The sequence below is a fragment of the Enterococcus sp. DIV1328a genome, from assembly GCF_050536905.1.
Taxonomy (GTDB): Bacteria; Bacillota; Bacilli; order Lactobacillales; family Enterococcaceae; genus Enterococcus; species Enterococcus faecalis.
The window spans coordinates 1,930,758-1,988,428 of record NZ_CP172912.1; the positions used below are offsets into that span (position 1 = coordinate 1,930,758).

Sequence of the window (57,671 nt, forward strand, 5' to 3'; positions counted from 1 at the left end):
TCGTGTAAATAAAACTTCCGCTGTTTCTTTGGCATGGATAAATTGGCGAACCTTTTCGCGGGAGGCTTCATAGTCCTTCGTTGCTCGTTCGGCTAACGTGTGCACCCCACGATGAACATTGGCATTATCGGTTTCATAATAATGTCGTAAAACATCTAACACTGCCGTTGGTTTTTGGGTTGTTGCAGCATTGTCTAAATAAACTAGCGGTTCATCATTAACTTCTTGAAATAAAATAGGAAACGATTGACGAATGGTTGCTGCATCCATCATGCGTTTAACTTCCCTTCAATTACTTCTACAAATTCATTTTGTACTTCTTTAACTGGAATTGCTGTAATGACAGAACCTAGGAAGCCACGAATCACCAAACGTTCCGCTTCTTCTTTACGCAAGCCGCGGCTCATTAAATAATACATTTCTTCTGGATCTACTCGACCAACGCTGGCTGCGTGTCCGGCAGTCACTTCATTTTCATCAATTAAAAGAATTGGATTGGCATCACCACGAGCTTTATCAGACAGCATTAAAACACGACTTTCTTGCTGTGCGTCGGCTCCTTTTGCGCCTTTTAAAATGTGGCCAATTCCGTTAAACGTTAAAGTACCACGTTCACGAATAACTCCATGTTGTAAAATATGACCAATCGAATGTGGCGCTTTGTTTGTCACTCGTGTGTCGATGCCTTGTGTTTGTTTACCTGCACTAATTGCAACGACTTTAACTTCTGAATGAGCGCCTTCGCCAACTAAATCAGAATCAAAATCAGCCACAACATCGCCATCATTCATGACGCCTAGAGCCCAATCAACAGAGGCATCCCGCATAATATAGCCACGACGATTCATATAAGTCGTTACAGTTTGCCCTAATTGATCCACAGCTGAGTATTTAACTTTTGCGCCATCTTTCGCAATCACTTCCACAACAATATTTCCAGAAGCTTTCTCTGCGTGATTACCGGTTGATTGAAAACGTTCTAAATAACTGAATTCACTATGATTATCTGCAACGATTAAAACATGTTTAAAGAAAGGTTGGTTGCTATCTGAATCCTGAATAAACAAAGATTCAATGGGCTCTTCAATCACTACGTTTTTAGGAACGTATAAGAAAACGCCACTATTCATGAAAGCTGCATGAGCTGCTGTCAGCTTATCTTCTTCTGGTAATACGGCTTTAGTCATATAGTATTCTTTAACCAATTCTGGGTGCTCTTGTAAAGCAGTAAAAATGTCTGTAAAAATTACCCCTTGTTCCGCTAATGAGGCTGGCAATTGCTCAAAAGCATGAAAAGATCCTTGTTGAACAATTAAAGGATTGTCTTTCATTTGATCAAAACTTGCGACATTTCCTTCAGAAGGCACATAACTTTCCATGTGAACATTTAATAAAGGCCAACGATGAAATTTCACACGATCAATATGTGGTAACTCACTTTCGTCAGCGTTTCTTAAAGCCGTTGTTCGCAATTCAGTCATCCAAGCTGGTTCTTCATGTTCTAGTGAAAAAGCGGTGACTTCGTCAAGATAATCCATTAGATTTACTTTTTTCATTTATCTTGTCCTCCTTACGCTTCTTCTTTGTAATCAATACCTAATTCTTGGCTGATACCAGCATAGCCCTCTGTTTCTAAACGTTTTGCCAAATCAGCCCCACCGGTTTTCACAACGCGGCCTTCCATCATGATATGAACAACATCTGGCGTGATATAGTTCAATAAGCGTTGATAATGGGTAATAATTAACGCACCAAAGTTCTCGCCGCGCATTTCATTAACCCCTTTAGAAACTACTTTTAACGCATCGATATCTAAGCCTGAATCAATTTCATCTAAAATGGCAAACGTAGGCTCTAACATCAATAATTGTAAAATTTCATTTCGTTTTTTCTCGCCGCCAGAAAAACCTTCGTTTAAGTAACGCTCAGCCATTTCTTCAGGCATATTTAATAATTCCATTTTGCTATCTAATTTTTTTAAGAACTGCATGACTGACATTTTGTTGTCTTCGTCACGTTTTGCATTGATTGCTGCACGCATGAATTCAGCATTTGTAATTCCTGGAATTTCGCTTGGGTATTGCATTGCTAAGAATAAACCTAAGCGAGCGCGTTCGTCTACTTCTAAATCTAAAACGTTGACGCCGTCAAATAGAATTTCTCCTTCTGTGACTTCATAGTTAGGATTTCCCATAATTGCTGCTGATAAAGTAGATTTACCAGTTCCATTAGGTCCCATAATTGCATGGATTTCTCCAGTATTAATTGTTAAATCGACCCCTTTTAGAATCTTTTTATCTTCAATTGATACGTGTAAATTTTTGATTTCTAACACAGACATGTACAATTCCCTCCAACTTGTTTTAATCGTTTTTCCGTTCTCACTCATTTTAGCCTAATTGAGAATGAATCGCAAATTACAATTGCTAAAAATAACAACTCTTATCATCAAATTTTAGGATTCAATTTGTGAAGGAAAATTTTAAAAGGCTGATATTTCAAAGTTTCTCTATATTTTTAAGTGATCGTCCCTACACAAAGAAAAAAATTCTGGTAGAATAAAAAAATTTATTAAAGAAAGCGTTTTCTTAAATAATTACTTTAGAATGACTTTCGCAAAGAGAGCGTTGAGATACGCCTTCCTCATCTATACAAAAAAATCCAGAGCATTTGCTTCTCTGGATTCAATAATTTTTATTAGTGATTGGTTTTATACTTCTAAAAGTTCTTGTTCTTTTTCAGCAGTAATCGCATCGATATTTTTGATGCTATCATCTGTTAATTTTTGAACATCTTTTTCAAATGAACGTAATTCATCTTCGGTGATGTCGCCATTTTTTTGAGCTTTTTTCAACTCATCCATTGCATCACGACGAACGTTACGGACAGCAACTTTTGAGTTTTCCGCTTCTTTTTTCACGTCTTTGGCTAATTCTTTCCGACGTTCTTCCGTTAATTGTGGAATCACTAAACGGATGACATTTCCATCATTGGTTGGACTAATGCCGATATCACTCATTTGAATAGCTTTTTCAATGTCAGCGATAGAATTTTTGTCAAACGGTGTAATCATTAATACACGTGCTTCTGGGATATTGATACTTGCTAATTGGTTAACTGGTGTTGGTGCACCATAATATTCTACTTGAATACGGTCTAATAGACTTGCGTTCGCACGACCAGCACGAATTTGACCTAATTCACGGCGTAAGCTTTCTTCCGCTTTTGTCATTTTTTCTTTGGCTGTTGCTAAAACTTCTTTAGACATTCTTTATTTCCCCCTTACAGTTGTTCCGATATTTTCACCAAGGATGGCACGACGGATATTTCCTGCTTCATTTAGGTTAAAGACAACTAAAGGAATATCGTTATCCATACTTAATGAGCTTGCTGTTGAATCCATTACTTGCAGCCCTTTAGAAATAACATCTAAATGTGTTAGTTCTTCAAATTTTGTCGCTGTTTCATCCACACGTGGATCCGCAGAATAAACACCATCAACATTGTTCTTCGCCATTAAGATGACATCCGCATCTACTTCTGCAGCTCGTAACGCAGCCGTTGTATCTGTCGAGAAGTAAGGATTTCCTGTTCCTCCGGCAAAAATAACAACGCGGCCTTTTTCTAAATGACGTTCTGCACGACGACGAATGTATGGTTCTGCAATTTGACGCATTTCAATTGATGTTTGAACACGTGTAGGCACACCAAGATTTTCTAATGTATCTTGCAATGCTAAGGCATTCATCACAGTAGCTAACATGCCCATATAATCAGCTTGTGCACGTTCCATGCCCATTTGAGCACCAATTTGTCCACGCCAGATGTTTCCGCCGCCAACCACGATGGCCATTTCGATACCTAATTCATGGACCTCTTTAATTTCTTGGACGATTTCTTTAATGACTGGTGGTTTAATGCCAAAACCGTCTTCTCCGGCTAGCGCTTCTCCACTTAACTTTAATACGACACGTTGATACTTAGGTTTAACCATCATAATTCCCTCCAAGATTCTCTAAAAATCATTCAATTCCTCATTTAGATGACTTTTCACCAAAATGATTTTTTAGACCAAGCAGTGCGATCCACTGGTTTTGCCTAAAAAAAGGGAGCGCATATCAAAGTTATGCGTTCCCAAATGGCTGAAAGACTGCCTTGAATCAAGCAGTAATCAATTTATGCAGCTTCCTTTGGGGATCGCTGTCTGTTTAGATACTTATGATTCACGGCTTTTCAACCGAGCGTTTGATGCTCTTAGTTTTTCATTTGGCTCATTACTTCATCCGCAAAGTTATCTTCACGTTTTTCGATACCTTCGCCAACTTCAAAACGTACGAATGATTTCACTTCGCCGCCTTTAGAAGCAACAAATTTTTCGACAGTCATATCTGGATCTTTAACAAATGGTTGGTCAACCAAAGCGATTTCTGCTTTGAATTTTTGTAGACGACCAACAACCATTTTTTCAACGATATTTGCTGGTTTACCTTCGTTTAATGCTTGTTCAGTTAACACAGCTTTTTCGTGTTCTAATTCTTCTTGAGGAATTTGAGATTCGTTGACATAGCGAGGGTTGATTGCCGCGATGTGCATAGCAACATCTTTCGCTACTTCTTCGTCAGTTGTGCCATCGATAACTGTTAATACAGCAATACGGCCACCCATGTGTAAGTAAGCGCCAAATGCAGCATTGTCAGCTTTTTCGACAACTTCAAAACGACGGAAGCTGATTTTTTCACCAATAACAGTTGTTGCTTCGATTAAATCAGATTCGATTGTGCCTTTTTCAGTTTTAATAGCCATTGCTTCTTCCATCGTAGCTGGTTTGTTTTCAGCAACTTTAGTCGCAATATCTTTAACTAAATCTTGGAACATTTCGTTTTTAGAAACGAAGTCAGTTTCTGAGTTTACTTCAACGATTGCTGCAACGTTACCTACAGTTGCTACGTTTGCTAAACCTTCAGCCGCAATGCGGTCATTTTTCTTCGCTGCTTTAGCCATACCATTTTCACGTAAAAAGTCTACGGCTTTTTCCATGTCGCCTTCTACTTTTACTAATGCTTTTTTAGCGTCCATCATTCCAACGCCAGTCATATCGCGTAATTCTTTTACCATTTTAGCTGTAACGTCTGCCATTATTTGTGTCCTCCTCGGATATTATCAATTCTTTTTAAAAAAGCTATCTCAAAGGAGAATCAGGCTTTTTGTCGCCTAGCCTTTGAGACAGCTCCGTAATCATTATTATTCAGCTGATTCGTTATTTCCTTCAACAACATCAACGATTTCTTCGATTGAAGTTGCTTCTGGTGTTTCTTCAACGAATAACTCTTCAGTTGCTTGGTCTTCCCCTTGGTTACCTTCGATGAAAGCGTCAGCCATTTTAGCAGTGATTAATTTCACGGCGCGGATTGCATCATCATTTGAAGGGATTACAACATCGATCTCATCAGGATCACAGTTTGTATCAACCATTGCAACGATTGGAATGTTTAATTTGTGTGCTTCTTGAACAGCAATGCGTTCTTTACGTGGGTCAACGATGTACATTACATCTGGAATTCTTGGCATATCAGCGATACCACCTAAGAATTTTTCTAAACGTTCACGTTCTTTGTTTAAGCCAGCAACTTCTTTCTTAGGTAAAACTTCGAAAGTGCCGTCTTCTTCCATTGCATTGATTTTTTTCAAGCGAGCAATACGTTTTTGGATTGTATCCCAGTTAGTTAACGTACCACCTAACCAACGATGGTTTACATAGTATTGACCAGCGCGGATTGCTTCATCTTTGATTGCTTCTTGTGCTTGTTTTTTAGTTCCTACGAATAAAGCAACGCCGCCTTCTTCTGCAACGTTTTTCATGTAATCGTAAGCTGCATCTACTAATTTCACTGTTTTTTGTAAGTCAATGATGTAGATACCGTTTCTTTCTGTGAAGATATATTTCTTCATTTTTGGGTTCCAGCGACGAGTTTGGTGACCAAAGTGTACGCCGGCTTCTAGTAATTGTTTCATAGAAATTACTGCCATGTTGTGTTTCCTCCAGTTTGGTTTTTATTTTCCTCTTCTTTTCGTCAACTCCTTGAAGAACTACCGTAGTAGCACCACTTCGCAGATGGAAAAGAATGTGGATTTCGTGTGTGAAAATCACACCTTTAACAGTATAAGATATTTTCAGAAAAATAGCAAGCCTTAAAACTAGAAATGTCGCTCCTACTGCGCTTGCCAAACAAGATGACATTCTTCGTTTCCCGTTTCATCGATGGTTCGCTTTTGTTGGACAAAGCCTTGTTTTTGATAAAAGGCGTAAGCTGCTTGATTTTCCCTGTAAACAGCCAAAGATAAGATGTCCTGTTCTTCTTTTGCTACTTGCAGTAATTTCTGACCGATGCCCTTCCCTTGAAACGCTTTTTTTATAAAAATTCCTGCGATATAGTTATCCATTAAGCCTAAAAACCCAATTATCTGACCCTCTTCTTCCGCTAAGATCAGTGTTGCTTTTGGCAACGCAGCGCGGACAAATGCCTTATTTTCTTGCCAATAAGTTGGTGCGACAAATGGATGAGCTTCTAGATTCGTTTGCAGCCAAATAGCCATAATGGTTTCTAATTCTTTTTCTGTTAACTGGGTTGTCTTTTTGATAGTCAGCATTTTTTGACACTCGTTTCTGTTATTGATTATTTTCAAAATAAAACATTAACACGCCTGCTGCGATAGCGACATTCAATGATTCCGCTTGACCTTTCATTGGAATATAAAGATTTTTCGTGGTTTCTGCTAACAATTCTGGCGAAACCCCGCTACCTTCATTGCCTAAAATCAACGCATAATTTTCCACTGCCTCTTGTTCATAATAAGCAATCGCAGCTTCATTTAGTTCTGTACCGAAAACTGGTAGACCTTGCTTCTTGAATGCCTGAACCACTTCAGTCAACTCTCGTTGAAGAACTGGTAAATGATAGTGGCTTCCCTGCATTGAGCGCAACACTTTTGTATTGTAAATATCTGCTGTGCCCTTACCTAAAATCACGCCTGCTAAACCTGCTGCATCAGCTGTGCGAATCATCGTACCAACATTACCAGGGTCTTGGATATTATCTAAAAGTAACCAACCACCTTTAAAAGAAAGCGACTGCTCTTGTTGCGTTTCCAAGGTGACAATTGCCAAAATTCCTTGTGAAGTTGGTAACTCCGACAAACTATTTAAAACCTCATCACTAACAAAAATTAATTTTTCTGTTTCTTGTTCAGCTAACCAAGTTCCCCATTCTTGTTGACCTCTTTGGTTAAACAAAATCCACTGGACATCGGCATTGGCCTTCACAGCTTCTTCAACTAAATGAAATCCTTCTATTATATATTGGTTCAGTTCTTCTCGGTACTTCTTTTTGTGTAATTTTTTCCATTCTTTTAATTGGTTATTTTTCGTTGATGTAATTTCTTTCATAAGTCACCTCGCCTTTGTATTATAGCATGCTTCTAGCTTGCTTGGATACTTGCTAGAACCAAGAAAAATCGCTATCATAAAGAAAAAAGCAAAGGAAGTGTCTCTCATGGAAAAACTAAGAATGAATGTACAAGGGCGTGTCCAAGGTGTTGGCTTCCGCTACATGACCAAAATGGTGGCAGATCAATTAGGTGTCACTGGTTCAGTGAGGAACGAAGACGACGGGTCCGTTTCAATTACAGCAATTGCACCCGAAGACATAATGGAAACATTTATCAAAAAAATCAAAGATTCCCCCAGTCCAGCGGGACGTGTAACGTATGTTGATATTCAAGAAGACCCTTTGTTAGAAGAAACGGAACAATTTAAAGTGATTCAATAAACTTACTTTCTAACGATTGATTTCTTTGGGAAGAAGCCTTGAACAGCAAGTAGTTCCTGATTTTTATTGATTTTTGTAAGAGCTTCTTTTCGATTTTGATTGAAAAAGAGCGCTGTTTCAAGTATAGTTAACCATGTAAAAATTTTTTAGAAAAGGACCGAATTACATGCGTAAATTAAACCGATGGCTTTACGGCTCTGGCTTACTATTTTTAGTAATGTTTTTATCAGGCTGTGTGAAAACAGGAGCAGATGGACAACCAACTGGTGAAGGTTTTGTCTATAACTTCCTTGTTTTACCGATGAGTAATGCAATTACTTATCTTGTCGATAACTTTAATTGGAACTATGGTTGGGCGATTATTTTTATCACCATTATTGTACGGATCATTATTTTACCGTTAGGCTTACATCAATCGAAAAAAAGCTTTATCCAAACGGAAAAAATGCAAGCAATCAAACCCCAAGTGGATGTTGCACAAGCAAAAATGAAACAAGCAAGTACGCGCGAAGAACAAATGGCCGCACAAGCAGAACTACAAAAGATTTATAAAGAAAACAATGTGAGTATGGTTGGCGGAATTGGTTGTTTGCCTTTATTAATTCAAATGCCTATTTTCTCATCTCTGTTCTTTGCTGCTCGTTATACAAAAGGTATTGCCACAGCAAGCTTCTTAGGAATGAATTTAGGGCAACCAAATATGATTTTAGTGGCATTAGCTGGTTTAGCCTATTTAGCTCAAGGTTATATTTCAATGATTGGTATTCCTGAAGAACAAAAGAAAACAATGAAATCAATGCTGATTGTTTCACCATTAATGATTGTTTTCATGTCCTTTAGCTCACCTGCAGGCGTAGCGCTTTACTGGGTAGTTGGTGGTATTTTCACATGTATTCAATCTGCCATCACAAATATCCTCTTACGTCCAAGAATTAAAAAACAAGTACAAGAAGAATTGAAAAATAACCCACCAAAACAAGTGGTTACTCCTATCAAGGATGTGACACCAAAAGAAACAAACAAAGTAACGCAAAAAGCGAACCAACCAAAAGCAAACGGCAATAAAGGTCGCAATGCTGGAAAACAAAAACGTAAATAAAAAAAGGATCGCCTCTAAACGGCGATCCTTTTTTTACTTCAATTCTTTCCCAGTCATCTCTTCAATAGTTCGAATAGACTTTGGACCAAAGCCATGCAACGAAAGTAACGCTTTTCGGCCTCGTGCGTAGAGTTCATCCACACTGTCGATTTTTTCATTCGTTAGCGCACGAACAGCTGGCTTTGATAATTGTGTTAAAATTTGTTCAAATGTTGTTTCTAGCATGCTGTCGGTTCCTCCTTAGCGGTCGAAAAACAGCGCTTTTTATTTTACAATTAATAAGTCTAAGCTAGCAATTGATAACGCCATTTTAGCAATTTGCATTAATTGTTTTAATCGGTTTTGTTTGACTTTTTCATCCTCAACCATAACCATCGTTTCATTGAAGTACGCATCAATTAACGGACGTAGATTTACTAGTGCTTCATAGTTTTCTGCAATCGTGCGTGTCGCAAATGCTTCAGATAAATCGTTAACTGCTTGATACAGTTCTTTTTCTGCCTTATTTTCAAACAGACTTGGATCAATCCCTTCTTCAGTATCACCTAAAAGTTCTTGACCTTTTTTCGCTAAATTAATAACACGCGTTAAGGCTTCCATTGATGGTTTAAAATCTTGATCTTCAAAACGGCTTTTTAAAATATTCGCTGAAGCAAATAATTTCGATAAATCGGCTTGCTCAGCAGACACCACTGCATCGATAATGTCATGGCGAACATTTTTCGTCATTAATAATTGACGTAAGCGAGCTTTCACAAATTCAACGACTTCTGCTTGTCCTTCGTTTAGTAAAACGCCATATTTCTCAACATCTTGATTCACTGCTTCATCAACTTCTGTTTGTAATTGGACTAATGGGAAGGTCCAGCCTTTATCTTCAATAATTCGGATAACGCCATAGGTTTGACGACGAAGTGCATAAGGATCGTTAGAACCTGTTGGAATCATACCAACTGAGAAGAATGAAAAGACGCTGTCAAGCTTATCGGCTAAGGCCAAAACAGCCCCGATTGCTGTTTCTGGCAATTCACCTTCACTGGAAGTTGGTAGATAATGTTCTCGAATCGCCGTTGCTACGGCTGGTTTTTCGCCTTGTAATAAGGCATATTTTTCTCCCATAATTCCTTGTAATTCTGGGAATTCACCAACCATATTTGTTACTAAGTCAAATTTATAAATTTCAGAGGCACGTTTTAAATCTTCCAATTCCTCCTCAGATAAGCCAACTTTTCTACCAATGATTTGTGCAATTAAAGCAACCCGTTGCATTTTTTCATAAATTGAACCAATCTTTTCATGGAAAGTCACATTTTTTAGTTTTTCAACACATGCTTCAATCGTTAATTTTTTATCTTCATTGTAAAAGAATTCTGCATCTTCTAAACGAGCAATTAACACTTTTTCATTTCCTTTAATCACGTTTTCAAGGTGAACATTATCCCCATTGCGAACAGCGATAAAATGCGGCATTAATAAGCCTTGGTCGTTACGAACTTCAAAGTAACGTTGGTGTTCTTTCATAGAAGTCACTAATACTTCATCTGGAACAGATAAATATTTTTCATCAAAACTGCCTACAAATGCAGTTGGATATTCCACTAAATTCGTAACTTCTTCCAATAACTCTTCATCTAAAGCTAACTGCCAATTTTTTTCTGCAGCGAGTGCGTTCGCTTGATCAACAATCATTTGTTTCCGTTCATTCGGTTGAACCACTACAAATTGTTCTTTTAATTTTGTTTCATATTCATTAGCATGTTGGAACGTCACATCGTCTCCCAAGAAACGGTGGCCACGAGAAGTTTGCCCTGTCGTCACGTCTAACACTTTGAAAGGAATTACTTCATCATCAAGTAGTGCCACAATCCAATGAATTGGACGAATATATTCGAAATCATAGTTTGCCCAGTGCATTGTTACCGGGAAAGTTAGACTTGTAATCACGTCATTTAATTTTGTTAATACTTCTTTGGCACTTTGGCCTTTGGTAAACTTCGTCACATAGACATATTCGACACCATTTAATTCTTTGAAAACAATGTCCTCAGTTGTAACTCCTTGGCCGCGTACAAAACCTTGTGCAGCTTTTGACCAATTTCCTTCAGCATCTAAAGCAATTTTTTTCGCTGGACCTTTTACTTCTTCTTCAACATCCGCTTGTTTTTCAGGAATCGCAGTTACTTTCACGGCTAAACGACGAGGTGTGGCAAAGGATTGCACTGTTTCATAGTCTAAATGATGTTCATCTAAAAATTTGATTACTTTTTCTTCAAGTTGGATACGGCTTGGTGTGACAACATGTGCGGGCATTTCTTCTAAGCCAATTTCTAATAATAAATCTTTTGCCATGTTATTCTGCCTCCTTGGATACACTTTGATCTTTATTTAATAATGGGAACCCTAATTTTTCACGTTCAGCCACAAAAATTTTCGCTACGGAACGAGCCATATTCCGAATGCGGGCTAAATATCCTGCACGTTCCGTTACAGAGACAGCGCCGCGAGCATCTAATAAATTGAATGTATGGCTACATTTTAAAATATAATCATAGGCTGGATGAACTAAGCTTTCTTCAATACAGCGTTTAGCTTCTTTTTCAAATTTGTCAAAGTTTTCTAAAAGCATTTCTTGGTTACTAATTTCAAAGGAATATTTTGAATGTTCATATTCAGGTTGCACAAAAATTTCACCATATTTAACGCCTTGTGTCCATTCTAAATCATAGACACTTTCGACTTCTTGGATATATGATGCCAAGCGTTCTAACCCGTAAGTAATTTCAGAAGTGACAGGATGACATTGTAAGCCGCCAACTTGTTGGAAATACGTAAATTGGGTAATTTCCATGCCATCTAACCAAACTTCCCAACCTAAACCAGCACAACCCATTGAGGGATTTTCCCAGTTATCTTCTACAAAACGAATGTCATGTTCTAATGGATCAATTCCTAATAATTTCAAACTTTCTAGATAAAGTTCTTGGATATTTTCAGGAGAAGGCTTCATTACAACTTGGAATTGATGATGTTGGTATAGACGGTTCGGATTTTCACCATAGCGTCCATCAGCTGGACGACGAGAAGGTTCTACGTAGGCAGCATTCCATGGTTCAGGTCCAATGGCACGTAAAAACGTGTAAGGACTCATGGTACCGGCTCCCTTTTCTGTATCATAGGCTTGCATTAACATACAGCCATTAGATGACCAAAATTTTTGCAAGGTTAAAATCATTTCTTGTACGGTTAACTTGTTTTTCATTGTTTTCCTCCTTGGAATATTTTTTATAGACATAGGGATTGGCTTTGCTTCGGGAATGTAAATTTAAAAAGGGCTACAGAGAAACAATTTTGTAGAATGGAATAATTTTTATGCTGTTATAACGTTCCACATCTGCTCTGACACTTTTGCGCCAATTGAGCTTTTTTGAATAAACGTTACTATTTTTTCTTTTGGTGTTAACTGTTTGCTTTTTTTATTCGGTTACAACGTTCCCTTTGGTCACCTTGTACTGTTCATCATCTACTCTGTCGCATTTGCGCCAATTGAGCTTTTTTGAATAAACGTTACTATTTTTTCTTTTGGTGTTAACTGTTTGCTTTTTTTATTCGGTTACAACGTTCCCTTTGGTCACCTTGTACTGTTCATCATCTACTCTGTCGCATTTGCGCCAATTGAGCTTTTTTGAATAAACGTTACTATTTTTTCTTTTGGTGTTAACTGTTTGCTTTTTTTATTCGGTTACAACGTTCCCTTTGGTCACCTTGTACTGTTCATCATCTACTCTGTCGCATTTGCGCCAATCGTAGTGATTCACAGCAAAAAGTCCCCATGCCTATTAATAGACATAGGGACGAATAATTATCGCGGTTCCACCCTACTTCCGATGTGTTCATCGGCAGCTTCGTTTGTCGTACTCCAAAGTGCCTTTCAAAAGTTCCGTGTTTCTGGCTCCCACTCTCCCAGATTCGCTTAACAGAGGGTTCTTTTTACTTCTCTTTTTCTTCGTACGTATTTAACTTCTCTATCATAATACGGTGTCTGAGGGAAGTTGTCAAATTTTTTTTAGAAAAACGTCTGCTTGTTTATGTTTCTTTTTCTTCCTTCTTTCGTGGTGGAATTTTTAACGTATTTTCCCACGTTTTCATTTGATCAATAAATTTTTTGCTTTTTAAGTGCAACCCGACATATTCATCGTATAACATATCAATCGTTTCTCGAATACTTTTCTTAGTTTCTTCTTTTACTTGAATGTTTTGGACTTTTTCATAGGAGACTTGCGAAAATAAGCGAATAAAATGAATTGCTCTAGGATCTGCATGGTAGCGCTGTTCATCTAAATGCCAATGTTTTTCACAAAGCACACCGCTATATTTTGAGGAATAATCAAATTTCCCTTGTGTTTCGCCACAAGCCACACAATGATGCCATTCTGGTCGTACACCAAACCGTTCTAACAATTGAATTTCAAAAATATTTGTAATGATTTCCGGATCTTTTTGCTCATTTAAAGCGGATAATGCCATGTGGGTAAATTGAAATAAATTAGGGTCATAGTGCTGATCTTCAATTGCTGCATCGACTAAGTTTAAAATATATGTTCCATATGCGTTAATAAATATGTCTTGTTGAATGTTTCGAAAAGGTTGAACTTCTTTGCTGCTATTGAGAAAAGATAAGCCTTCTTCTCTAAAATTTCCGATGTAGACGGCTTCTGTAAATGGCAGAATCGCTGGCAAAAGAGGATTATTTTTTCGATGCGCGCCTTTCACAAAAAACATCAATTTCCCATAGGATTCTGTAAAAATTTTGACGAGTTTATCCTTCTCTTTAAAATCCTTCGTAAATAAAATAATGCCTTTGGTCTCCCCTAATGCCATTCAATTCACTTCCATTTCTTATGTAAATTAGTGTAGTGTTTGGAAAGTTCGTTTATACACTCGCTTCCCAAACACTACTTTCTTAATATTCTTCTTTGCGATAACCAAAATCTTGTAAATAGATTTTTTTGTCACGCCAGTCTTTTTGGACTTTTACCCAAAGCTCCAAATACACTTTGTCATCTAATAAATATTCAATATCTTGACGCGCCTTGGTACCAATTTGTTTCAGCATTTTTCCGCCTTTGCCAATAATGATACCTTTTTGACTGTCCCGTTCCACAATAATGGTTGCTTGGACATGGACTTTATCGTTTTCATCCCGTTTCATTGAGTCCACAACGACAGCGACAGAATGAGGAATCTCATCTCTTGTTAAAAGTAACACTTTTTCACGAATTAATTCGGAAACGATAAAATATTCTGGATGATCCGTAATTTGGTCATCAGGGAAATATTGTGGTCCTTCTGGCATTTGCTCAACGAGAACATCCATCAAATGCTCAAAATTATTTCCTTCAGTGGCAGAAATGGGAATAATTTCTTTAAAGTCCATTTGTTTCGAATAGTCTTCAATAATACTCAATAAATCATCTGGATGGACTTTGTCAATTTTATTAATAATCAAGTAGACTGGACTATTATTATTTTTCAATCGTTCAATAATAAAGTCGTCACCTTTCCCGCGTTTTTGATCAGCACTTACCATAAATAAAGTAGCATCTACTTCACGCATCGCATTGTAGGCACTTTCCACCATGAAATCGCCTAAGCGGTGTTTAGGTTTGTGAATCCCTGGAGTATCGATAAAAACAATTTGTGCTTCAGGAATTGTATAAATTCCTTGAATCTTATTACGAGTTGTTTGTGCTTTGTCACTCATAATTGCAATTTTTTGGCCGACAATTCGATTTAACAATGTTGATTTTCCAACATTTGGTCTGCCGACAATGGCTACGAAACCAGATTTATGTTCAGTTGTCATTGTATTTCTCCTCTTATTTCCACATTTGAATGATTTGTAAAATTTTTGGTACAAATAGAATTAGTCCTACTAGCACTGCGAAACCGGCTGTTAATAAAACAGCTCCTGCGGCCATGTCTTTTACTTTTTTTCCGATTGGATGAAAGTGAAAATCCGTAAACATATCTACGACATTTTCAAAAATTGTGTTGATAATTTCTGCCAACCAGACAAGAAAAACGGCCAATAACAACCACAGCCATTCAGCAAGTGTTAAGGAAAACAAGAAACCAAACACAATGGCCGTGACGCCAAACGCCACATGTTTGCGCATATTACGTTCTTCTCGAAAAACTGTTTTGATTCCTTGCCAGGCAAATTCTAATGAATTAATAAAATGTTTATTTTTTCCTGTTTGCTCATCTTTTAAGGCCATACGCATCTAAAATCTCTTTCTGTAAACCAAACATTTCTTTTTCATCTTCAGGTTCCATATGATCGTACCCATTCAAATGTAAAAAGCCATGTACTGCCAAAAAGCCCATTTCTCGTTCCAATGTGTGCCCATATTCAACTGCTTGTTCTGCTGCTCGCTCTGTTGAAATAATTAAATCACCTAGATTCCGTGGTAGCTCTGCCAACTCTTCATCATCAAAAATAATTGGCAATTCGTCTTCCCCTTCATCCTCTAAAGCAAAACTGATGACATCTGTAGGCATATCTTTGCCCCGATAGTCACGATTAATCACTTGGATACCTGCGTTATCTGTAAAAGTCACCGACATCTCCGTATCTTCGGCAATTTCTAGAAAACCCGCTGCAAATTGCAGCAAGTTTTCGATTTCTTTGATTTCTTCTGTTGGTACTTTCTCGGTTTCATCAATGAAAGTAATATCCATTAGTCATCTCTCTTTTCTTGTTCATCTTTCATTTCTTCTGCTTCAGCTTTCATTTTTGGATACTTAATCCGTGAATGGAAGGTACTGCATAATCCATTAATTAATGATTTTTCAATGATGCGAATCTCTTTCATCGTTAACCCACATTCATCTAATTGGCCATCTGAAATTCTATCTTGAATCACATTATGCACAAAGGCTTGAATTTTTTCGTTGGTCGGATGATCCATCGCCCGCACAGCAGCCTCACAAGTATCAGCAATACTCACAATCCCTGCTTCTCGTGTTTGTGGACGTGGCCCAGGATAACGGAAGTCGGATTCTTTAATTTCAGGATTGCGTTCTTTTGCTTTCACATAGAAAAATTTCATCAATGTTGTGCCATGATGTTGACGACAAATGTCAATCACCATTTGCGGCATATTGTACTCTTCTAAAATTTTGGCGCCATCAATTACGTGGCCAAAAATAATTTGTTTACTATCTTCTGGTAATAAAAAGTTATGTGGATTTTCTGCACCAGCAGGTAAGTTTTCCACAAAGAAATTGGCGTGTTTAATTTTGCCAATGTCATGGTAATAACAAGCAACTCGTGTTAATAGCGACCGCCCGCCAATCTCAGCAACAGCGTTAGCACTCAAACTAGCCACCATCATGCTATGATGATAGGTACCTGGCGCTTCTTCTAACAGTTGTTTTAACAACGGATGGTTCGGATTACTTAATTCATTCAAGACAATCATACTATCATCGGTCACTAATAATTCGATATATGGATGCAAGCCCATTGTTGCTAAAAATGAAAGTACCGTTCCTGCACTTGCACAAATTAAAGCTGTCCACGTTTTACCATCTGTTAAACTCATCCCTTGATAAATCATTAAGACAACCGCCATGAAAACAGGAAAGACCACTACCCACATTAAAGCTGGGAAAACTTGCTCACTCATCCGTTTCCGTTTAACAACTGTTGCTAGAAATCCTGAGAATAAGTACATAATCAGAATAACCGTCAACGAGTTTGTGCCGATAGAATTATAAAAGATAAATAACGCAAAAACGACTTGGAAAATGGCAGCGATTATCCCTGAACGACGATTTACAAAATGATTTAGAATCAGCGGCGCAAAGGCTGCCGGATAGAACAAGGGAATATACATCAACTGCTCTGTTTGGAAAATCTGGAAGAATTTCATTAAAATAACACTGATTAGCATAGCACCCGTGTAAAAGATAATAAACGAGCGTTGTCGCGAAGGCTCAGTCACTTGTTTTGTAAAGAAAATTAACACTTCAACTTGAAGTAAAATAGCTAATGCTAATGCCACCATCGGAAAAATAGAGGTATTTTGACTAGTCATTCCTAGTAACTCAAGTTTTTCGACCGCTTTTGCATCAATTTGAGTACCTTCACGAACAATAATTTCGCCTTGATAAATCATTGCGGGTTGAACAGCATTCATCGCTTTTTGGCGTAGCTCTTCTGTTCGTTTTTCATTGGCAATATCGTTTACCACAATCCCTTGGTTAACAATGTAACGAATGACTTGTTGCATGGTACTCGTAATATCTAAGTATTGAATTTTACCGTTAGCTTCTTGGCGAATTTTATCTAAATCAGATTCTCGAACGTGATTTTGCATTGCGTCGTCCACCAACATCAAACTTTCTGAACGAACCTTATCCAATTGCTCAGAGGTTAATGTAAAGATTGTTTGATAAAAAACATTAGGAAAACTTTGATAAAACGTAACTTCATCTTGCGGTAAAGATTCAAATAATGATTTTAAGCTAGCTACTCGTTCTTCCACGGTCGGCGCAGGAATCGTTTCTTCCTTTTTGGCCTTCGCTTGCTTGTTGCTGTACTCTTTGTCTACTTTTTCATTCGCAGAATCAATCAATTTAAATAATTTATCAATACGATTATGTTGGACAGATGCCGTATCTTCTTGATAAATATATTCGGGTGTGACAGCTTCTGCTGCCAATTTTTTTCTTTGTTCTGTTTCGTAGGTATTCTCGATATTTTTATTTGCACGAATGGTTTTCTCGGCCAGTTGACCTTCTTTAATTTCTACTCTTTTCTGATGGACGCTGCCAAACATAATCATAAATAAAAGAAGAGAAAAAACGGCTAATAAAATAGGTAAATAGGCTTTACCTAAACGATCCCCTAACTTTGTAAGTACTTTTTTCAAAAGGTACTTTCACTCCTTCCCTAACTGCTTAGGAATGCTTTTGTTGTTCTTTTTCATAGGCTTGAATAATTTGTGCTACAACCGGATGACGCACAACGTCACTGGCTTCAAAATTTACAAAGGCAATTTTTTCAATGTCTTTTAACGTACGCTCGGCATTAACTAAACCACTTGTTACACCACGTGGCAAGTCAATCTGACTAGTATCTCCATTAACAATCATTTTTGAACTAAACCCTAAACGAGTTAAAAACATCTTCATTTGGGCAACCGTGGTATTTTGTGCTTCATCTAGAATGACAAAAGCATCATCCAATGTACGACCACGCATATAAGCAAGCGGGGCAATTTCAATAACGCCGCGTTCCATTAAACGATTTGTATGATCCATACCAAAAATTTGATACAAGGCATCGTAAACTGGACGTAAATAAGGATCGACTTTTTCTTTTAAGTCACCTGGTAAAAAGCCCAAGCTTTCGCCAGCTTCCACCGCTGGACGAGTTAAAATAATTTTTTGTACTTCGCCTTTTTTTAAGGCTGCTACTGCCATCACCACGGCTAAAAAGGTTTTTCCTGTTCCCGCAGGTCCCACCCCGAAAATGACGTCATGAGTTTTAACTGCATCGATATATTTTTTTTGACCAACATTCTTAATTCGGATGGCCCGACCATGATGGTCCTTCATAATTTCTTCTTCATACATGGCAATAAACGCCTCTAAATTTCCAGCTTTGGCCATTTTTAAAGCAGAAACGACATCTGGCGTATGCACTTTGATGCCTCGTTGAATTAATGTTTGTAGCGCTCTTAACACGGAAGCGACTAACTCTACCTCTGATGATTCGCCAATTAACTGAATAACTTCGCCACGACTATTAATCGTTACGTGGGTATTCTCTTCTAAAAATTTGATATGTTTATCATGTGTTCCTAAAAGCATGTGTGCATCATCAGAATCAGTAAGTATTAATTCCAAAGATTTTGACTGATTATCTGTCAAAAAACGTCCATCTCCTTTATTATATAGTCCTTTACAATGATACCACATTCTTATCTGTTTAAAAAGAAGTCGTACCTGATTTGACTTTGAAAGTCAAAAAAGAGAAAACCGTAAAAAGCTACCGGTTTTCTCTTTGCATAAAAAAACTAGGACAGTATCTTGTCCTAGTTTCGATAACGCTCTTAGTTTTCTTGTAATAATTCTTTCACAATTGCGTTAACTTGGTTGCCATCGGCTTTGCCTTTGACTTTCGGCATCATAGCGCCCATCACTTTACCAAAATCTTTTGGTGAAGTGGCGCCAGTTTGCGTCATTACCTCTTGAACTAGTTGACGAATTTCTTCCTCTGTTAGTTGTTGAGGCATATATTTTTCAACAATTGCTATTTCAACTTTTACTTTTTCAACAAGATCGTCGCGTCCCGCCTTTTCAAACTCTGATAAAGAATCTTTTCTCTGTTTCATCTCACGAGACAATACAGTGAGTTCTTCTTCTCCGTTCAATTCACGGCCCGCTTTAATCTGATCATTTTGAATGGCAGTCTTTAACATACGAAGTACGGCTAAAGTTTCTTTGTCTTTAGCTTTCATCGCTGTTTTAATGTCGTCATTCAATGTGGTTAGCAATGACATACCACCAACTCCAATTCATTCAAAACTAGAATTTTTTACGTTTTCTAGCTGCTTCAGATTTTTTCTTACGCTTTACACTTGGTTTTTCGTAGAATTCACGTTTACGTGATTCTTGTAAAGTACCCGCTTTTGAAACGGAACGTTTGAAGCGACGAAGAGCATCATCAAGAGATTCGTTTTTACGAACGACTGTTTTTGACATGTTATTCCCTCCCTCCGAGCTTAAAAAGTAACCGTTTTTCTTATTTGTGGGAAAAACCCACAAATTAAAATACTGTCCTTGTTATATTATAGCTAAAGCATAAATAACCGTCAACCACTCTACTGATAAAATACGAAATTTTTGTTTGATTTTTCGTCTTATTCGCTATTTTTCGCAACAATCGGCACAACGACCAAGTATTTCAAAGCGATGTCCTTCAATTGAACAACCTTTTAACTGTTCTTCAAAAAAATTCATCGGACACATGTGAATTTCTTCCGTTTTGCCACAAACCGTACAAATAAAGTGATGATGATGTTCCACCTCTTGGCAACAACGGAAGCGAAACTTTTGCTCGCCATTTAATTCTGTTTTTTCCAGCAATTCCAAGCGCTCAAAGTCATGCAAGTTACGATAAACCGTATCATAACTGACTCCTTTAAAGGTTTCATTCATAAATTCATACACTTCACGTGCAGAAACATACCGATTTCGCTTAATCAAATAGCTCATCAGTAATTCTCGTTTTTTAGTATATTTTAATCCACTGGCTTTCATGGTTTCTAAGGCTTGTTCAATATTGGTTTTTACTGGTGCCATCGCCATTTCCTCCCTCACCAACCTAAATCAGAATCATTACGAAATAGATTCTGGACTTATGGTATAATAAAATTATTAAAAATGCAAGAAAGGACTTACCCTCTATGACTATTTCTGAAGAAAAAAAATGTGTGACGATTTTTGTCATCTCAGATTCTGCTGGCGAGACCGCTTCAAAATTGGCGGCTGCTTCAATGGCCCAGTACCCCACTGTTGATTTTACTTTGATTAGACGAACATTCGTTAAAGACGAAGATAAACTGGTGCAAGCGTTAGAAGATGCCAAAAAAGCAGAGGCCATGGTACTGCATACTATTATTAATGATCATCTCGTGGCGATTGCTAATCAATTTTTCAATGAGCATCAATTGTTCCATTTTGACATTTTGACACCACCAGTTGCGGAAATCGAACGATTAACAGGTGTCGCGCCCATGCGGGAACCAGGTGCCTTACATCATCTGAATGAAAATTATTTTAAACGAATTGAAGCAATGGAATTTGCTGTCAAATATGACGATGGCAAGGACCCACGAGGCTTTTTAGAAGCGGATGTGTTACTTCTTGGCGTTTCCCGAACTTCTAAAACACCGCTAAGTCTCTTTTTAGCCAACAAGAACTTAAAAGTTGCTAATTTGCCACTAATTCCTGAAGCACATTTACCGAAACAATTATTCGAAATGGACCCTAAAAAAATTGTTGGCTTAACCAATGATCCCAATGTTTTAAACGGGATTCGTAAAGAACGAATGCGCGCATATGGATTACCTGAAAATACTTCTTATTCAGATATTGAAAAAATTCGGCGAGAACTGGCTTTTGCTAATGATCTTTATCAAAAATTAGGTTGTATCGTTATTGATGTCGCTTCTCTTTCAATTGAAGAAACTGCCTCAATGATTCTTAATGCTTTGAACTTAGAAGATCATAGTTATTATTCCACGGAAACCTCCGAGGATTAAAAAAAAACGAGAAAAAATCACTAGTGATTTTTTCTCGTTTTTTTAAAAGACTTGAACGCCTTCTTGATCAATATTGAAAATTTGGATGCTCGCTTTGGTAGATAATTTCTCCAAGCTTTGAACAATTTCGTTGGTTCGTTCTTCTGGCGACAAGATTAGCACAGTTGGACCAGCACCGCTTAAGAAAGAACCATAAGCACCTCTTTGCTGAGTTAAACGACGAATTTCTTTTAAGTGAGGAACCAATGAACGACGATACGTTTCATGCCATTTATCTTGTTCCATCATTTTGCCTGCTAAAGGTAAATCCCCGTTTAAAATTGCGGCAATCATAACATTGGCAATTGAGCTGGCCGCGACTGCTTCTTTATAAGCCAATTTTTCGGGCAAAACAGCGCGACTTTTTTCGGTAAATAATGGTTCCTCTGGAATAAATGCAATGACATCACACATTGGAAAATGATGTTTGACATGGTAGACTTGGTTTTCTACATGGCTAGCCACCACGAAATCTCCTAAAATAGCTGGGGCAACATTATCCGGATGTCCTTCCATCTCTGTGGCCAAACGGACTTTTTCTTTAGGGGACAAATTTAAATGTGCTAGTCGGTTAGCTAATTCAATGCCTGCTACAATCACACTTGAGCTACTGCCTAGTCCTCTTGCAAGGGGAATATCAGAAACCATCCGAATAACTTTTGGTGTTAATTCTGGTGCAATTTTCAATGCCGTTTGAATTAATAAATTCTCTTCATTAGTAGGGATTTCTTCTCCCAAAGTATGTTGAATTTCCCAAAATTCACTTTCACCTAAAACGTTGATTGTTAAATAAGCGGATAATGCAATGCCACATGAATCAAAGCCAGGTCCTAAGTTGGCACTAGTGGCAGGTACTCTTATTTTCATAGTGTTGCGACTCCTTTTCGTAAGTGCAGACGCATTTCTTCCACGTCACTCATTTTTGAAATAGTTACTTCTGTCTCCATTGCTGTATCAGGATCTTTCAGTCCGTTACCAGTAAAGACTGCCACGACGGTTTCACCTGCTTTGATTTTACCGCTTTTAACATGTTGAATAACTCCAGCTAATGAAGCAGCCGAACCAGGTTCAATGAAAACCCCATCTTGAGCAGCAATTTTTCGGTAAGCCGTTAAAATTTCTTGATCTGTCACGGCATCAATGAAACCACCGGATTCATCCCGTGCCTGTTCTGCTAGTTGCCAACTAGCAGGATTTCCAATCCGGATCGCTGTTGCCACGGTTTCAGGTTGCTCAATCACTTGTCCTTTCACGATTGCTGCGGCACCTTCTGCTTCAAAACCATGCATTCTTGGTAAAGTTGTTCCTTGTTTTTCATGCCATTCTTTAAAACCTTTCCAGTAAGCGGAAATATTGCCGGCATTTCCAACTGGAATCGCTAAGACATCGGGCGCTTGACCTAATTGTTCACAAACTTCAAAAGCTGCTGTCTTTTGCCCTTCTAAGCGATAAGGATTCACTGAATTAACTAGCGCAACTGCCTCAGTTTTCGCAATCTCTCGCACCGCTTTTAATGCTTCATCAAAGTTACCTGGAATCGAAATAATGTCCGCCCCATACATAATAGCTTGCGCCAATTTTCCCAGTGCGATTTTTCCTTCTGGAATCACTACATACGCTTTAATGCCTGCTCTTGTGGCATACGCAGCAGCGGCGGCACTAGTATTTCCTGTAGAAGCACAAACAATCGCTTTGGCACCTTCTTCTACCGCTTTTGCTACAGCCATCACCATCCCGCGATCTTTGAATGAGCCAGTGGGATTTAAGCCTTCGTATTTTCCATATAATTGAATACCTAATTCTTTGGATAAATTAGGTAAAGGAATCAGTGGCGTATTTCCTTCGGCTAAAGAAATCATTGGTGTTTTTTCTGTTACGGGCAAATACGCTTGATACTGTTTTAACAAACCTTCATACATGTTTACTCATCTCCTATAACCTTCATTACATTTAATAACTGAAAGGCTTCCGTATTTTGAATAGCTGTCACAACTTGTTGCATTTGTGCTTTTGATATCTGGTGTGTAATGGCAACAATTCTTGCTCGCTGTCCATCTGATTTCTGTTGAACTAATTGATCAAAACTGACTTCTGCTTTAGTCATTAATTGCGTCAACTGCAAAAATTGTCCTGGTGTATCTGGAACATCTAATGAAAAATAGTACTGCCCAAATACATTTTCGGAACTCGTCAATTGGGTTTTATGTTGATACGAATTGAACATATGGCCAGTCGTTGCCAAGCGAATGTTTTTAGCAATCGTAATTAAATCACTGACCACACTGGTTGCTGTCGGTTTAGCTCCAGCTCCTGGACCGTAATACATTGATTCGCCCACGCCTGCACTTTTAATAAATACTGCATTGTACTCATTCCGAACAGATGCAATAGGGTGCTTTTGATTGACTAGCATAGGCGCCACTTCCACCGAGATACTATTCTCATTTTGTTCAGCAGAGCCAATCAATTTGATTTCATACCCCAGTTGTTTAGCCATAGCGACATCATCTAAAGACAATCCGCGAATTCCACGAATATCAACTTGTGGTAATGAAACATTCATCCCAAAAGCAAATTGACTTAAAATAACCATTTTATAGGCTGCATCGATTCCATCGACATCATTTGTCGGATCCGCTTCAGCAAATCCCAACGCTTGCGCTTCTGCTAAAGCTTCTTCATAACTTTTATCAGCAGAAACCATTTGCGTAAGCATATAATTCGTCGTACCGTTCACAATCCCTAAAACTTGTTGAATATTGTCTGCCGCTAAGCTATTAGCAATTGTTCTTAAAATTGGAATCCCGCCAGCAACACTTGCTTCGTAATATAAATCACAATGATGTTTTTGGGCTAACGCTACTAATTCACTCCCATGTTGCGCCAGTAAATCTTTATTGGCAGTCACAATATGTTTGCCTTTTTCTAAAGCTTTCATGATATAGGTTTTGGCTGGTTCAATGGTTCCCATTAATTCCACAACGATTTGAATCTCTTTATCTTCTAAAATATCATCAATTGAAGTTGTTAAAGACAGACCGTATTCTTCCGCTTGCGCTTGTTTCGTTTCAAGATTTCGGACAAATGCTTTTTCAATGACTACATTCATTCCTGTCACTTGTGAAATTTTCTCTTGATGTTCTTTCAAAAGAGTTAAAACGCCAGTGCCTACAGTCCCTAATCCTAGTAACCCGATTTTTAAGGTATCCTTCATTTTTACCTCCATCAACAGCGCTATTCTAGTTACGCTATTTTTTCCCTACTTTTTATCGATGTTCAATATGCTCAAAGGTCTGATTTAAAATATCTATTACATGATGATCATCTAATGTATAAAAAATCGTTTTTCCTTCGCGACGTGCCTTGACAACCCGGCTATCTCTTAATAATTTTAGTTGATGAGAAACGGCGGACTGTTCCATTCCCAATTGTTCACTAATCGCCGTTACATTATGCTCGCCTTCTTTTAAAAGTAGCAAAATTCTTAAACGTGTTGGATCACTTAATACTTTATATAATTGACTTACTTGTTTGATTTCTTCCATTTGTTTCATTATAGTCGCCTCACTTTGCACTCATTATAACACAGAGTTTTTTAAAATAAGAACTGCGATTGTTCTTTCCTACGAAAAATATGGCACAAAGAAAGTTGGAAAAATGACAAACTTGTCGATTTTCCAACTTTCTTCATCTATTCGTGGTTGGCTTGCTGAACTGCATCCATCACGGCATAACGGAAGCCATTTTTTTCTAGAGCTACGACACCGCGAATCGTACTTCCTCCTGGAGAAGTCACTTCATCTTTCAATGCTCCTGGGTGTTTTTTCGTGTCTAAGGCTAAGGTCGCCGTTCCTTTTATCATTTGAGCGACAATTTCATAAGATAAGTCTCTTGGTAACCCTTCTAAGACTGCTGCATCTCCCAATGCTTCCATAAAGATATCAACAAAAGCTGGACTGCAACCAGCCACAGTACCAAAAGTTTCCAGTTGCGCTTCACGAATTTCTTTGACTAACCCTAAAGTAGCAAGAAGTTCCATTACCAGGTCCTTCGTTTGGCCTTCAATTGTTGGTGCCAAGGCTACGCCAATCACGCCTTGATTCACGCTAACTGGTGTATTAGGAATGGCATGAACAACTTTGGCTTCTTTATTGCCAAGAGCCATTTGTGCTTCTTGTATGGTATGACCTGTTGCAACAGAAATCAATAGACTTTCGTTGGAAAAATGAGGGGCTAATTCCTGAAGGACAGGTAACACGACCTTTGCTCCTGTCGCAATAAAAATAACCTTACATTCTTGGAAAAGTGCATAATCTGTGACAAGTTGAAAGCCCCACTCTTTTTGAAGTGCTTCTGCTGTTCCACTTGATCCGCCTTTCACATATAAATGTTCCTTCTTGACTGCCTCAGCTTTCAGTAACCCTTTAATCATGGCACCGCCCATACTGCCAGCACCGATAAAGCCAATTTTCATAGCATTCCCTCCTTAGTTAAATAAAGTGTTTGTGTCAAAAGTCAATTAGCTTTTGACACAAACACTCACATTCGTACTTGTTTCGTACAGCCTGTTTCGTTTATTTTATTTTGTTAATTCATTAACGACTGCTTCAAACGCAGCAATTTTTTCAGAAGCTTCTGAACTACTTGTTGCTTTTGTTGCTAGATAGAATTTAATTTTTGGTTCTGTTCCTGATGGTCGGATAGCAATCCAACTGCCATCTTCTAAATGATATTTCAACACATCAGAAGGAGGCGTTTGTAATTGTTCTGTTTGACCATCTGCAAAAGTGCGTGTTAATTCTTTAAAATCTTCCGTTTGAGCAACTTGAATCCCGGCAAACTCAGTTGGCGCTTGTTCACGACATTTTGCCATTAAAGCTTTGATTTTACCGCTGCCTTCAATTCCGCTCATTGTTACGGAAATAGTTTTTTCTTCAAAGTAACCAAATTCTTCAAAGATATCTTGTAAGCCATCGTATAATGTTTTTCCTTGTTTTTTATAGAAAGCCGCTACTTCTGCTAATAAAACTAACGCTTGAATTGCATCTTTATCACGAACAAAAGGTTTCACTAAGTAACCATAACTTTCTTCAAAACCAAACATAAACGTTTGACTGTGGTCTTCTTCGTATTGTTGAATTTTTTCAGCAATAAATTTGAAACCTGTTAAAACATTAAACATCTTCGTATTATATTTCTCAGCAATCGCTGTAGCAAGTTCACTAGAAACGATTGATTTTAGAACCGCAGCATTTTGAGGCAACGTGCCTGCTTGTTGATGGGCTTCTAAAATATAATGAATCATAATTGAACCTAATTGATTTCCTGTTAATACTTGGTAGTCTCCGTTTGGCATCCGCACAGCAGCACCTAAACGATCAGCATCTGGATCTGTTGCAATCAATAAATCAGCGCCTTCTTTTTCCCCTAAACGAATCGCGTATTCGAAAGCTGAATGTTCTTCAGGGTTTGGTGACTTAACTGTAGTAAAGTCAGGATCAGCAACGGCTTGCTCAGGTACTAAAACAAATTTTTCAAAACCGGCTTGTTTTAATGCCTTTTCTCCTAACATTTTCCCAGTTCCATGTAAGGGAGTGTAAACTAATTTTAATTCTTTACCCATTTCGTTAATTAATTCTTGATTAATCGTAACTGTTTTAATTTCTTTCAAATACGCGTTATCGACTTCTTCACCAACAATGTTAATTAAACCGCTATGGGCAACTTCTTCATCTGATAAGACATCAATTTTCAAAGGATTTTCGATACTACGAACATATTTAGTTAATGCATCTGCATCAGCTGGCGGCATTTGACCACCGTCTTCACCATAGACTTTGTAGCCATTATAGGCAGCTGGATTGTGAGAAGCCGTAATCATGATTCCCGCAAAAGCTTTAAAGTAGCGGACCGCAAAAGATAATTCTGGTGTTGGTCGTAAGCTTTCAAACACAAAAGAAGGAATATCATGTTTAGCTAATGTTTTAGCTGCTTCCATTGCAAATTCTGGAGACATATGACGTGAATCATAGGCAATGGCTACACCGCGACGTTTCGTTTCAGGATCTTGCGTATCCATAAAACGTGCAAGTCCTTCTGTTGCTTGACGAACTGTAAAGATATTCATCCGATTAATACCGGCGCCTAAAATCCCGCGCATCCCGGCAGTCCCAAATTCTAATGGTGCGTAAAATGCATCTTCACATTTTTCAGGGTCTGTATTTAAGTCCTTTAATTCATTTTTTAAATTTTCTGGAATATTTTCTTCATTTAACCATTGTTGGTAAACTTGTTCCCAAGACATGGAAAACACCTCATTTGTTTTTTTGTTTTTACTTTTTAAGTATAGCATTGGATATTCGTTTAGAAAAGGGAAGTTGTAGCGTTTTCTCTCAGCAAATGATTTTTATAAGAAAAATCTTACTTACTGTTCTATTTTTGTTTGTCTATTTTCAGAAAGCTGTCGTGTAATCCGTACCATTCGCTCACAAAAAAGAGGCATTTCTTCTGGTGAAATTCGGGAACAGTTCAAGCGAATACTTCCACGTTTTTCACTAAAAGCTACACTTGGTGCTACCAAAACACCTTCTCGTAAAAACACTTGCCAATCTTCTGGCTTAAGTGCCCCTTGACGCCAATGTGCCCATAAATAAAAGCCTCCTTTTACTGGCGAAACTTCCCATTCTGACAACGATTTAAATACTTGATATACAGCTGTTGCTCGTTGTTCCACTTGTTTATTTAATAACGTAATTTTTTCAGAAAAAGAAGGATCTTCAATCGCCATTTTAGCGAGCATCTGCGGAAAAATACTCAACGATACATCCATCATTTTTCTGGCTTCTGCAATTTGTTTCGTCACGGAGGCGGGCGCACTTAACCAACCAATTTTCGTGGTCGAACCTAAAATTTTTGACAACGAACCGATATACAAGACATTATCTGGATCTAATTTTTTTAAAGGAGGAATTTCTGTTTTCGGGATAAAACTTAGCTGCCCAAAAACATCATCTTCTAAAATAGGAACTTGATACGTTTGACAGACTTTCACGAGCTGTTCTCTTTTTCTTAAAGGCATCACTGTCCCAGTCGGATTTTGAAAGGAAGGATTAACCATAACCATTTTGATGCGATGTTGTCGGATTGTTTGTTCTAGCGCTTCAAGATCAATCCCTTCCTCTGTCATGGGCACACCAAATAAGCGCACACCAGCAGCTTGGAAAATTGGTAAGGCATAGAAGAAAGATGGATCTTCTACGGCAACACTATCTCCTTGTCTCAATAAAACTTGTAAAACTAAAAAAAGTGCTTGTTGCGCACCTGAAGTAAGCAATAAACTTTCACTTGGTAAATGAAGCTGATATTCCGTTGCTGTAATGGCTTGGATTTCTTTTCTTAACGGCAAATAACCTAATTCATCTTGTGCTTCCTCTTTTAAAAATTGTTTCCAATTTAATGCTGGAAAATCGAAACTGGGAATTAAGTCTAACGGCAACTCACCTGTATACATATCTAAGTCAGTCGGCAAATTTTGTTTAGCACGTGACTCAATCTCTGCCACCAAGGGATGTACTTGTTTGAACACATTTTGTTCTAAATAACGATGCCAATCCGTTCGTGGCGTCATCATTACCCCCCATTTTCCTTCGTTGACAACCGTTCCGCTCCCTCTTTTTCGCACAATCCAGCCTAAGTCCACCAGTTCGTCTAATGCATGAACAACGGTTGAACGATTGACAGACAAGTACTCTGCCAGTTTACGTTCCGAAGGGATTTTTTCACCTGGTAATAATTCGCCTGTTTGAATCTTTTGAACAATCATTTCCATAATACTGCGATAAATGGGAACATTTTGTTCTTTTTTAAGTTGCCACATAGCAATCACCTCAACAATTGGATGAGTTAAAAGTAATCCAGTTCAATACTTTTGTCAATCGAAAATACAAGAAAAGTGAGACAGCCGTTTTGACGAATGTCCCACTTTTCTGTTTTACTATTAACAGGTTTGTCTCAATGTTTGTGTAAAAATGCTTGGATGGTGTTGTAAAAGATTCCTGCGAACATAAAGATTAACCAACTAAACCGCCAATCCCCTAAAACAAAACTAATAAATAGATAGAGTGCAACAACTAAGGGCCAATAAACGGATGCAATAATTGCACCGACAGGATTTCCCACAGGTCCTTCCTCTGTTTTTGTTTGTTGAGGGGCAAAATCAGGATGACCAACATGTTCTGAATAAAAATAAGTTTCATTCAACAATTTATTAAAACTTCCTTTAATTACTCCACCAAATATAAACAAGAAGACACCAACCGATACTAAAAAGAAGAGCCAACTAATCCCCATCGTTCCATTATAATATTGTCCGCCCATCATTTGATGCATGGAACGGCGCATCATCAGATGAAGGCCACTACTAAAGACAACAACTGGGATTAAACCCAAAATACAAAAAACGACGCCCGCTGCCATACAAAAAATAAATGATCGTTGAAAACTTTGTTCTCTTTGTGCAACTTCTTTTTTTAACTTAGTCGGAATCAATCGTTGCCCCAATTGTTTGTCCATTGCAACAAACCGATTACCAGCAACAATAAATAATGGAACGCCAATTGCCACACCTATGAAAAGACCAACTAAACCGAGACCGTTAGAAAGAACACCACGCATACCAACCAGCAAGCCAACACCCACCATGATTGCAACAACACCAAGACCAATTTGAATCGCACCTTTACGTTGGACAGCTAAATAGTCAAGTCCTTCCTCCACTGAAATTTCTGGCAAACCGTTCATTGAATCGTTTGTTTCATCCACTTGTTTATTTTCTAAATTCAATTCTTCCATTAATTCATCAATAGTACCAAATTCAGAAATAATTGTACCAATTGCTTCATTTTCCGATTTTCCTTGGCTGAGCAAATCTTCATAACGATCCTCAGCATTTGCTAATAAGTCCGCCTTTAATTGTTTTGTTTCAGATGTTTCAACAACGCCTGAAAATAAGCTATCAATAAATTCTTCTATAATTTTCATTTTCCCATCTCCTTTACAAATGCTTCGACGACGTCTTTTGTTACTTCCCATTCTAGTAACTTTTCCTCTAAATAACGCTCTCCTGCATGGGTTATTTGATAATAGGTCCGCTTTTTGCCATGCGTTACTTCTCCTGGAAATGATTCAATGTAGCCATTTTTCTCTAAACGTGTAAAAGCAGAATAAAGTGTCGTTTCTTTAATCGAATATTGTTCTTTAGAAATTTCACGAATGCGTTTAGAAATCGCATAACCATATGAAGCGCCGGATTGTAAGATTGAGAGAATAAAGGTATCGTTGTATCCTCGAATTGCATCACTACCAATCACATAAATTCCTCCCTCAAGTACTTCAACTATCGTACTACGTCTGTCGTTGTAATTATCTTAACACGATTACTACGATAGGTAAAGTAAAAAAAGCACGTAATGCAGAAATCATTTTAATTTCTACACTACGTGCTGTCTTCTTTTCAGTCTATAGTTGAATGTTAATCAGTCTATAGTTGAATGTTAAATGGTATCACCATTAAAAATAGAATTTTTTACAATCACATAATCAACTTTACGAATCGCTTCTAAATCGCGACCTCCCGCGTATGAAATGGAAGATTGTAAATCTTGTTGCATTTCGACTAAAGTATCTGCCAACTTCCCTTTATGGCGTAACCAGATTTTTTTGCCTTCAACGTTTTTCTTTTCGCCTTTTTGGAATTCAGAGGCGCTACCAAAGTATTCTTTGTAAACAACGCCATCTTCCACTTTTGTTTCACCTGGTGATTCTTCATGTCCAGCAAATAATGAACCAATCATGACCATAGTTGCCCCAAAACGCACAGATTTTGCAATGTCTCCATGGGTCCGAATCCCACCATCTGCAATAATTGGTTTCCGAGCAGCTTTGGCACACCAACGTAAAGCCGCTAGCTGCCAGCCACCTGTTCCAAAGCCAGTCTTAATTTTAGTAATACAAACTTTTCCTGGTCCAATCCCCACTTTGGTGGCATCGGCTCCAGCGTTTTCTAATTCGCGAACGGCTTCTGGTGTTCCAACATTGCCCGCAATAACGAACGTTTCTGGTAAAGATTTTTTCAAGTGTTGAATCATATTAATCACCGCATTTGAATGACCATGGGCGATATCAATTGTCACGTAGTCAGGAACTAAACCTTCTCGGGCTAACGTTTCAACAAAAGCGTATTCCCCTTCTTTCACACCCACACTAATTGACGTGATTAAGCCCTTTTGTTGCATTTTTTTAATAAATGGCACTCGCGCCTCTTCATCAAACCGATGCATGATATAAAAATAACCATTTTCAGCAAGGGTTTCCGCAATCGTTTCATCAATAATTGTTTGCATGTTCGCTGGAACGACAGGCATTTTAAACGAATGTTTTCCTAAAGTTACTGTAGTATCACATTCAGAACGACTATTCACGATACATTTATTGGGAATTAATTGGACATCTTCATAATCAAAAACTTTCATACTTACTGCCTCCTAGTTATTTACAAAAATAACGTAAAAACCGAACATTCGGTCATTTAACGTTCGTGTTTACAAACACCATTGTTAATTTACACTATTTACCGCCACTTGTCAAAGGCGTTTTAACGAAAATTAATCTTTTACCCTTCTTGAACGTTTGGTAAAATGGCCTGCAATAAAATAGCAACAATTGAGGCAGTTGCCACGGGTGAACTAAATAAATATTGTAAAAATTGTGGTAGAGTTTCCAAAAACTCTTTTGGTAACAATGTCAACGCTAACGTCATAATAATTGGAACGGCAATTACATACATCTCTTTTTCATGAATTGTTACATCACTCATAACTTTCATTCCACTTACAGAAATGATGCCACAAACAACCACAAAAACGCCGCCGATAACTGGTGCCGGAATGGCCGAAATCAAGGTGGAAAGTTTTCCAGATAAGCCAAATAAGACAAACCACGCACCTGCAGCCACAAAAACCTTGCGACTAGCAACTCCAGTGATTGAAATAATCCCAGCATTTGTAGAGTAACTAGTTACTGGCGTGCCGCCAATGAATGAAGAAACTAAGCAACCTAAGCCTTCACCAATTACGCCGCGATTAATTTTTTCTTCGGTCAAAGGTTCAGCGACAACATGACTCACAGCAAACCAAGTGCCTGTTGTTTCCGCCATTAAAACCAGATAAATAACTAACATCGTGGCAATGGCTGACCAATCAAATTGGAAAGAAAAGTTAACTAATGGTAACTGAGGCAAACTAAACCAAGCCGCTTCACTAACGGCTGATAAATCAAGTACCCCTAATAATTGTGCCGCGATGCTCCCAAATAATAATGCCAAAATAACAGAAGAAACGCGGAAAATCCGCCCTTTTTTCAAAGCAGAACCTAAGAGCGCAAAGAAGATCAACGTACCCGCTGCTATAAATGCTAATAAAATATTTTGTCCTAATTCCCCTTTTGCATGGTAAATATTATCCGATAAAGCGACTGGCATTAACGAAAGACCCACCACAAAAATAATTGTTCCTCCCACAATTGGTGGAACAAATTTAGTGATTAAACGATTAAAGATACCAGTAAATCCTAATATAATAACAACAATTGCCCCCACTAAACTAGCACCTAAAACTGCGCCCCAGCCATTTCCTTGTTGGTTATTGGCAAAATAAATTCCTGCAATTGCCCCGATTGGAATAAATGAAGGGCCTTGCGCAACTGGTAATCTCATACAAAAATGAGATTGAATAATCGTGGCAAGTCCTGCTGCTATGAATGTTGCTTGGATTAAAGAAGACGTTTGTGCTGTGCTAATCCCAATAATTGAAGCAATGATCACAGGTACGACGTACACGTCCATTGCTAAGACATGCTGAATCCCTAACATAGTGGCCTGCCCAAAAGATACTGAATCTTCTGGCCCCACTGTTAAATGAAGATTATTTTGTTTCTTTTCACTCATTTTTTATACTCCTTTAGTTGCTGACATTAAATTTTTATCATGTACTTTTTCACCTTGTACCCAGACTTCTCGAATATTTTCTGGTCGTGCTAAATATAAGATTTTTTGGAAAATATCAAGCAATGATTCCCCTGGATTTTTAGGGATTCGTGCTTGTGACAAGCTTGTATTAATAATTTGAACATCCCAAGCATACCCTTTTTCTAATTTTCCAATTGGCAAACTTAGCGCTTGACCACCACCAGCAGTAGCTAAATAAAACGCTTCATTTACTGTAATCCGTGCTGTTTTAACACCTCGTACTTCTGGTTTTTTTGTAGCATCCACGCCATCTTCTAACATTCTAGAAGAAATAACCGCTTGCTTTAAATTGTCAAAAAGACTTGGTGAAAAACCACCTGAAAGATCACTACCTAAACCAACTTCTACTTGATGTTGATGTACTAATTTTGCAATCGGTGTTACTGCATTACCAAAATAAGCATTTGAGATTGGGCAGTGCGCCACAGCCGTCCCTGTTTCATGGAATAAATTCATATCTGCTTCTTCTAAAAAGCCTGCATGTGCCATCACTGCTTTTTCTGTTAATAAACCAAAATCATTCAATGCTTGGGCATCATTTTTTCCAAAACGTTCTTGAACAAATTGATGTTCCCAATCACTCTCACTACAATGACTTTGAACATGGACTTGATATTTCGCTGCTAATTCTCCTAATCCTTTAAGTGCTTCTTCTGTACAACTAGGAATGAAACGCGGAGTTACAACGGGATATACGCCTTGTTTTGTTTGCTGCGCTAATGTTTGAATTTCTTGAATAAACCGTTCCGTTTCTTCTAATGCTTGTTGCGTTGTTTGATCACGATAGTACTCAGGATTCTCATTAAGATCATCCATTACAACTTTACCAATTAAGCCACGCTGCCCTTTTTCCGCACAAATCTCTGCCAAACGACGGCTAGCTTCATAATGAATGGTTGCAAAATAAAGGGCTGTTGTTGTCCCATTAGCTAACAATTGGGTTACCAGTTCATCATAGACTTGTTGGGCAAATGTTAAATCTGCAAATTTGGACTCCAAAGGAAACGTGTACGTATTCAGCCATTCATACAATGGAATATCCAAGGCGGTCCCAGATTGTGCCCACTGAGGTGCATGGACATGTAAATCAACAAAGCCGGGTAAAAGATAAGAATCTTGGGGCAATTCTTGAAAACGTTGTGCCTCTTTTTGTTCTGCTAGCACAGTTTCATACGCTTCAGCATCTGGTTCAATTATTTCCTGAATTACTCCGGCCTCATTTATACAAAAAAGTGTCTCTTCATAAACTTTAATCTCTTGCAAATTTTTACTAGAAAAACCTGTTCCTTTTATTACAAAATGAAACATTTAATACTCCTCCTTACTATCACATGAAGATTATACATAAACTTTCGCTTAATAACTATAAAAATGTGATTTTTTTTAAAAAAATACGTGTTAAAACAAGCAAAAACCGAACATTCTAAGAATGATTTATTTTTTCTTTGGATAAACAAGAAAACTTTCTATTCTTAAGATTCTTCGGTATACTTGAAGAGAATCGTTAGAACTTTAGGAGGTCCTGAGATGATACAGATCGAACAAATTAGAACAGGTGTTATTCAAGAAAACTGTTATCTTGTTTATAATGAAGAAGCATTATTAATTATTGATCCAGGTGCAGAAGGAGCAAAACTAATTCAAGAAATTACCCGTTTAGGGAAGAAACCAGCCGCTATTTTATTAACACATACTCACTATGATCATATTGGTGCGGTAGAAGAATTGCGCCATCATTATCAAATCCCTGTTTATGTTAGTCCATTAGAACAAGCGTGGCTTTCCAATCCTATTTTGAATCTTTCAGGATTAGGCAGACATGATGATATAGCAAATATTATTGTTCAACCCGCCGAACATGAATTTAAACTAACCGATTATGAAATTGGCGGCATGAAATTTTCCGTAGTCCCAACACCTGGTCATTCAATTGGTAGCGTCAGCTTTGTCTTTGATGATTTTGTTGTTGTTGGGGATGCATTGTTTAAAGGTAGTATTGGTCGTACCGATTTACACACTGGTGATATGCAACAATTATTACACAGCATTATGACCTATCTATTCACTTTACCAGAAGAATTTCCTGTTTATCCAGGCCATGGTGATGCCACAACCATTCAACATGAAAAAGCCACAAACCCATTTTTTAATTAGAGATTTATTCACTATTTAAAGAAACTTAGGAGGAGTAGCAATGACTGAAGCAACGACACTTTATATTATTCGTCACGGAAAAACGATGTTTAATACGATTGGCCGAACCCAAGGCTGGTCAGATACCCCCTTAACCAAACAAGGAGAAGAAGGCATTTATCATTTAGGCTTAGGTCTTAGAGACATAGACTTTAAGGAAGCTTATAGTAGTGATAGTGGTCGTGCCATGCAAACCGCTCAGATTATTTTACAAGAACATCAAAACCACCAAAAGATTCCTTACCTAACCGATAAACGGATTCGTGAGTGGTGTTTTGGTTCTTTAGATGGTGGCTATGATGGTGAACTTTGGGGTGTGGTGCCACGCATTTTAGCTTTTAAAAGTTATGAGGACATGATGACCACGAAGATTACCTATCGTGAGCTAGCAAATGCTATTATTGAAGCCGATACGGCTGACTGGGCGGAGCCTTATGAAGTTATCCGTGATCGTGTTTGGTCTGGTTTCGAAGATATCGCTCATCATCGAGAAAAAAATGGTGGCGGCAAAGTCATGGTGGTTTCCCATGGACTAACAATTTCCTTTTTACTTTCCTTAATTGATGCAAGTTTGCCTATGCAGATGGCGCTGGAGAATGGTAGCGTGACGACCTTAACTTACGAAAAAGGAACATTTACCATTCAAGGAATTAATGATAGTTCTTATATTGAAAAGGGAAAAAAGATTGCTGAAAAGCGCCGTTTATTGTAAAAAAAAGAGAAGATTATCTGTCATTTTGACAGATAATCTTCTCTTTTTGTTTATTCTTTTAAACGTTCTACATTTTTTCTTGAGATTTGAATTTTTTCTAAGGTTTCCTTATAGTTTTTTGCTGCATAAGCAAAAAATAAAACATCGACTACATACAATTGTGCCACCAAGGAAACAGTAGCCGCACTTCTCAATGGCACGTCTTCCCCACTAGAGGTTTGGAGGACGATATCACTTTTTTCACCAATCACTGATTTTTCATCTTGTGTGATACTAATAATAGGAATCCCTTGCTGCTTCGCTAAATCAGCTAAAGTACTTGCTTCTTTATTCGTTCCAGAATTAGAAATAACAATAAAAACACTAGGCTTTTCTGTTGAGCCTAACATGGAAGCAAATAAATGATGATCCAATGTTGTAAATACCGTTCGGCCTAATCGCGTAAACTTTTGATAAATATCTTGAGCAACCAACGAAGAGGCACCTAATCCATAGACAAAAATTACTTCTGTTTTTTCCAACAAATCAACGGCTTCATTCACTGCGACATCCTCTAATGTCTGACCGCTTCGCTCAACCACATGAACAAAGCGCGCTTGTAACTTTTGTTTAATATCAGCTGTTGATTCCCCTTTAGTAACTTCAGTGTACATTTGCTGCTTCATTTGGCCAAGATTTGCAGATAATAAAAGTTTCAACTCTGTGAAGCCATTCACATCCATAGAATGACAAAAGCGAATAATTGCCGCTGGACTTGATCCTGCTTGTTTCGCTAGCTCTTGCGCATTCATTGAAATAACTGTTTCTGTATTTTTTAAAATATATTCTGCGATTTTTCGTTCTGATTTTGGTAATTGTTGTAGACGATCTTGGATAGATAAGACAATATTTTGTTGCATAAACACCCCTCCTGATACACCATTTCCTACGCAATTAAATTTTAACAAAGAAAAAGGGAGAAGCCAAGTTCTCCTTTTTTCTATTTATTATTTAGTTGTTTGCATATCTTTAGGAATCCCAAAGAATAACGTTGCTACAAAACCACCTGCGTAAGCAGCCAATAAACCTAATACATATGCAAGCCATTGGTTGTTGGCAATTAATGGAATTAAAGCCACCCCACTTGGTCCAATAGCAATCGCACCAACATTACCGAAGGCCCCAATCACCGCACCACCAATACCACCGCCGATACAAGCAGTAATGAATGGACGTCCTAATGGTAAAGTAACTCCGTAGATTAATGGTTCACCAATACCTAAAATCCCAACTGGCAAGGCACCTTTAATCATTTCAACTAATTTTTTATCTGATTTACAACGAATCCATAATGCTAAAGCTGCACCGACTTGTCCCGCACCAGCCATGGCCAGAATTGGTAATAACAAAGTCATCCCTGTTTGATTAATCATTTCAATGTGGATTGGCGTCAAAATTTGATGTAAACCAAACATTACCATTGGCAAGAAGGTTAAACCAAGAGTAAAGCCAGCAACCATGCCACCTTTTTCTAAGACAACATTGATAATACCAACTAAGCCATTAGAAATAGCTCCGGCTACAGGCATGATTAAGAAAATAGTTGCTAAGCCAATCACTAAAAGTGAAATGGTTGGCGTTACGATAATATCAATTGATTCTGGGACAATTTTATGCAATTGTTTTTCTAACAATGATAATAACCATACGGCAAAAATAACACCGATAATTCCGCCTTGTCCTGCAGATAATGTTCCCCCAGTGAAAATATTACTGATTGGAGCATCCGGATTCATTCCTGTCAACATTGTGACTGCCCCAATAACACCACCCAACGCTGGCGTTGCACCAAAAACGCTGGCGCTGTTAATCCCAGTGTAAAGAGCTAAATAAGCAAAAATCCCATTTTTAATGATATTTAAGACATCGATATATTGTTGCCATGAAGCTGAAATATCACCAGCAACAACTAAGTTAGACATAACAGCTGCAATCCCGCCAATAATACCAGCCCCAACAAAGGCAGGAATCATCGGAACAAAGATACTAGAAATAGCTTTTAATACTTTTTTAAATGGTGAAGTGTTATTTTGTTTCGCTTTTTGTTGTGCTTTCATTTGAGCGGCTTTTTCTTCTACTAAATCTTTTCCAGATTTGCCTGCTGAAGCATCAGTTGAGGTGTCATGATTAAATGGTTCTCCCAATTTGACACCTGCTTGATCTACCATTTCTTGTGCAACCTTGTTAACAGTCCCTGGACCAACAACTACTTGTAACGTATCATCTTCTACGACGCCCATAACGCCATCAATTTTTTTCAATCCTTCAATATCCACTTTGTCATAATCGCGGATATCCATACGAACACGAGTCATACAATGAATGACTTTGTCCACGTTTTCTTGACCACCAACTTCTTTATAAATCCCATCAGCAATGCGTTTAATTCTTTCTTCTGCCATGTTAAAACACCCTCCTAATTCCTTAATTTAATGTATTCTTGATAAATTGATTCCCGTCAATTAATTTTTGTGTTGCTTCTTCTTTAGTACTATCAGTTAAAATCATTACAATTGCTAACTTCACATTTTCTTCTGCCTCTACAAATTTTAGTTCGGCAACTTCATAACTACAACCCGTTGCTTCCATAATAATCCGTTTGGAACGCTCCACTAATTTTTCATTGGTTGGTTTTACATCAACCATTAAGTTATTGTAGACTTTCCCAATACCAATCATGGAAATAGTTGATAACATATTTAAAATTAATTTTTGAGCTGTCCCAGATTTCAAGCGAGTCGAACCTGTTAAAAATTCAGGTCCTGCATCTACTTCAATCGGCATTTGCGCATATTTACTAATTTCGGCATTTTTATTACATGCCACAGTTGCGGTAGCTGCTCCCACCGTTGTAGCATATTCTAAACCGCCAATTACATAAGGCGTACGACCACTGGCTGCAATCCCAACAACAATGTCATTTGCTGATAATTTTAGATCAACTAAATCTTGACGACCTAGTTCTTTTGAATCTTCGGCACCCTCTACTGCGACAGTCATTGCTTTTTGACCACCAGCGATGAGGCCTTGAACCATCTCTGGCTCGACGCCAAAAGTTGGTACGCATTCGGCTGCATCTAAGACACCTAACCGACCACTCGTACCAGCGCCCATGTAGATCAAGCGGCCGCCTTGATTGAAACTTTTGATGATGGCTTCTACCACTGGTTCAATGGCTGCTAATTCTTGACCCACTGCTATTGCAACTTTTTGGTCTTCTTGATTCATTTTTTGTAAAGCTTCTTTGACACTCATCTCATCTAAGCCCATTGTATTTTCATTTCTACGTTCAGTTGTTAAGTTTTCTAAATTCATTTTCTATCGTTCCTTCCGTGACTAGCGTAAATTGATTGCCTGCCTTGATTAACGGCAATATCGTTTGATCTTTTTCAATAATTCGTGTAATCGTATTGACTTTTTCATCTTTCGGCAAGTCCACCAGTGTGACTTGAATTTCTCCCATATAGCGACCATATTTTTCATTATCAATCGTTACGGTTCCCACTGGACGGGCTTCAGTCTGCTCTGACTCAATCGTTGCAATTTCATCTTTTCTGAACATTTCACTCGTTCTTGATAATTCACTTCGCAAAACATCTCTTGCAGCATCTAAACGATTGGTATGAGTCCCAAGTATTCGCTTCAAATAGAGGCTCTTGCTAGGTGCTACTTCTAACAGAAATTGATTGGTTTGGTGATAATAACCAAATTGAGCCATGGTTCGCTCACTAATTGTAGGATCACCAATATAAACAGCATCGACATAAGGATCAGCCATCAAACCAACGGCAGCGGCGAAAGGATTTTGCCCCCGATGTTTTTCTAATGTTGGTAAACCAGCAAAAATTGGGCCTCTTGTTTGCCCATCTCCTGGCACAAAAGTAAAAACTTGTAAGCCTAATTCTTTAAGCCAGCGGTTCTTTTCATTAAAAAATGTTGTTCCAATGCCGGTTTCAGGTCTTGGATAATAATTATGCCAAGCTTCTAAGCGAGAAAAGTCCGCTTGGTGAGCCTTTAACTCAGCCACTTCTTCCAGTGTAATGGTACTAGCATTCAATCCTATATCAATCTTATGTGAAGCATGAGCCATTTGTTCTATCGTAATGCCGTAGTCCATCCGAAGGCCAGTTACGCCCAACTCGATTAAAGGCTCTAATTCATCGAAAGAAAAACCCGCTCTTTTTAACGCTTCACCTGAAATATCTACCATAATTTTCATTTTTTCTGCCTTAGCAATTGCCCCTAAATCAGTCAAGCGTTGGCGATAAAGAGAAGTATCATCTTCTGGAATGTGTAAAGAAGTGAAAATACCATCAAATCCAAGCGCTTTCATCTTTTTGATATAAATAATTGTATCGTTTGTAATCTCTTCACCAAGAAAAACTGAAATACCATACATCTTTTTAGCTCCTCTCTAATACGCTTTCATTATAACTTGTTTGAAATAAAATTTCAACTATTTTTCTAAATATTTTTTAATTCCAAAATAAAATTTTATTTATGTTCAAAAAAAACAGATATTCCTTTATAGAAATATCTGTCTAATGCATTAATTGGCTGTGGCAGAGCCAACTGGTGTACCAGCTGTAACCACGCCAGTTTTCTCTAACGAAAATTGTGCTACTTTATCCATGTTGGTAATGATGACAACCATTTCAGTTCCTTTACCAGCTGCTTTAATTGCCTCTAAATCAGCAATTGCGACCACCGTATCTGCAGTCACTTGGTCGCCTTCTTTCACTTTAATAGTGAACGGTGCCCCGTTTAACTCTACCGTATCGATACCCATGTGTAATAAAATTTCAAGACCGTTTGTCATTTTTAAACCAATGGCATGTTTTGTTTGGAAAACGCTTAAAACTTCTCCTTCAATAGGTGCATAAATTTCACCATTTTCTGGAACTACTGCGTAGCCATCTCCCATCATTTTTTGTGAAAAAACAGGATCATTCACTTCACTAATTGGGATAACGGTTCCATTGGCAACGGCATACATTGTATTATTTTCGACAACTTCATTCTTTTTCTTCAAAAATCCAAACATTTCTCTTCCCCCATTTTTTAAAGTATCACTAGTATAGAAAAAAGTTTCATGAATTACAAGTGGCACCTTTGTATAATTCTAAAATTTATTTTAAAATAAGAATTTGCATTGGCATTTACTTTGTCAGCGGGTATACTTATACTTGATGTATTTTGCATTTATTTCAGAAAGGAATGGTGACATGCTTTTTGCTAACCTATGGAAAGCAATTATTCTTGGTATTATCGAAGGAATTACCGAGTGGCTTCCAATTAGTAGTACCGGACATTTAATTTTAGTGGATGAGTTTATTAAACTCGATCTAAGTAAAGATTTTATGGAAATGTTCAACGTCGTTATCCAATTGGGAGCGATTATGGCGGTTGTTATTTTATACTTCCACAAATTGAATCCTTTCTCACCAAAGAAAAATGGCGAAGAGAAAAAAGATACTTGGATTCTTTGGTCTAAAGTCTTAGTCGCTTGTTTACCAGCGGCAGTTATTGGTCTAAAATTTGATGATTATTTAGATGCACATTTTTATAACTTTTTAACAGTATCGATTATGTTAATTGTTTATGGGATTGCTTTTATTATCATTGAAAAACGAAATAAAAATGTTGCACCGAAGTGTACTAATCTAAAAGACTTCACTTATAAAGCCGCTTTAATCGTTGGTGCTTTCCAAGTACTGGCATTAATTCCAGGAACTTCACGTTCAGGAGCGACCATTTTAGGGGCAATCTTAATTGGGGCCTCACGTTTTGTTGCAACAGAGTTTTCATTTTTCTTAGGAATTCCAGTAATGTTTGGAGCAAGTTTTTTAAAAATCTTTAAATTCTTGGCCAAAGGAAATACGTTTGGATTAGAAGAAATCATTATTTTATTAACTGGCTCTATTGTTGCCTTCGTTGTTTCCATCATTGCGATTAAATTCTTATTGAATTACTTGAAGAAAAACGATTTTACAGTTTTCGGTTGGTATCGCGTAATTTTAGGTGCGATTTTAATTGGCTACTGGTTATTCTCATAAAAATAAAACCGTTGCTTTCAACAGTGAAAGCAACGGTTTTATTTTTTTAAATCGCCAAACGTTATTCGCTCAATCCCCTGTTCTTCAAACCACTGACGAACACAAGGATCACAAATCGTTGCTAATTCTTTACAGCGTAAAGTGGTATAAGAAGAATTGTCTAACACAAATTGATCCAAATACCCAACATCAAAATGCATCTCAGCAATTGCCGATTCCGGCATCCGTAATAAACCAAAGTCATCTTTTAAAAAATTCTCCACTGATACGCCTTCGTGAATATAAGATAACGCCCCAGACTCTAACAAATGTGTCACCTGGAAATAACCTTGTTGCGGTGGATATTCTTTTTCCCCACTATATTTCAGGGTTGTATGAAGTCCGTACTCTTCTGCTAATTCTAAAAATACTTGATCAACCACTTCATCCCCAATCGAGTGGCAATCAAAATGTTCAGGATAATGTCCAGTTAGTTCCTTAAAGCGCGTCAATTGCGCAATCGTTTCAAGTCGTACTTCTTCATATACGAAGGTTACTTGCTTTTGTTGACGATAATAAGAAGAGCGATGAAAATTGCCTTGTTCATCTACCAGTGAAGGAATCATACATGGGTCTGCACAAGGTTTCCCTAATAAAAAATTCGTATGCTGACCTACAAATAAGCCTGGATAATTTTTTGCTAACGCAACGGCGTGTTCTGCTGTTGGTAAATTGGGCATCAAAAGTGTCGACGTCGTTAAACCATCGACATAACTTTTGATAATGCCATGATTAATCGCTTCTGACATCCCAAAATCATCAGCATCAATAATTACTTTAACCAACAGCTCCCCCTCTTTTCTTTACGTATTTTTGATGACAATTCCGACAATAATATTAACAGCTGATTCACAATCATTAATCGTGCGCTCAAGCTGATCATAAACATCTTTCCACTTGATAACTTTTAATAAATCTTTTTCGTTAGTCATCAAATCTTTCATGGCGCTACTGTATAATTTATCGCCTTGAGATTCAATCGTATTCACTTCATCAATCAATGAAACTAACGTTTTGGAATTCTTAAATTTTGCAAATTCCTTCGTTGCTGATTTAACGCCTTCTGTCGCTTTAACAATATAAGCAGTTAATTCTAGCGCGGGCGCAATCATTTCTTCGACAACTAAATGATCAAGTAAATAAGACAAACTATTAATGCTATCGATAATGTTATCTAAGTGATCCGTAATATCGACAATATCTTCTCGATCAATCGGCGTAATAAAGGAAATATAGAGTTCATTTAAAATTTTGCGAACAATTTCATCATTCTCTTTTTCCAATTGATGAATCACTTCTGATTTTTTTACTAAGTTTTCTAATGAATAATTGTCTACAATTTCTTGCAAAACCTTTGCCGCTTCATAAGCATTTGTTGCTAACTGGTTTAATTCTCCAAAATAATCAAATTGTTTTTTACGTGCCATGTTTTTCTCTCCTTAAAAAATTGCAATAAATAATTTTGACATCACATAAGCGATCAGCCCACATCCTGGGAAAGTTAAAATCCATGCTATCAGCATTTCTTTCACGATACGCCAGTCAACACTTGAGATTCGCTTAGAAGCACCTACTCCCATAATCGCTGTTGTTTTTGTATGAGTAGTTGAAACTGGAATCCCAAAAGCCGATGCTAAAAATAAACAAATAGCCGTGCTTAAATCTGCAGTGAAGCCTTGATAGCGTTCAAGTTTTACCATATCCATCCCGACTGATTTAATGATTCTCATGCCGCCCACAGAAGTTCCAATGCCCATTGTAATGGAACACAGAACCATAACCCATAACGGAATCACAAAACCGCCACCTGTTTTTTCGACTAAATTATTATAAAAAAGCACTAACATGAACACGCCCATAAATTTTTGCCCATCTTGCGCACCATGTAAAAAAGCATTAGCTCCTGCACCAAAGGCTTGTCCAACTGTAAAAAATTTGTTGGCTTTTCTTCTAGGCACAGCCGAGAAAGCTTTCACAACAAGTTTGGCAATCAAATAACCGCCGCCAAAGCCCATAACGGTAGAAACAACTAGACCAACAAGCACTTTGATCCATTCCGAGCCATTGACTGCACCCAAACCACCTAATGCCATTGCCGAACCAGTCAAGCCGGCAATTAACGCATGGCTTTCACTTGTGGGAATACCAAAATACCACGCAGCAACTGCCCAAACCACAATTGAAAAAAGCGAAGCAGCCAAAGCCACCTGTGAAGCGTTTCCATTTGCGTCAAAACTAACAATGTTGCTAATCGTTTCAGCTACTTGGGCATTAAAAAAGGTCATGACTAATGCACCTAAAAAGTTCATCACAACAGCCATCCAAATTGCGACATTCGGTTTTAACACCCGAGTCGAGACAGCGGTTGCAATTGCGTTCGGCGCATCCGTCCAACCGTTAACAAAAATTACACCCATTACCAAAGTAATCGTTACCAATAATGCAATACTCACAAAGACACCACCATTTTTCATTTATCTATTTTATCATAGCATGTTTTAAAAAAAATGTATGCTTTTTTCTTAAGGCTCTGGCAAATTTTCTTATTTTTTTCTTGAAATTGTCTGTTAAGGAAAAAAACTTGTCGTCTTTTATTGCAATGGAACAATGGATTAGGTATAATGATTACTGTTGAATTACATTGGCTGACCAGTGTAAAACCTAAATCATCGGAGGTGAAACAAATGCCAAATATCGAATCTGCAATCAAACGCGTACGTACAAGTGCTAATGCGAATGCGAAAAATTCATCTCAAACAAACGCAATGCGTACAGCAATCAAGAAATTTGAAGAAGCTGTAGCTGCTGGAGCTGATAACGTCGATGCTTTATACAACGAAGCTGTTAAAGCTGTTGATATGGCTGCAACTAAAGGTTTAATCCATAAAAACAAAGCTAACCGCGATAAAATTCGTTTAAGCAAATTAGCTAAATAATGTGAGATAGAAGTTAGCATTCATGTTAGCTTCTTTTTTCATCAAAAAATGTCCAAGTCTGTTTTCACAAAGACTCGGACATTTTTTTATAAAGGTGAATCAATCCACGGTAAATCTGTTGTGAGATGTTGACTAAATAATTTAGTCTCTTCTCGCAAAGCTAAACGTTGTTGTCTTCTCGTTTCATAATTGGAACAAATCAACTTTTCTTCTGCAGTTTCTGGGACGACTGCCGCTAATTGGAAGTCACTTTCGGGATTCATATGAGACGGAATGGCTACAAAAGTTGTAAAACAAGTCGCCGCTAAATAACGCTCTCCAGTTGTTAAATCTTCTCCTACAACTTTAACAAATACTTCCATCGATTTATGATGCACACCAGAAACAAACGTTTCAACACACACTGAGTGATTTTCTTTTAAAGGTTTTAAAAAATTCAAGTTATCTAAAGATGCTGTAACTGCCCCTCTCCGACAATGTCGTGAAACGGAAATGGATGCGGCGTCATCAATTAAAGACATTAATTTCCCACCAAATAGTGCACCAAAGGGATTTAAATCAAAGGGAAATACACGATGTGTTTGAATCACTCGTGATTCTCGACAAAATTTTTCTTTCGTCATTAACGATTCCTCTACTTTCATTTATAAACTTTTCCACGCTTTACTTTAGCTTACTTTACCATTTGATGCAATCCTTACTTTTTAGGAAACATTTAAAAAATAACAAATTTGCAAGTCCCATTTATTCATTTTTAGGAAAGTTGCTGTATAATAATAACGGTTAAAGAACTTTTAAGGAGATGGATACACATGAAAATTGCAATTGCTGGTGCCGGCGCTATGGGCAGCCGTTTAGGAATTATGTTGCATCAAGGCGGAAATGATGTAACTTTAATCGATCAATGGCCCGCGCACATTGAAGCCATTCGTGAACATGGTTTAATCGCTGATTTTAATGGAGAAGAAGTTGTCGCAAAACTACCAATCTTCTCACCAGAAGAAATTGACCATCAAAATGAACAAGTAGATTTAATTATTGCTTTAACCAAAGCACAACAATTAGATGCAATGTTTAAAGCGATTCAACCAATGATTACTGAAAAAACGTATGTACTATGTTTATTAAATGGCTTAGGTCATGAAGATGTACTAGAAAAATATGTACCAAAAGAAAACATCTTGGTTGGCATTACCATGTGGACAGCTGGTTTAGAAGGACCGGGACGTGTTAAACTTTTAGGTGATGGCGAAATTGAATTAGAAAATATTGATCCTTCTGGTAAAGAATTTGCTTTAGAAGTCGTTGATGTCTTCCAACAAGCTGGTTTAAATCCAAGCTATAGTAGCAATGTTCGCTACTCTATTTGGCGGAAAGCCTGTGTCAATGGCACGCTAAATGGTTTGTGTACAATCCTTGATTGTAATATTGCCGAATTTGGTGCATTACCTGTTAGTGAATCCCTTGTTAAAACATTAATCAGTGAATTTGCAGCAGTCGCAGAAAAAGAAGCCATTCATTTAGATCAAGCAGAAGTCTATACACATATTGCTCAAACTTATGATCCAAACGGTATTGGCTTGCACTATCCGTCTATGTATCAAGATTTAATTAAAAATCATCGTCTCACAGAAATTGATTACATTAATGGTGCCGTTTGGCGCAAAGGACAAAAATACAACGTAGCAACACCTTTCTGTGCCATGTTGACACAGCTTGTTCACGGAAAAGAAGAACTATTAGGAGCTAAATAATAAGAAAGTGCCAGAGACAATCGTTGTATGACGATTGCCTCTGGCATTTTCTTATTTTGCTTGTGCAGTCAATTTTAAAATAAATAATTGGAATAGTAATTCTTTATCCATTTGTCCTGTTTTCATGCGGTAATCATTTTCAACTAATTCATCATAAAGTCTTTCTAATCGAGACAATTCAAATCGTCGGACTTGTTGTAACGCTAACTTGACTCGATAAGGATGAACCTTTAATGTATCAGCGATATTCGCTTGTTGATAGCCCATCTTAGCCAAAATTTTTGTTTGCAGAAAAAGGCGAATCTGATTCAATAAGATTGCATTTAACTTAATGGTTTCTTCTCCTTGTAAAAGTAAATCTTCATACAATTGAACAGCTTTTTCACTGTTTCCAGAAAGTACTTCGTTGGTTAAGTCAAAAACATTATGTTCCAAAGACTTAGGGACTAATTCTTGAACCGCACCTCGTGTAATTGTCTTCGTCTCAAGGGCATATAAATACAGCTTCTGTAATTCTCCCATAATTTTTGATAAGTTCAAGTCTGTCAATTGAAGTAATAAATCAAAAGCATCGGAGCGAATAGTGTACCCTTCGCTCTCAATCGTTTGAGAAATGTACTGACGAATAGCCTTTTCATCCATTGGATTGACATCAACTACTGTGGCATTTTTTTTCAATGCTTTGGTAATTTTTTTTCGTTCATCTAATTTTTCATAAGAGGCCATAAAAACAAGAACAGTTGTTGGTGATGGACTTTCCAAATAATTCAATAAAAGATTGACATCATGTTCCACACCGTTTGTTTTTCTTTCGGCAGTTAAAAAGTAAGGATTTTCCACAAAGACAAGGCGATAATCACCAAAAAACGGAATTGTTTCCGCTTCAGCAATCGCTGCACTTAAAGGTGTTTCCTCCATATCAAATGAGAAAAAGTTAAATTGATCATCCTCTTCCGTCAACAATTCTTTCATCAATGTTGTTTTAAATAATTCAGTTAAATAAAGTTCTGTTCCTATTAATAAATACACTGGAGCGATTTTTTGCTCTCGCACTTCTTTCAAAGCTTTTTGTAACTCCATTGGCTCGCTCCTTTTCTCGTTTCTCTTGTTTATCCTATCATGTTACTTCTGGAAATACTAGTCTTGTTCTTTAACAAATTTGGCTTTAGAAAGCCCTTGCCAAGGTAACCATTGATAATAAATCATTCCTTGAAGATCAGTCCGATAATAATTTATTTTTTGCTCCTCCAGCGTCGCTAATGTCTCCTGATGAGGATGTTTAAAACGATTATTCAGCCCAGCTGAAATCAATGCTTCTCGCGGATTAAGCTGTTCGATAAATCTTTTAGTAGACGACGTTTTACTGCCATGATGACCGACTTTCAAGATGTCGATTTTCAACTGGGGATAGCGAGCCAACACTTGTTCTTCTCCTTCGGCTTCCAAGTCACCAGTAAATAAAAAATGCCGTCCACCTAATTGTGTGGAAAACACTATCGAGTCATTATTGCCCCCAATACTGCTCTTATTTGGTGATAAAATTTGAAAAGAAATGGGCCCATTAATTCGCTTGGGCGCTAAAATTGGCCGACAGTCTGTTCCGCTTTTTTGTAGTTGTTTCAAGACTTGGCGAAACGAAAAATTGGCTTCAGCTGCTCCTTTAGGGAAATAAAGAACAGAAATTGGAACCTTCTGCGCAATGGCTAATAAATCGCCAAAATGGTCTTCATGTGCGTGTGTGATGATCACTTCATCTAAACGTTTGACTCCTTGACTTTTGAGAAAAGGAATCACTGAATATTCCGCTCCTGATCGACTATTTTTCCGTTGCCGCCAAGCTTCTTTGTCAAAAGACAACCGACCACCTGTATCGATCAGTGTATTTTTTCTGTGAAAAGGCGCTTGGATAAACAAACTATCCCCTTGGCCTACATCGATCATTGCAACAATGCCAATTGGCGAAAGGTATTTACTATTTATCAAAACAATTAGTAGTCCGATTGAGAAAAAAATTTTTTTAGACTTGTCTGCTAAATAAATCATTGAAAGTCCGATTAGTAATAACAAACTAATTTGTATCCAAGAATTTAAATAGCCGATGGTCAGCTTCGGATTTAAGTGAACTAGCACCCACTCAAATAAGCCATTCATTGTTAAAAATAGTGGTTCGAGCAAGGCTGCTAAATAACGTGCTGGCATAATAATCACTAGAAAAAAGCTCAACGTCAAAAGCGGTAACAAGAACCGTTCAAAAATTGGTAACAAGAGAAATGTTAAGAAACTTCCTAACAAGGGCCATTCATAAAATGATTGGACTAAAATAGGTAAGGAAGCCACAGCCAATAGGAAAGAGCCTAAACAATTTTTAATGAAAGGCGAAGAATAACCAACCAATGTTTGCTCTAAAAACAGCAGAACAAAGGAAAGTAAATAACTAAATTGACCGCCGACTGAAAAAAAGAGGGTTGGCTGAACAATCAAGTGCACTAAGAGAGTTAAACTCCAACAATCGAGGGCCGGAACCTGCCAATTAAACCGTCGATTGAACGTATTGAGGTTTGTTTGTAAAAGCGCCCGCATGACACTGACTGAGAATCCTGTTAAACCAGCATATATCAGAGAAAAACCGCATTGCCACAAAAAATAACTTTCTTGCGTTCGACGAGCGATTCTTAGCATCAGCAAGCGAAATAGACGAATGAAAAAAGAAACATGCATCCCTGACAAACTAAAAAGATGCAAAATGCCTAATGCTGAAAATTTATCGCTTATTTCAGCAAATTCTTCATTACGAAAACCTAAGAGCAACGCATTCATATACATTGCACTAGTCTCAGCAAAATTTTTCTGAATATGTACCATCGCCCACTTCCGCCAGCCGCTAATGATTTCTTTAAACCGCCAAGAAAAAAAGGAACGCGGTTGTCCTATCTCCTCAATGAATAAAATAGCTTCGATTCCTTGATTCTTTAAAAATAGTTGATAATTGAAGCCATTTTTGTTGGTTTGACCTTGGGGCGAGTCTAAAATACCTACAGCGGTTGCCTGAATGGTTGTGGTTAGTTGTTGCCATTGCTGTTTTTCTTTCACACTTTTTAATTGATAAAATACCATCACTTTCTGCCTTTTGCCTTTTACGATCCAATTGGCAGGAAATTTTACTTGATCACCATCGACTTGTATTTCATCTGGCAATATCGTTAGCTGTCCTGACAAGCGGACTTCTTTAGGCAACAAAGAGACTGGCTTTAACCACTGGAAAATCAATATGCCCCCTACTATTAAAAAACTGCACAAAAAACCTCCCAATATAACAGGAAAACTTTTTGTACAGACAATACGGATAACAGTGATAGAAAAAAGAAGAGCTCCTAATAGGCTAGGTGCGAAAAAACACCACAGCCCACAACTAGTCAGCAGAGCTATGAAGAACCAATTATTCCTCAGCTGAGGAAGGATTGTCCTCAAGTGTGGCAAATTCTTCTCCCCATTGTAATTCGGCAAAATATTTTGGTACTAAAGTCACTTTTTCAACCGTGGCTCCTACTTGTTCAATTAAATTTAGGGCGTACGCATCATTACGGTAATCCTTTAAATAATAAATCTTTTTAATCCCTGCTTGTAAAATCATCTTTGTACATTGCAGGCAAGGGAAATGTGTCACATAAATTTCTGCCCCTTCTGTAGGGACGCCAAACTTCGCACATTGTAAAATTGCATTCATTTCTGCGTGGATTGTTCGAACGCAATGATTATCAACAACATAACATCCTTCATCAATACAATGCGTTCCGCCACTGACTGAACCATTATAACCTCCTGCAATAATTCGTTTGTCGCGAACAATGGTTGCTCCGACAGTTAACCGTGTGCAAGTACTTCTTAATGATAATAAGACGCTTTGTCCCATAAAATATTGGTCCCATGGAATTCGTTCCATAATAAACCTCCTTTATTTTTAATGACTCCTGTGTTCGATTTGCCAAATCATTTAATCTTATTACAAATAGTATGTTATCCGCATCCCATAGTCAAGAATTCTCAGGAATTTTCTGTTAAAAGTTAGCCAGTCACTGTCAACATGTCTTTTAAACGTTCTACTGTTTTCTCTCCAATACCGGGAACATTTTTCAGTTCCTCGACGGTTTTAAACGGTCCTTGTTCGTCACGAAAACGAATAATCTCTTGTGCTTTTTTCGCACCGATTCCTGAAATCGTTTGTAGCTCTGCTTCTGTTGCCGTATTAAGGTTGATCTTTTCCTCCTGATTTTGCTGAGCAGATGCTGATTCCTGCAGCGTTTCTAATGACTGTGCCACTGGTTCTCCTTTTTTGGGCACGTAAATAATCATTTGATCTTTTACTTTTTGAGCGTAATTGACCTGGGCAGTATCAGCTTCCTCGCTCACGCCTCCAGCTAAAGCTAAAGCATCCCAAATCCGCTGCTGATTTTTTAGTTGGTAGATTCCTGGTACTTTCACTGCGCCTTTAATATCAACATAGATCATTGTTTCTGCCCTTTCTTTTGTGGCCTCTGTGGTGGCCTCTGCCGTAGTGGTCAGACTTGTCTCCTCCCACATTGTGGTGTCTACTCGTGGCTCCTTATTAACCATCAAATAAATACCCACTAATAGAGTTATCAAAATAACTATAGACGCGCCACTACCTAGCAATAGCCACTTTTTGGGTAACTGTTTCAACCAATCCATCGTTTGTCCTCCCTTCAAAATATAATTACGCATTTTTTAACAAAAAAAATGCGCCTGGACCAAAAATCACTAGTAATTTTTGGTCCAGGCGTACTTTTATTTTAATTTCTCTAGATAGTTCAAGGCATCTTGAACCGTTTTTACTGGGACAATTTTCATTTTTGTCCCAATTTTTTTCGCAGCTTCTTGTGCTTCTTGATAATTCGATTTGATTTTTGGCTCAACTTTTTTCATTTCTGAAGTTATTTCATCATCGGGTGCAAAGAAAATTTCTGCGCCGTTCTCACTGGCAGTTACAACTTTTTTGTCAATGCCTCCGATTCTACCAACGATTCCTTGACTGTTCATCGTACCTGTTCCAGCAATTTCATGACCTTTACGTAAATCTTTATGACTTAATTGTTCATAGGTCTGCAAAGTAAACATTAAACCAGCCGATGGCCCACCAATATCACCCGCTTCAATAGATACTGGGATAGAAGAATCAATTTCTGTATGATCGGTCAAACCAATACCAATCCCCGCTTTTTTATCTGTTGGCAATTCAATTAATTTGCCGGTCGCTTCTTTTGCTTTGCCATCTTGAGTAAATTGAACAGTGACTTTTTGATTCACTTTTTGTGCTTTAATGTAGTTCATTAATTCTTCACTGCTTTTAAAAGATTTGCCATCCACGCCTGTCACGGTATCGCCAACTTCAATTTTTCCTTTAAAACTTGAGTTGTCTTCCATCGCTAACACATAGACGCCTTTAAATTTCATCTCATATGGAACCTTCGCTAATTTTAAGGCTTGCTCAATTGCGGCGTTTTTTGAGGAATCCATATAGTATTGTTGAATTCGATTATATTCGCTATTACTACTATCTCCCATTAATTCTTTTTTGGACATGACTTCTTGAAAATCCGAAAAGTTTGCTTTTATGGCAGAAAAAATAGTGGCCGAACGAATGCCCACCGTTGTTAAATAAAAAGCACCAGACTGCGTATCTTTTTTCCCATCAACAGTTACAAACTCTTTTAAATTTTCTGTCGTTCCTGGTCCTTCAATATAATAAGGAATTGGGACGATAAACAAACCAATTAGCAGCAATGCCAATACCATTGGAATGAGTGATTTAAACGAAAATTTTTCTGTTTTTTTATTCATTATTTTAGCTCCAGTCATTCTTCTTTTGTTTTAACGCATGATAAATATTGGGAGGAAGATAGTCAGACACATCGCCTCCAAAACGTAAAACTTCTTTTAGTAAACTGGAGCTTACATGTGCATATGGTTCTTCTGCTAATAGAAAAACCGTTTCAATTTCTGGCGCCAGATGTTGATTCATTTTAGCAATGTCTTTCTCGTACTCGTAGTCTTTGACGTTTCTAATGCCACGAATCAAAAAATTAGCCCCTAATGATTTTGCACTTTCCACAGTTAACTGGGTTTCTTGCATAATAACACGCACATTTGGCATTTCTTTAGTTGCTTCTTCAATTAAATATTTTTTCTCTTCTGGCGTAAATAATGTTTGCTTACTTGTATTTATAAAAACGCCAATGATGACTTCGTCAAATAACTTCGCACTGCGTTCAATCAAATTTAAATGACCATTTGTCATCGGATCAAAACTTCCGGGAAATAGAGCAATTTTACGCATCTTACGCCTCCTGACGATAAATCGTTACTTGAGTGATTCCGTAAACGGTTTCTCTTGTTTTTTCTAGTGTACCAATCGTTTCCGGTAATTTGACAGTTTTATCTGTTTCACAAACGATAACGGCTTCGTTTGTTAATAACTGCCGTTCTAACATCTTTTCTAATTGTGAAACAATTTCTTGTTTGGCATAGGGCGGATCCAATAAGACCAAATCAAATTGTAGCTTCTCTTCATAAAACTGTTCTAAGGCACGATTAGCATCCATTTTTCTAACTTCAAATTTTTCTGGTTCTTTTGTAATCGCAATATTTTCTTTAATTACTTTTAGTGCAGCAAAATTCTTTTCAATACAAACACTTTTATCCATTCCACGAGAAACGGCTTCAATCGCTAACCCGCCACTTCCTGAATATAAATCCAGCGCCATTCCACCATCGAAATATGGACCAATCATATTAAAAATAGATTCTTTTACTTTATCTGTTGTGGGCCTAGTATTGTCGCCATCTAACGCTTTCAAGCGCCGGCCACCATATTCTCCAGAAATAACACGCATTGTTTCGACTCCTTTATCAATCATTCTTTTATAATTCATTATAACAAAAAGAGTGAAAAATGTTTGAAATTTCTCATAACATTTCTCACTCTTTTGCATTAGACATTCTCCGCTAAGCGAATCTCTGTAGATAATTCCTCTACTACATAGCCATCGTCTTCTTGTTCTTGATAAGCCGCTTTGGTACCAATTTTTTCAGCAAAATTCATTTCGACATCTGGTCGATACGATTTATCGACACTACGAACAAAATGTAACTGATTAATTTTTTCCATGTTACTTTCAATATTTTCTTCATTCATGTAAATCACCACATATTTCATTTTTCGTGAAACATAGTGAATCAGTCCATATCGGCGTAACTGTTTTAACGGTTTTAATGTGTATACCCAAACAATTAGGCAACGACGCTCTTGAAGCGTAAATTCTTTTTCTTCTTTAGCTTGCATGGCAGCTTCCTCCACAACCTGAATGTTTCTTTCCTCGTTCAAAGAAAGGATTTCCAGCATCTACTTTAATATCTTCAGAAATTAGTTGCGCAATCTTTAAACCAATTGTATCTAGCAACGTTTGAACGTTTGTCTCAGCAAAACGATAATTTGCAACGATTTCATTTAAATCAAGCGCCCGCTTCGCTTTACGTAGGGCTCGCTGTTTCTCCCGAAAATCGGGTGCATGAATTCCATAAGCCTCAACTCGTTCAAAAGCTGACTTAGCTTCTAAAAATGCTTTTTGTAACTGAGCAACTTCCGTTGAAGCATACATGGCTTTTTTTGTTTCTTTATAGTTTTGAACAGCATCACTTTCTAAAAGTGCTGAAATTAAACATTCTGTTTGATCTTCAATTGCAAATAAATGTTCTGTCACAATCATAACTTTTCACTACTCTCCGTGATTTGCCTATTTTCTGGTCGTTTCTCTAATAAGACTAACACACCTTCATTGGAAAAGGCAACGCCCAATTCTGTCGTTTCTGACTCAGCAAAATAGCTATCATATTGCGGGTCCGAAAACCATGACAAAATAGTAAAGGTACTATCATAAACAGGTTCTTGGAAAATACCTGCTGGTTCTCTCAACGAAAGTTTGCTCGTTTTAACTAATAAAGAAAATTCGTCCTTAGTCAAATGAAAGGGATGAATGGCTGTATGTTCCTCTCTCGTTTGTAACAATTCTGCTTGTCGATTTGCCGACAAAATTGTTGGTGTATGGTTAGCCATCGTTTGATACAATGTTTGGGCATCTTTTTGGCTTTGTGTAGAAACTGAAAAAGCAGCTTGACTTTCTTGCTGTTTAACCAGATTCATGACATAAATCGCTTGGTTACTTTGAACAGGATCGAAGGTCATTGACTGCGTTATATCAACTGGCAAAGGAGAACCTTCATTTAATTGATACGGCATTTCCGTGAGCAACGTTTCTTTATTGACATAATTAACTGCCATTAAACCACCTGTCCGCTGATTAAAAAATAACACTGCAAAACTGCCATTATCAAAAGCAACCAGTGGTCGATAGTTCATATCTTCTTCCATCAGCTCGACATCGTAAGCTTCATGATGAAAATTAAATGCAAAATTCGAATAAATCGTCATTAAATCAGACAAGTCTGCAAGCTTCATATCTATTTTAAACGGTTCTATCATTTTGTCATTGTTAAAGGCCTTAATTGCGATGACTTTATTTTCTCGAACGTTGACTTCTAAGTAATCATTCATCGTCAAACCGAACGTCCATAATTCATACGTACGACCTGTTTTAATTTTTTCTTTAGGATTGCCAAACTGGCGGATAAAGGTTTCCACATCTTTCCCTATGTATGCTGCGTAGCCAGAAGCTGGCAATTCTTCATGAGGAACAGCGGTGTGAGCGCTGGATAAGCGCCCACTTTGAGCTGTTTCGGTTGGTTTTTCAGCAGGGAAAAAAACTGGCTCTAAATATCCGATGAGTAGAACTGTTAAAAAAACAGCAGTAAAGGCCCAAAATCGCTTCATTTTTTCCCCTCTCATCTTATTTTTCTTTCACTTCTAATAACAAATCACCTGAGCTGATTGCTTCGCCTTCTTCAACATAAATGTGATCTACCGTGCCCGCAAAACGTGCTTCGATAGTCGTTTCCATTTTCATGGCTTCTGTAATCAGCAACGGCTGACCTTTTTCTACTTTATCGCCACGTTTGACCAATACTTGTAGAACAGAACCAGACATCGTTGCGCCGATTTGTTCTTTATTAGTTGGTTCCGCCTTTTGTTTTACTTGAACAGCTGACTTAATAGAGGCATCTTTAACTAAAACCTCACGACGTTGCCCATTCAAATTGAAGAACAAGACACGGTTTCCGTCAATATCAGGTTCGCCAATTTCATCTAAACGAATAATTAACGTTTTTCCTCGTTCAATTTGAACTTCCAATGTCTCTCCTTGACGAATACCATTAAAGAATGTTGGCGTATCTAATAAGGTTATATCTCCAAAGGTTTCGTATTTTTGACGATACTCTAAAAATACTTGTGGATACATTAAATAACTTAAAACTTCTTCCAATTTAGGTTGATACCCAATTTTTTCGGCTAATTCTTCTTGTACTTTTGCAAAATCAACAGGTGCTGCTAAGTCACCTGGCCGCTCTGTGAAGGCTGGTCGACCTTTTAGAATAATTCGTTGGAGCTCTTTCGGGAACCCACCAACTGGTTGACCTAAATCACCTTGGAAAAAAGTCACAACGGATTCAGGAAAACTTAGTTCTTCGCCACGCGCATAAACATCTTGTTCTGTCAGATGATTTTGAACCATGAAGAGTGCCATGTCTCCCACGACTTTTGAAGATGGTGTCACTTTTACAATATCACCAAACATCAAATTCACTGTGTGATACATTTTTTTGATTTCATCCCAACGGTGCCCTAAGCCTACCGCTTTTGCTTGCTGCTGCAGATTAGAGTATTGACCACCAGGCATTTCATGCATATAGACTTCTGTTTGCGGGGCATTTAACCCATTTTCAAATGGTTGATAATACATGCGCACATCTTCCCAATAATGATTGATTTTCTGTGCATTATCAATGTTAATAGTTGGCGTCCGTTCACCATTGACTAAAGCATAATATAGACTGTTCATACTTGGCTGGCTAGTTGCGCCACTCATCGCACTCATTGCGACGTCAACAATATCAACGCCTGCTTTAGTGGCTGCTGAATAAGTGATGATCCCATTGCCACTAGTATCGTGGGTATGGAGATGGATTGGTAAATCCGTGGCTGCCTTTAATTCACTAATTAAACGATAAGCAGCTTGTGGTTTCAATAAGCCAGCCATATCTTTAATCGCAATGATTTGTGCCCCTAAATTTTCCAATTCTTTAGCCATATCAAGGTAATATTGAACATTATATTTTGCTCGGGCTGGATCATTGATGTCCCCAGTATAACAAATTGCTGCTTCCGCAATTTTTCCGGTATCCCGAACGACTTGAATACTTTTTTCCATTTGAGGAATCCAGTTTAAGCTATCAAAAATTCGGAAAACATCGACTCCTTGGCGAGCAGATTCTTTAATGAATTCTTCAATAACATTATCAGGATAATTTTGATAGCCTACCGCATTAGAACCTCTGAACAGCATTTGTAAAAGTGTATTTGGCATCAACT

The 57,671-nt window shown here is 37.7% G+C and carries 61 protein-coding genes (2 of these 61 cut by a window edge); 8 read left to right on the top strand and 53 right to left on the bottom strand.

Going from position 1 to position 57,671, the window contains the following annotated elements:
• The 9 genes from IGL93_RS09230 to IGL93_RS09270 form a co-directional block, all read right to left on the bottom strand.
• A protein-coding gene (locus tag IGL93_RS09230; RefSeq protein ID WP_002372178.1) for a cysteine desulfurase crosses the window boundary here: on the bottom strand, positions 1-273 show its beginning. Its footprint begins 963 nt before the window's first position; only the first 273 of its 1,236 coding nucleotides appear in the window; it begins with the start codon at positions 271-273; the stop codon falls past the left edge of the window.
• Positions 270-1,556 (bottom strand): Fe-S cluster assembly protein SufD, encoded by a 1,287-nt coding sequence (gene sufD / locus IGL93_RS09235; RefSeq protein ID WP_010776000.1) that lies wholly within the window; start codon positions 1,554-1,556, stop codon positions 270-272. The genes IGL93_RS09230 and sufD overlap by 4 nt, the downstream gene beginning before the upstream one ends.
• Positions 1,557-1,570: 14 nt before the next feature.
• Positions 1,571-2,341, bottom strand: a complete 771-nt coding sequence (sufC, locus tag IGL93_RS09240; protein ID WP_002356763.1) for a Fe-S cluster assembly ATPase SufC — start codon at positions 2,339-2,341, stop codon at positions 1,571-1,573.
• Positions 2,342-2,710: 369 nt separating this feature from the next.
• A complete protein-coding gene (frr, locus tag IGL93_RS09245; protein ID WP_002356762.1) occupies positions 2,711-3,268 on the bottom strand; it encodes a ribosome recycling factor in 558 nt (185 codons plus the stop codon).
• 3 nt (positions 3,269-3,271) lie between these two features.
• A complete protein-coding gene (pyrH, locus tag IGL93_RS09250) occupies positions 3,272-3,994 on the bottom strand; it encodes a UMP kinase (protein WP_002356761.1) in 723 nt (240 codons plus the stop codon).
• A 260-nt stretch (positions 3,995-4,254) separates the two neighbouring features.
• Positions 4,255-5,136: a translation elongation factor Ts gene (gene tsf, locus IGL93_RS09255; protein ID WP_002356760.1), complete on the bottom strand. Its 882-nt coding sequence runs from the start codon at positions 5,134-5,136 to the stop codon at positions 4,255-4,257.
• A 105-nt stretch (positions 5,137-5,241) separates the two neighbouring features.
• The gene (rpsB, locus tag IGL93_RS09260) at positions 5,242-6,027 is read right to left on the bottom strand and encodes a 30S ribosomal protein S2 (protein WP_002356759.1); all 786 of its coding nucleotides are present in this window, start codon (positions 6,025-6,027) and stop codon (positions 5,242-5,244) included.
• A 183-nt stretch (positions 6,028-6,210) separates the two neighbouring features.
• The gene (locus tag IGL93_RS09265) at positions 6,211-6,648 is read right to left on the bottom strand and encodes a GNAT family N-acetyltransferase (protein WP_010712668.1); all 438 of its coding nucleotides are present in this window, start codon (positions 6,646-6,648) and stop codon (positions 6,211-6,213) included.
• Positions 6,649-6,667: 19 nt separating this feature from the next.
• Positions 6,668-7,444, bottom strand: coding sequence for a TrmH family RNA methyltransferase (locus IGL93_RS09270; protein ID WP_002356757.1), 777 nt, complete (start codon positions 7,442-7,444; stop codon positions 6,668-6,670).
• A 106-nt stretch (positions 7,445-7,550) separates the two neighbouring features.
• Between IGL93_RS09270 and IGL93_RS09275 the strand changes: the two genes are divergently transcribed.
• Together IGL93_RS09275 and yidC are read left to right on the top strand one after the other, a co-directional pair.
• Positions 7,551-7,826, top strand: coding sequence for an acylphosphatase (locus IGL93_RS09275; RefSeq protein WP_010706543.1), 276 nt, complete (start codon positions 7,551-7,553; stop codon positions 7,824-7,826).
• Positions 7,827-7,992: 166 nt separating this feature from the next.
• Entirely contained in the window at positions 7,993-8,925 is a 933-nt protein-coding gene (gene yidC / locus IGL93_RS09280) for a membrane protein insertase YidC (RefSeq protein ID WP_010776001.1), read from the top strand.
• A 33-nt stretch (positions 8,926-8,958) separates the two neighbouring features.
• Here yidC and IGL93_RS09285 read toward each other — a convergent pair whose 3' ends face one another.
• From IGL93_RS09285 to IGL93_RS09340, 12 genes are all read right to left on the bottom strand, one after another.
• On the bottom strand, positions 8,959-9,150 hold the full coding sequence (locus tag IGL93_RS09285) for a DNA-directed RNA polymerase subunit alpha C-terminal domain-containing protein (protein ID WP_002356753.1): 192 nt from the start codon (positions 9,148-9,150) through the stop codon (positions 8,959-8,961).
• A gap of 39 nt (positions 9,151-9,189) precedes the next feature.
• Positions 9,190-11,274 carry a glycine--tRNA ligase subunit beta gene (glyS, locus tag IGL93_RS09290; protein WP_010776002.1) on the bottom strand — a complete coding sequence of 695 codons (2,085 nt, stop codon included), beginning with the start codon at positions 11,272-11,274 and terminating at the stop codon, positions 9,190-9,192.
• A 1-nt stretch (position 11,275) separates the two neighbouring features.
• On the bottom strand, positions 11,276-12,184 hold the full coding sequence (gene glyQ, locus IGL93_RS09295) for a glycine--tRNA ligase subunit alpha (RefSeq protein ID WP_002379669.1): 909 nt from the start codon (positions 12,182-12,184) through the stop codon (positions 11,276-11,278).
• 824 nt (positions 12,185-13,008) lie between these two features.
• Positions 13,009-13,803, bottom strand: a complete 795-nt coding sequence (gene recO / locus IGL93_RS09300; RefSeq protein WP_002374343.1) for a DNA repair protein RecO — start codon at positions 13,801-13,803, stop codon at positions 13,009-13,011.
• A gap of 82 nt (positions 13,804-13,885) precedes the next feature.
• A complete protein-coding gene (gene era / locus IGL93_RS09305) occupies positions 13,886-14,788 on the bottom strand; it encodes a GTPase Era (RefSeq protein WP_002359745.1) in 903 nt (300 codons plus the stop codon).
• A 13-nt stretch (positions 14,789-14,801) separates the two neighbouring features.
• Positions 14,802-15,203, bottom strand: coding sequence for a diacylglycerol kinase family protein (locus tag IGL93_RS09310; protein ID WP_002382764.1), 402 nt, complete (start codon positions 15,201-15,203; stop codon positions 14,802-14,804).
• The gene (ybeY, locus tag IGL93_RS09315) at positions 15,187-15,666 is read right to left on the bottom strand and encodes an rRNA maturation RNase YbeY (protein ID WP_002356745.1); all 480 of its coding nucleotides are present in this window, start codon (positions 15,664-15,666) and stop codon (positions 15,187-15,189) included. The genes IGL93_RS09310 and ybeY overlap by 17 nt, the downstream gene beginning before the upstream one ends.
• A complete protein-coding gene (locus tag IGL93_RS09320; protein ID WP_002356744.1) occupies positions 15,666-17,864 on the bottom strand; it encodes an HD family phosphohydrolase in 2,199 nt (732 codons plus the stop codon). Before IGL93_RS09320 ends, ybeY begins: the two co-directional genes overlap by 1 nt.
• A gap of 28 nt (positions 17,865-17,892) precedes the next feature.
• Complete coding sequence (locus IGL93_RS09325; protein WP_369810298.1) at positions 17,893-18,807, bottom strand: PhoH family protein; 915 nt, start codon at positions 18,805-18,807, stop codon at positions 17,893-17,895.
• A 242-nt stretch (positions 18,808-19,049) separates the two neighbouring features.
• Entirely contained in the window at positions 19,050-19,499 is a 450-nt protein-coding gene (locus tag IGL93_RS09330; RefSeq protein WP_002356741.1) for a GatB/YqeY domain-containing protein, read from the bottom strand.
• Positions 19,500-19,524: 25 nt separating this feature from the next.
• Complete coding sequence (gene rpsU / locus IGL93_RS09335) at positions 19,525-19,701, bottom strand: 30S ribosomal protein S21 (RefSeq protein WP_002356740.1); 177 nt, start codon at positions 19,699-19,701, stop codon at positions 19,525-19,527.
• 165 nt (positions 19,702-19,866) lie between these two features.
• Complete coding sequence (locus IGL93_RS09340; RefSeq protein WP_002387080.1) at positions 19,867-20,307, bottom strand: Fur family transcriptional regulator; 441 nt, start codon at positions 20,305-20,307, stop codon at positions 19,867-19,869.
• A gap of 98 nt (positions 20,308-20,405) precedes the next feature.
• On the opposite strand from IGL93_RS09340, the gene IGL93_RS09345 reads away from it, so the two are divergent.
• Positions 20,406-21,263 (top strand): pyruvate, water dikinase regulatory protein, encoded by an 858-nt coding sequence (locus tag IGL93_RS09345; protein ID WP_002382760.1) that lies wholly within the window; start codon positions 20,406-20,408, stop codon positions 21,261-21,263.
• A gap of 42 nt (positions 21,264-21,305) precedes the next feature.
• Here IGL93_RS09345 and thrB read toward each other — a convergent pair whose 3' ends face one another.
• The 12 genes from thrB to guaD form a co-directional block, all read right to left on the bottom strand.
• Complete coding sequence (gene thrB / locus IGL93_RS09350) at positions 21,306-22,169, bottom strand: homoserine kinase (RefSeq protein ID WP_010709745.1); 864 nt, start codon at positions 22,167-22,169, stop codon at positions 21,306-21,308.
• On the bottom strand, positions 22,166-23,221 hold the full coding sequence (gene thrC, locus IGL93_RS09355; protein ID WP_002368976.1) for a threonine synthase: 1,056 nt from the start codon (positions 23,219-23,221) through the stop codon (positions 22,166-22,168). Before thrC ends, thrB begins: the two co-directional genes overlap by 4 nt.
• Positions 23,222-23,223: 2 nt before the next feature.
• The gene (locus tag IGL93_RS09360; RefSeq protein ID WP_002356731.1) at positions 23,224-24,516 is read right to left on the bottom strand and encodes a homoserine dehydrogenase; all 1,293 of its coding nucleotides are present in this window, start codon (positions 24,514-24,516) and stop codon (positions 23,224-23,226) included.
• A 52-nt stretch (positions 24,517-24,568) separates the two neighbouring features.
• Positions 24,569-24,877 (bottom strand): ArsR/SmtB family transcription factor, encoded by a 309-nt coding sequence (locus IGL93_RS09365; protein ID WP_002356730.1) that lies wholly within the window; start codon positions 24,875-24,877, stop codon positions 24,569-24,571.
• A gap of 116 nt (positions 24,878-24,993) precedes the next feature.
• Positions 24,994-25,776 (bottom strand): pyrroline-5-carboxylate reductase, encoded by a 783-nt coding sequence (gene proC / locus IGL93_RS09370; protein ID WP_002362189.1) that lies wholly within the window; start codon positions 25,774-25,776, stop codon positions 24,994-24,996.
• A gap of 105 nt (positions 25,777-25,881) precedes the next feature.
• The gene (locus tag IGL93_RS09375; protein ID WP_002356727.1) at positions 25,882-27,606 is read right to left on the bottom strand and encodes a phospho-sugar mutase; all 1,725 of its coding nucleotides are present in this window, start codon (positions 27,604-27,606) and stop codon (positions 25,882-25,884) included.
• A 120-nt stretch (positions 27,607-27,726) separates the two neighbouring features.
• On the bottom strand, positions 27,727-29,178 hold the full coding sequence (locus IGL93_RS09380; protein ID WP_010776003.1) for a PLP-dependent aminotransferase family protein: 1,452 nt from the start codon (positions 29,176-29,178) through the stop codon (positions 27,727-27,729).
• A gap of 134 nt (positions 29,179-29,312) precedes the next feature.
• A complete protein-coding gene (locus IGL93_RS09385; RefSeq protein WP_010776004.1) occupies positions 29,313-30,341 on the bottom strand; it encodes a permease prefix domain 1-containing protein in 1,029 nt (342 codons plus the stop codon).
• On the bottom strand, positions 30,338-30,670 hold the full coding sequence (locus IGL93_RS09390) for a PadR family transcriptional regulator (RefSeq protein WP_002356722.1): 333 nt from the start codon (positions 30,668-30,670) through the stop codon (positions 30,338-30,340). Before IGL93_RS09390 ends, IGL93_RS09385 begins: the two co-directional genes overlap by 4 nt.
• Positions 30,671-30,853: 183 nt before the next feature.
• Positions 30,854-31,831, bottom strand: a complete 978-nt coding sequence (guaC, locus tag IGL93_RS09395) for a GMP reductase (protein WP_002356720.1) — start codon at positions 31,829-31,831, stop codon at positions 30,854-30,856.
• 140 nt (positions 31,832-31,971) lie between these two features.
• Complete coding sequence (locus IGL93_RS09400) at positions 31,972-33,303, bottom strand: nucleobase:cation symporter-2 family protein (protein ID WP_002359736.1); 1,332 nt, start codon at positions 33,301-33,303, stop codon at positions 31,972-31,974.
• 3 nt (positions 33,304-33,306) lie between these two features.
• Positions 33,307-34,692 (bottom strand): guanine deaminase, encoded by a 1,386-nt coding sequence (gene guaD, locus IGL93_RS09405; RefSeq protein ID WP_010776005.1) that lies wholly within the window; start codon positions 34,690-34,692, stop codon positions 33,307-33,309.
• A 219-nt stretch (positions 34,693-34,911) separates the two neighbouring features.
• Here guaD and IGL93_RS09410 point away from each other — a divergent pair, with 219 nt between their 5' ends.
• Both IGL93_RS09410 and IGL93_RS09415 read left to right on the top strand, forming a co-directional pair.
• Positions 34,912-35,538 (top strand): MBL fold metallo-hydrolase, encoded by a 627-nt coding sequence (locus IGL93_RS09410; protein WP_010776006.1) that lies wholly within the window; start codon positions 34,912-34,914, stop codon positions 35,536-35,538.
• Positions 35,539-35,578: 40 nt separating this feature from the next.
• The gene (locus IGL93_RS09415; RefSeq protein ID WP_002388317.1) at positions 35,579-36,289 is read left to right on the top strand and encodes a histidine phosphatase family protein; all 711 of its coding nucleotides are present in this window, start codon (positions 35,579-35,581) and stop codon (positions 36,287-36,289) included.
• Positions 36,290-36,339: 50 nt separating this feature from the next.
• Here the strand turns inward: IGL93_RS09415 and IGL93_RS09420 are convergent, their stop codons facing one another.
• The 5 genes from IGL93_RS09420 to IGL93_RS09440 form a co-directional block, all read right to left on the bottom strand.
• The gene (locus IGL93_RS09420; protein ID WP_002382748.1) at positions 36,340-37,188 is read right to left on the bottom strand and encodes a MurR/RpiR family transcriptional regulator; all 849 of its coding nucleotides are present in this window, start codon (positions 37,186-37,188) and stop codon (positions 36,340-36,342) included.
• Positions 37,189-37,275: 87 nt separating this feature from the next.
• A complete protein-coding gene (locus IGL93_RS09425; RefSeq protein WP_010776007.1) occupies positions 37,276-38,730 on the bottom strand; it encodes a PTS transporter subunit EIIC in 1,455 nt (484 codons plus the stop codon).
• Between the two features lie 22 nt (positions 38,731-38,752).
• On the bottom strand, positions 38,753-39,643 hold the full coding sequence (murQ, locus tag IGL93_RS09430; protein WP_002381571.1) for an N-acetylmuramic acid 6-phosphate etherase: 891 nt from the start codon (positions 39,641-39,643) through the stop codon (positions 38,753-38,755).
• Complete coding sequence (locus IGL93_RS09435) at positions 39,618-40,727, bottom strand: DUF871 domain-containing protein (protein ID WP_002384220.1); 1,110 nt, start codon at positions 40,725-40,727, stop codon at positions 39,618-39,620. Before IGL93_RS09435 ends, murQ begins: the two co-directional genes overlap by 26 nt.
• A 150-nt stretch (positions 40,728-40,877) precedes the next feature.
• Complete coding sequence (locus IGL93_RS09440; protein WP_002380597.1) at positions 40,878-41,438, bottom strand: PTS sugar transporter subunit IIA; 561 nt, start codon at positions 41,436-41,438, stop codon at positions 40,878-40,880.
• Between the two features lie 115 nt (positions 41,439-41,553).
• Between IGL93_RS09440 and IGL93_RS09445 the strand changes: the two genes are divergently transcribed.
• Complete coding sequence (locus IGL93_RS09445; protein WP_010776008.1) at positions 41,554-42,384, top strand: undecaprenyl-diphosphate phosphatase; 831 nt, start codon at positions 41,554-41,556, stop codon at positions 42,382-42,384.
• A 38-nt stretch (positions 42,385-42,422) separates the two neighbouring features.
• Here the strand turns inward: IGL93_RS09445 and IGL93_RS09450 are convergent, their stop codons facing one another.
• From IGL93_RS09450 to IGL93_RS09460, 3 genes are read right to left on the bottom strand one after another with little or no spacing between them, the layout of a single operon-like run.
• Positions 42,423-43,208 (bottom strand): ChbG/HpnK family deacetylase, encoded by a 786-nt coding sequence (locus IGL93_RS09450; RefSeq protein WP_010713209.1) that lies wholly within the window; start codon positions 43,206-43,208, stop codon positions 42,423-42,425.
• 18 nt (positions 43,209-43,226) lie between these two features.
• Positions 43,227-43,850, bottom strand: coding sequence for a DUF47 domain-containing protein (locus IGL93_RS09455; RefSeq protein ID WP_002400859.1), 624 nt, complete (start codon positions 43,848-43,850; stop codon positions 43,227-43,229).
• Between the two features lie 12 nt (positions 43,851-43,862).
• Positions 43,863-44,897, bottom strand: a complete 1,035-nt coding sequence (locus IGL93_RS09460; protein ID WP_002356704.1) for an inorganic phosphate transporter — start codon at positions 44,895-44,897, stop codon at positions 43,863-43,865.
• A gap of 210 nt (positions 44,898-45,107) precedes the next feature.
• Between IGL93_RS09460 and rpsT the strand changes: the two genes are divergently transcribed.
• The gene (gene rpsT / locus IGL93_RS09465; protein WP_002356703.1) at positions 45,108-45,359 is read left to right on the top strand and encodes a 30S ribosomal protein S20; all 252 of its coding nucleotides are present in this window, start codon (positions 45,108-45,110) and stop codon (positions 45,357-45,359) included.
• Between the two features lie 86 nt (positions 45,360-45,445).
• On the opposite strand, the gene IGL93_RS09470 is transcribed toward rpsT, so the two are convergent.
• Positions 45,446-46,003 (bottom strand): acyl-CoA thioesterase, encoded by a 558-nt coding sequence (locus IGL93_RS09470; protein WP_002382741.1) that lies wholly within the window; start codon positions 46,001-46,003, stop codon positions 45,446-45,448.
• 168 nt (positions 46,004-46,171) lie between these two features.
• On the opposite strand from IGL93_RS09470, the gene IGL93_RS09475 reads away from it, so the two are divergent.
• The gene (locus tag IGL93_RS09475; RefSeq protein WP_002382740.1) at positions 46,172-47,113 is read left to right on the top strand and encodes a 2-dehydropantoate 2-reductase; all 942 of its coding nucleotides are present in this window, start codon (positions 46,172-46,174) and stop codon (positions 47,111-47,113) included.
• 51 nt (positions 47,114-47,164) lie between these two features.
• Here IGL93_RS09475 and holA read toward each other — a convergent pair whose 3' ends face one another.
• The 11 genes from holA to IGL93_RS09530 all read right to left on the bottom strand — a co-directional run.
• The gene (holA, locus tag IGL93_RS09480; RefSeq protein ID WP_002362655.1) at positions 47,165-48,193 is read right to left on the bottom strand and encodes a DNA polymerase III subunit delta; all 1,029 of its coding nucleotides are present in this window, start codon (positions 48,191-48,193) and stop codon (positions 47,165-47,167) included.
• Positions 48,194-48,250: 57 nt separating this feature from the next.
• Positions 48,251-50,515, bottom strand: coding sequence for a DNA internalization-related competence protein ComEC/Rec2 (locus IGL93_RS09485; RefSeq protein ID WP_164978833.1), 2,265 nt, complete (start codon positions 50,513-50,515; stop codon positions 48,251-48,253).
• A 34-nt stretch (positions 50,516-50,549) separates the two neighbouring features.
• Entirely contained in the window at positions 50,550-51,053 is a 504-nt protein-coding gene (locus tag IGL93_RS09490) for a ComE operon protein 2 (RefSeq protein WP_002356697.1), read from the bottom strand.
• A gap of 122 nt (positions 51,054-51,175) precedes the next feature.
• Positions 51,176-51,853, bottom strand: a complete 678-nt coding sequence (locus IGL93_RS09495; RefSeq protein WP_025192009.1) for a helix-hairpin-helix domain-containing protein — start codon at positions 51,851-51,853, stop codon at positions 51,176-51,178.
• Between the two features lie 63 nt (positions 51,854-51,916).
• Positions 51,917-52,987: a SepM family pheromone-processing serine protease gene (locus IGL93_RS09500; protein ID WP_002399203.1), complete on the bottom strand. Its 1,071-nt coding sequence runs from the start codon at positions 52,985-52,987 to the stop codon at positions 51,917-51,919.
• On the bottom strand, positions 52,974-53,465 hold the full coding sequence (coaD, locus tag IGL93_RS09505) for a pantetheine-phosphate adenylyltransferase (protein WP_002356693.1): 492 nt from the start codon (positions 53,463-53,465) through the stop codon (positions 52,974-52,976). Before coaD ends, IGL93_RS09500 begins: the two co-directional genes overlap by 14 nt.
• A gap of 1 nt (position 53,466) precedes the next feature.
• Entirely contained in the window at positions 53,467-54,060 is a 594-nt protein-coding gene (gene rsmD, locus IGL93_RS09510; protein ID WP_071646757.1) for a 16S rRNA (guanine(966)-N(2))-methyltransferase RsmD, read from the bottom strand.
• A 59-nt stretch (positions 54,061-54,119) separates the two neighbouring features.
• Positions 54,120-54,470, bottom strand: a complete 351-nt coding sequence (locus IGL93_RS09515; protein WP_002359714.1) for a YlbG family protein — start codon at positions 54,468-54,470, stop codon at positions 54,120-54,122.
• Positions 54,460-54,894 (bottom strand): YlbF family regulator, encoded by a 435-nt coding sequence (locus IGL93_RS09520; protein ID WP_002400862.1) that lies wholly within the window; start codon positions 54,892-54,894, stop codon positions 54,460-54,462. Before IGL93_RS09520 ends, IGL93_RS09515 begins: the two co-directional genes overlap by 11 nt.
• The gene (locus IGL93_RS09525) at positions 54,891-56,015 is read right to left on the bottom strand and encodes a CAP-associated domain-containing protein (RefSeq protein WP_010713205.1); all 1,125 of its coding nucleotides are present in this window, start codon (positions 56,013-56,015) and stop codon (positions 54,891-54,893) included. The genes IGL93_RS09520 and IGL93_RS09525 overlap by 4 nt, the downstream gene beginning before the upstream one ends.
• Positions 56,016-56,031: 16 nt before the next feature.
• Positions 56,032-57,671 carry the final stretch of a pyruvate carboxylase gene (locus IGL93_RS09530; RefSeq protein WP_010776010.1) on the bottom strand. Its footprint extends 1,789 nt past the window's final position, so 1,640 of the gene's 3,429 nt are visible here — the last part of the coding sequence; the start codon falls outside the window, past its right edge; its stop codon occupies positions 56,032-56,034.

What these genes read in the sequence shown, in the direction of transcription:
- sufD (WP_010776000.1), bottom strand. Translation starts at nt 1,556, where the DNA reads ATGAAAAAAGTAAATCTAATGGATTATCTTGACGAAGTCACCGCTTTT.
- sufC (WP_002356763.1), bottom strand. Translation starts at nt 2,341, where the DNA reads ATGTCTGTGTTAGAAATCAAAAATTTACACGTATCAATTGAAGATAAA.
- frr (WP_002356762.1), bottom strand. Translation starts at nt 3,268, where the DNA reads ATGTCTAAAGAAGTTTTAGCAACAGCCAAAGAAAAAATGACAAAAGCG.
- pyrH (WP_002356761.1), bottom strand. Translation starts at nt 3,994, where the DNA reads ATGGTTAAACCTAAGTATCAACGTGTCGTATTAAAGTTAAGTGGAGAA.
- tsf (WP_002356760.1), bottom strand. Translation starts at nt 5,136, where the DNA reads ATGGCAGACGTTACAGCTAAAATGGTAAAAGAATTACGCGATATGACT.
- rpsB (WP_002356759.1), bottom strand. Translation starts at nt 6,027, where the DNA reads ATGGCAGTAATTTCTATGAAACAATTACTAGAAGCCGGCGTACACTTT.
- IGL93_RS09265 (WP_010712668.1), bottom strand. Translation starts at nt 6,648, where the DNA reads ATGCTGACTATCAAAAAGACAACCCAGTTAACAGAAAAAGAATTAGAA.
- IGL93_RS09270 (WP_002356757.1), bottom strand. Translation starts at nt 7,444, where the DNA reads ATGAAAGAAATTACATCAACGAAAAATAACCAATTAAAAGAATGGAAA.
- IGL93_RS09275 (WP_010706543.1), top strand. Translation starts at nt 7,551, where the DNA reads ATGGAAAAACTAAGAATGAATGTACAAGGGCGTGTCCAAGGTGTTGGC.
- yidC (WP_010776001.1), top strand. Translation starts at nt 7,993, where the DNA reads ATGCGTAAATTAAACCGATGGCTTTACGGCTCTGGCTTACTATTTTTA.
- IGL93_RS09285 (WP_002356753.1), bottom strand. Translation starts at nt 9,150, where the DNA reads ATGCTAGAAACAACATTTGAACAAATTTTAACACAATTATCAAAGCCA.
- glyS (WP_010776002.1), bottom strand. Translation starts at nt 11,274, where the DNA reads ATGGCAAAAGATTTATTATTAGAAATTGGCTTAGAAGAAATGCCCGCA.
- glyQ (WP_002379669.1), bottom strand. Translation starts at nt 12,184, where the DNA reads ATGAAAAACAAGTTAACCGTACAAGAAATGATTTTAACCTTGCAAAAA.
- recO (WP_002374343.1), bottom strand. Translation starts at nt 13,803, where the DNA reads ATGGCATTAGGGGAGACCAAAGGCATTATTTTATTTACGAAGGATTTT.
- era (WP_002359745.1), bottom strand. Translation starts at nt 14,788, where the DNA reads ATGACAACTGAACATAAATCTGGTTTCGTAGCCATTGTCGGCAGACCA.
- IGL93_RS09310 (WP_002382764.1), bottom strand. Translation starts at nt 15,203, where the DNA reads ATGGCCTTAAAAGATGAGCAAACAGGAAAAAATAAACATTTTATTAAT.
- ybeY (WP_002356745.1), bottom strand. Translation starts at nt 15,666, where the DNA reads ATGGATATTACTTTCATTGATGAAACCGAGAAAGTACCAACAGAAGAA.
- IGL93_RS09325 (WP_369810298.1), bottom strand. Translation starts at nt 18,807, where the DNA reads ATGCTTTTAGGAACACATGATAAACATATCAAATTTTTAGAAGAGAAT.
- IGL93_RS09330 (WP_002356741.1), bottom strand. Translation starts at nt 19,499, where the DNA reads ATGTCATTGCTAACCACATTGAATGACGACATTAAAACAGCGATGAAA.
- rpsU (WP_002356740.1), bottom strand. Translation starts at nt 19,701, where the DNA reads ATGTCAAAAACAGTCGTTCGTAAAAACGAATCTCTTGATGATGCTCTT.
- IGL93_RS09340 (WP_002387080.1), bottom strand. Translation starts at nt 20,307, where the DNA reads ATGGCGATGGCACCAGTAAAAACCAATATTGAACAAGCCTTAGAAACC.
- IGL93_RS09345 (WP_002382760.1), top strand. Translation starts at nt 20,406, where the DNA reads ATGACTATTTCTGAAGAAAAAAAATGTGTGACGATTTTTGTCATCTCA.
- thrB (WP_010709745.1), bottom strand. Translation starts at nt 22,169, where the DNA reads ATGAAAATAAGAGTACCTGCCACTAGTGCCAACTTAGGACCTGGCTTT.
- thrC (WP_002368976.1), bottom strand. Translation starts at nt 23,221, where the DNA reads ATGTATGAAGGTTTGTTAAAACAGTATCAAGCGTATTTGCCCGTAACA.
- IGL93_RS09360 (WP_002356731.1), bottom strand. Translation starts at nt 24,516, where the DNA reads ATGAAGGATACCTTAAAAATCGGGTTACTAGGATTAGGGACTGTAGGC.
- proC (WP_002362189.1), bottom strand. Translation starts at nt 25,776, where the DNA reads ATGAAAATTGGCTTTATCGGTGCTGGCAGTATGGGCGGTGCCATGATT.
- IGL93_RS09375 (WP_002356727.1), bottom strand. Translation starts at nt 27,606, where the DNA reads ATGTCTTGGGAACAAGTTTACCAACAATGGTTAAATGAAGAAAATATT.
- IGL93_RS09380 (WP_010776003.1), bottom strand. Translation starts at nt 29,178, where the DNA reads ATGTGGCAACTTAAAAAAGAACAAAATGTTCCCATTTATCGCAGTATT.
- IGL93_RS09385 (WP_010776004.1), bottom strand. Translation starts at nt 30,341, where the DNA reads ATGAAAATTATAGAAGAATTTATTGATAGCTTATTTTCAGGCGTTGTT.
- guaC (WP_002356720.1), bottom strand. Translation starts at nt 31,831, where the DNA reads ATGAAAGTTTTTGATTATGAAGATGTCCAATTAATTCCCAATAAATGT.
- IGL93_RS09400 (WP_002359736.1), bottom strand. Translation starts at nt 33,303, where the DNA reads ATGAGTGAAAAGAAACAAAATAATCTTCATTTAACAGTGGGGCCAGAA.
- guaD (WP_010776005.1), bottom strand. Translation starts at nt 34,692, where the DNA reads ATGTTTCATTTTGTAATAAAAGGAACAGGTTTTTCTAGTAAAAATTTG.
- IGL93_RS09410 (WP_010776006.1), top strand. Translation starts at nt 34,912, where the DNA reads ATGATACAGATCGAACAAATTAGAACAGGTGTTATTCAAGAAAACTGT.
- IGL93_RS09415 (WP_002388317.1), top strand. Translation starts at nt 35,579, where the DNA reads ATGACTGAAGCAACGACACTTTATATTATTCGTCACGGAAAAACGATG.
- IGL93_RS09420 (WP_002382748.1), bottom strand. Translation starts at nt 37,188, where the DNA reads ATGCAACAAAATATTGTCTTATCTATCCAAGATCGTCTACAACAATTA.
- IGL93_RS09425 (WP_010776007.1), bottom strand. Translation starts at nt 38,730, where the DNA reads ATGGCAGAAGAAAGAATTAAACGCATTGCTGATGGGATTTATAAAGAA.
- murQ (WP_002381571.1), bottom strand. Translation starts at nt 39,643, where the DNA reads ATGAATTTAGAAAACTTAACAACTGAACGTAGAAATGAAAATACAATG.
- IGL93_RS09435 (WP_002384220.1), bottom strand. Translation starts at nt 40,727, where the DNA reads ATGTATGGTATTTCAGTTTTTCTTGGTGAAGAGATTACAAACGATACA.
- IGL93_RS09445 (WP_010776008.1), top strand. Translation starts at nt 41,554, where the DNA reads ATGCTTTTTGCTAACCTATGGAAAGCAATTATTCTTGGTATTATCGAA.
- IGL93_RS09455 (WP_002400859.1), bottom strand. Translation starts at nt 43,850, where the DNA reads ATGGCACGTAAAAAACAATTTGATTATTTTGGAGAATTAAACCAGTTA.
- IGL93_RS09460 (WP_002356704.1), bottom strand. Translation starts at nt 44,897, where the DNA reads ATGAAAAATGGTGGTGTCTTTGTGAGTATTGCATTATTGGTAACGATT.
- rpsT (WP_002356703.1), top strand. Translation starts at nt 45,108, where the DNA reads ATGCCAAATATCGAATCTGCAATCAAACGCGTACGTACAAGTGCTAAT.
- IGL93_RS09470 (WP_002382741.1), bottom strand. Translation starts at nt 46,003, where the DNA reads ATGAAAGTAGAGGAATCGTTAATGACGAAAGAAAAATTTTGTCGAGAA.
- IGL93_RS09475 (WP_002382740.1), top strand. Translation starts at nt 46,172, where the DNA reads ATGAAAATTGCAATTGCTGGTGCCGGCGCTATGGGCAGCCGTTTAGGA.
- holA (WP_002362655.1), bottom strand. Translation starts at nt 48,193, where the DNA reads ATGGAGTTACAAAAAGCTTTGAAAGAAGTGCGAGAGCAAAAAATCGCT.
- IGL93_RS09490 (WP_002356697.1), bottom strand. Translation starts at nt 51,053, where the DNA reads ATGGAACGAATTCCATGGGACCAATATTTTATGGGACAAAGCGTCTTA.
- IGL93_RS09495 (WP_025192009.1), bottom strand. Translation starts at nt 51,853, where the DNA reads ATGCGTAATTATATTTTGAAGGGAGGACAAACGATGGATTGGTTGAAA.
- IGL93_RS09500 (WP_002399203.1), bottom strand. Translation starts at nt 52,987, where the DNA reads ATGACTGGAGCTAAAATAATGAATAAAAAAACAGAAAAATTTTCGTTT.
- coaD (WP_002356693.1), bottom strand. Translation starts at nt 53,465, where the DNA reads ATGCGTAAAATTGCTCTATTTCCCGGAAGTTTTGATCCGATGACAAAT.
- rsmD (WP_071646757.1), bottom strand. Translation starts at nt 54,060, where the DNA reads ATGAATTATAAAAGAATGATTGATAAAGGAGTCGAAACAATGCGTGTT.
- IGL93_RS09515 (WP_002359714.1), bottom strand. Translation starts at nt 54,470, where the DNA reads ATGCAAGCTAAAGAAGAAAAAGAATTTACGCTTCAAGAGCGTCGTTGC.
- IGL93_RS09520 (WP_002400862.1), bottom strand. Translation starts at nt 54,894, where the DNA reads ATGATTGTGACAGAACATTTATTTGCAATTGAAGATCAAACAGAATGT.
- IGL93_RS09525 (WP_010713205.1), bottom strand. Translation starts at nt 56,015, where the DNA reads ATGAAGCGATTTTGGGCCTTTACTGCTGTTTTTTTAACAGTTCTACTC.